This window comes from Pedobacter miscanthi (assembly GCF_032678605.1).
GTDB lineage: Bacteria > Bacteroidota > Bacteroidia > Sphingobacteriales > Sphingobacteriaceae > Pedobacter > Pedobacter miscanthi_A.
This window is the reverse complement of record NZ_JAVTSU010000028.1, coordinates 1-57,671: the sequence shown is the minus strand read 5'-3', so window position 1 is coordinate 57,671 and position 57,671 is coordinate 1. Positions and strand designations below refer to the sequence as shown.

Below are 57,671 nucleotides of genomic sequence, written 5' to 3'. Positions count from 1 at the left end.
TTTTAATAAAAAAAGATCTCCTGAAACTAAATTGAGGATTTTACTTGTCGCACTACCTATACGTTTTAACTGTGAAAGTGATCAAATGATTGGTATATTGAATTCAGGGATATGCAGGTAATAAGTGGGAAGTATGAATGTGAAGATGTCCGTCATTAATTAGGGGCACCTTACGGAAGTTGCATGTATTTTACTGCGTAGGTAATGGTACGGTACAGAAATGCTGGATGATGATATTGGAATTCTAATTCCTATCAGAACCCATAGTATGACTTAAAACATAGTTTTTTAATGAAGGCAAAACCAGGCTGATAAGAAAGCTTGTTGAAATGTTATATTTGCATAACTGTTTCGATTAATGCCTCCAAAAAAAACTCCATATCAAAAACCGAACTGGTTTGATGAGCTTCCTGCATTTGTTAAGGTTGTGTTATTTATTCTTTCCTGTGGCTTTCTTTATTGGCTTAAAACCAGACAGCAGGAACTCGAACGAAGGGAAAATATCCGCGCGCTTATTCCTGATATCATTCTAGCTTTAAAAGACATAGCTAAAAAGCAGGACATGGTTTTTTATTTTTCCAATTACGATGCGCTGAGGCTACGGGCAGAGCATTGTGGGCTACTAGAGGCGATTCCAAAAGACTACCGGAATTGCGGTCTGGACAGTAATGAACAGGCAGTGATTTCCCGTTTTGTGGACAGCCACCGAAATCTGGAGACGATACGCAAGGCTTATAATGAGCGTTTTATCCCGCATGAAATTGCTGAATTCGGCGAATTTCTTTGCAGCCTGGAAGCCTATCCCCTTTCCTTGGAGCAGATGAAGGCGGTGGTCTGTGAGGAAGACAATAATCTGGTGATTGCCGGGGCGGGTACGGGAAAGACAACGACAATCAGTGCGAAAATCGCTTATATCCTGGAAAAGAACCTGGCCAGGCCCGAGGAGCTGCTGGTGATTTCTTTTACCAATACCGCCGTCGATGAAATGTTTGACCGGACCTGTATTTTTTTGCGCGACGACGAACTCGCCAGGGGGATCACTTTTAAAACTTTTAATGGTTTCGGCAATATGGTCTGCCGGTATTGTAGCCCCTACCCGGTGAAGCTCGCTTTTGATGGCAAGGATTACCGGGCCAAGTCATTTTTGCAGCGGGAGTTTGATAGGCTGTTTTTAACCGATGCGGATTTTGCACAGAAGGCCGTTAACTTCATCTCTTTTTTTGTCAGGCCGCCGCGGGATGATTTTGAATTTGAATCGGAAAACGATCTGATCAAACACGAGCAGGCTTTCCGTAACGTGAGCCTGAACGGGACCGAATGCAAAAGTCTAGAAGAAGTGATGATCGCCAATTTCCTGTACCTGCACCAGGTAGACTTTGAATATGAGCGGACTTATCCGCTGGAAGCCGCAGACCAAAATCCTGATTTTGGCGCCTATTCCCCTGATTTCTATCTGCCGGAATACGACATCTACCATGAGCATTATGGCATTGATGAGCAGGGCAATGTCCCCGCTTATTTTAAATGCAAACCTCCTTTTAAAACCCCTACCGAGCAGTACCAGAGCGGCATGCGCTGGAAGGAATTGATCCATGAGAAATACGGTACCCGCCTGTTCAAGACCTATTCCTTTCAGAACCGCAATGGAACGCTGCTCAAAGCGCTAAAAACCCACCTGGATAGCTATAAAGTAACCTTGAGGAAACGAGACCCGGGCGAAATTTTAACCAAGATTAAAGCACTGGACGATTACGAGGATTTTATGGGCCTGATCTTTACCTTCCTGAACCTTATGAAGTCCAATAACAGCAGTATCGGGCAGCTAAGGGAAAAGGCCACAGACCAGCGCTTTGAGGTATTCCTGGGCGTGTTCGCGCCCTTGAGTGAGGCGTACCAGGCTGAACTGAAACGCACGGGCTGTATCGATTACAACGATATGGTCAACCATGCCAGCCGCTATATTTCCAGCGGTGAATTCAATAAAAAGTACCGCTATATTTTAGTGGACGAGTTTCAGGATATGTCCCTCGGACGTTATGGCCTGATCAAGGCATTGAAAGCGGCCAACCCCATCGCCAAGCTTTATGTCGTCGGAGACGACTGGCAGTCCATCTTCCGGTTTACGGGAAGCGACATCAGTATCATCACCGAATTTTCCAGGCATTTTGGGGTGACTGCCGAAAATGCGGTATTACAGACTTACCGTTTTAACCAGGAGATACTCACTTTAACCAGCGGCTTTATCCAGATGAATCCTTCCCAGCTGAAAAAAAACCTGTCTTCGCTCTTTCAAGCGTCGCGTCCTTCTTTTGTACTTAGCCCCGTAACTGCTTATGGCAATAAGGCCCAAAGGGGTCTGCAGAAGTTTGATGCTTTAAAAAATACACTGGCAAAGATCGACAAAGATTACTCCACCGCGTCTGTATTTCTGATCGGGCGTTACCATCATAATTCACCTGCGGATTTAAGGGAACTGCAGAAGGCTTTTTCAAAGCTCAAAATTTCGTATTTCACCGCTCACGCCTGTAAGGGGCTGACCTGTGACGTGGCCATTTTGCTGGATCTTGACGGCGGGGTATATGGTTTTCCTTCACAGATGGCCGATGATCCGATTTTAGGCTACTTGCTCCAACACGGCGACGGTTTTGAAAATGCAGAGGAAAGGCGGCTATTTTATGTCGCCCTGACCAGAGCCCGCCATCAGGTCTATCTTCAGTATAACCCGCAGAACATGAGCAAGTTTTTAGCTGAACTGATCCAGGATCATGGCATTGCTGAGGGACAGACCGCACAGCAGAAATGCCCGAGCTGCGAAGGGCTTATGGTATCAAGAAATTCAGATAAGGGAAAGTTCTGGGGATGCAGCAATTATCCACGGTGCAAACAGATCGTGCGCGCGGCTGCTATTGCAAAATAAACATTGATACAAAGAAGTTCATTGTCCTGCCCTTCCATCCCCTACCTAAAAAAAGTTTAGTACAACGCAAAGCGGCCAACATCCGCTGTACATATACACCTCTCCCTGCAGGTATCCCATCACCCTTTCCATTACATCGACCGGCCTCCTCAGATCCACCGCAAAAGTAGTCCGCCGCATAAACAGTCAACTTGAGATCCGACATTTCCAATTTACCAACTGTTTTTAAACCGGTTTATTCTAAGATGAGTATGATGAACAAAATCAAGATAAAATTTTTCACTCCTGAGCTGTAACAGAATATCCATGCATTCAGCTTCAATGCCAGGAATTATTTGATCTACATCCAATTCTTCAATGTCTCCGTTTATATCCAGATAAAAATGTGATTCAGATGAAAAGGAGAAGGTAAAACTTGAATTCTCTGTTACTGACCTAAACCGTTTAACTCTTGACCACACGCATTCATTCGTTAAGGTAACATCCCATTTAAGCAGGTTTCTGTGAAAAAACAAAGCTCTCCCTGATGGGGTATGTTGCACTAGGGTATTCCCTAAAAATACGCCGTCTTTATCATATCCACACACCCCCGGAAAGCCATCGATCATATAGTACTTTTTCTTCCTAGCCAACCATGCAAACTTAAAAGTGTCCTTATCCCCATAAAGGAACCTGTAATAAATATTTTTTTGGATATTGAGATAAAGGCAAAGATTGAGCTCTTCCCAGCACATTTTTTTGTTTATAAGCAACTGGCCGCTCTCCTGTTCATTCTTGGCATAATCCTGGCAATCTGTGATTTTCCAGATTGGATTATCGGGAGACGTTCGCCACATATCGGGCCAGAAGATTGTTCCGTACATTTTGTAGTTTTCGTCCTCGAACAGATAGCTAGGATCAGCGATAGCAAGATTATCCGCGTCAAGAAACATTACTTCTTCAAACTGGCTGAGAAGAATAGCAAGGGGTTTAAGTCCGAAGCTGTGTATATTATACTGTTTATACTCTTTATGATCAAGAAAATTATGGCATTTGACATTAAATTTTTCAAGTTGATCAATTACCTCCTCTGAGAATTCCGTGCCTAAGTACCATACTTCTATTGGTAAACTGCAGCCTAGGCCTCTCAATTTACAGATGCTGATCCAGACGCAGGAAAAATAACCAAGTCCACCTGCACAAAATACAATTCCCTTCCCCGAAAAAATACCCTGATATGGTCGTATTTCATCGGAATAGGCCATCAGACGTTCTCTGATCTGCGAAATCACCACATCATCGACATTAAAATCCAGCTCACGCCAACCGTTTTTGTTAAAGGACATTTGTGGTAAAGTATAGCTTAATTATTAGGTCTGTTTCTTAATCGGTAACGCATGTTGTCAAAAAGTCTTTCAATCAGCTTTCTATCTTTTGTTATTATCTCCGCTGTACCCTTAGAGTCCGCCTTTAGATCAAGTCTGCTATCGTAGTTGGTCACCATCCCAGTTGGGAAAGAAATGCTGATCAGGTATGCTGAAACGCTGTTTTGGTCATTTTTAAATGTCGTTGATGTTAAACTTATCGAACTCACTTTTCCAGAAACTGAACCATATTCAAGATAAGGGAAATCTTCTAGTTTAACAATTACCTCCTGGCCTACTTTTACTTTTCCTGCGCCTTTTGAGGGAAGTAGAACCTGACCAAATACTTCTGTCTGCTTTGGCACAACAGAGAATACTTCTTCGCCGTTCTGTATGAACTGCCGTTGTGAATAGAAATTCAAAAACTGTACTTTTCCAGCGAAAGGCGCTTTGAAGACATACTTCTGCTCCCAAGTTTTAATATTGTCAACCAGATCATTATATGAGGACATGAGTGCCAATGTCAAGTCTTTTTCTTTCTCCGGCATCTGGATATGAAGGTCGTTCATTCTGCTCTGTGTCTGTTCGGCAGACTGACGCGCTGTGATCAGTGCACCATTTGCGTTCTGTAAAGCATCTTTTGCGGCTATAAAGGCTATTTCCGTACGGTCAAATTCAGATTCGCTGATCACCTTTTTTTTAAAAAGTGTAGAATCCCTTGAATAAAATTTATATGCATAACCTAAATTGGAATCTGCATTTTTCAGCCGCAAGTCCGAACTAGCAATTGCCCTCATCTGATCCTGGTACAACCTTGAAAGACTTTCACCTTGTTTAATAAAAAGGTGGTCTTTCTTGTAGTTAACATAATTCTGCAGAGATGCAGAGAATTGGTAGTATTTTGGGTTCAGTTCACCGAGTGATATGTGGGCTGGGATGTTTCTCAGCAAATTAGAAGCTCCCTCACCAGCTAAATCAAACGCCTTCAATAGGCTGTCAATTAAAACTACCGCATTCAGATCCGCAGGATTCTCTATATAACCTAAAAGCTGATTTTCCTTTACCTCGACCTGAGATCCCTTTACCAGGATATGGATTTTGCCAGAAGTATTAGCAACTAGCTTAAGGGGAGCAAGCCCTGTAGAAATAGTGATATTCCCCTGGCTAACATCGGGATACCTGATCATAAATCCAAAAACCAGAATGAGTATAAAAATTGAAAATATTAGAGCACCTATCCAGAATCCAAATCTTGTAGGCATCCTGTCGATAATGTGTTGTACCTCTTCTGTCCTGGGTTCTCTAACAAATGGATTTTCTTCGAGCATTTTAGAATGTTTTAAGCGCATTATATTGTCTCAACAAGTGTAGGAGATTCGACCTGAGATTGTACTAACTGGTAGTAACGCCCTTTTCTTTGCATCAGCATACTATGGTCACCAATCTCGACTATCCCCCCGCCCATCATTACCACGATCTGGTCAGCCTTTCTGATCGTACTTAACCTATGTGCAACGACTATCACTGTTTTATCCCTGAATACCTCATCCAGCGCAGCGACTATCTTCTGTTCATTGATCGTGTCTAAGGAATTGGTTGCCTCATCAAAAAAAAGATAATCAGGATCCTTATAAAGTGCCCTGGCGATCAAAACCCGTTGTTTTTGTCCCCCACTTAGCCCGCGCCCCTGTTCCCCCATCATAGTCTGGTAACCAAGTGGTAACTGCTCAATTTCATGTGCAATATTTGCCGCATGTAATGCCTTTTTAAGTTTTTCATAGTCAATATTTTCATCATCCAGAATAATGTTGTTAATAATGGTGTCGTTGAATATTTTCCCGTCCTGCATGACAGCACCGCATCTGTCCCTCCATTGACGGAGACTAATATTGTTGATGTCCATGCTGCCAATCATAATCTGGCCGTAACTAGGCTTATATAGCCTCAAAAGCAGTTTCAATAGTGTTGATTTACCGCTCCCACTATCGCCTACTATTGCTGTTACCTTTCCTTCGGGTATGATAAGCCTGATATTTTTGAGTACCAGGTTGCCATTTGGTGTATACTGAAAAGCCACGTTATTTAGAAAAAGGGTTTTGTTTGCAGGAAGTTCAATATTGTTCTCACCGACTGACTCATGCTCGTCCTCAAGTTCATGGATCTCATTTAGCCTTAAAAAACTTATCTTGGCAGACTGGAAAGAAATGACAAACTGTATAAACTGCATTACCGGCGCGTTAAGCATCCCTATAATAAATTGGGTCGATATCATTACACCAAAAGTAATATCTCCGTTGATTACTCCTTTTGCACAATAGAATGTTATCAATAGATTCTTTAAGCTATCTATGAACTGGGCACCGGTATTCTGAGCATTGTTAATGTTTAGAATTTTAAGGTTTACCTTATAAAGTCTTGCCTGGATGTTTTCCCATTTCCACCTTTTTTGTCTTTCATAATTATTGATTTTGATATCTTGTATACTAGAAATAGTCTCGACCCAATAACTTTGGTTCTTTGACACCAGATCAAAATAATCCCAGTCAAGTTTTTTTCTTATATTCAGGAAAGCAAATACCCATAAAACGTATAAAACGCTACCGATCAGAAATATATAGAAAATGGCAGGATTATAGAAGAACATTATTACACCAAATACCCCAAAAGTGAGGGCGGAAAAAATCATGTTCAGAGAGTTTGTCATGATAAAATTTCTTATCCTTTCGTGATCCTGTGCGCGTTGGAGTATATCTCCGGTCATCTTGTTCTCGAAAAAGGTGATCGGCAACCTCATCAGTTTGATCAGATAGTCAGATATCAGTGCTATATTGATCCTTGAGGTGATGTGCATCAGTATCCAATCCCTAATTACATTGCTCAGCATGACACTGACAATAATTGCTATATTGGCAACGAGCACGATGTTGATAAAATCAATGTCATGAGTCTGGATACCAATATCGATTACCGATTTGCTTATAAATGGTAAAAGTGCCTGAAGGACAGTAATGAGCAACATTACAAAAAACAGGTTCAGAAAACTTCTGGAATAAGGTCGAAAATAATTGATAAAATTCTGCAGGGTCTTCTTTTTGCTCACCTTTTCCTGACTTTGCTTTTCATAAAAATCGGGTTGAGGTTCCATAACGAGAAGCACCCCTTTATTACTATTGTTCTTGACCCACTTCTTGGCAAATTCTACAGAAGAGTATTTTATCTGACCTTTAGCAGGGTCTGACACATAGATCGAGCCTCTGTTGAGCGTCTCTAAGGAACTAACTTTTTCTTTGCTATAACGGAAAAGCCCTGGCTTGGCCACGGATGTATTATGGACAACAACATAGTGGCTATTATCCCAGTGCACAATAGCGGGTAAGGGGATTCTAGTCAGTAAATCATCGACAGTACATTTGATTGATAAGGTCCTAAAGCCTAAAGCTTCACTCGCATGGCTAATATCCAAGAACGAAACACCTTCCCTTGTCAGTCCGCATTTATCACGTAAGTATTGAAGGGAATAAAATTTTCCATAGTGCTGGGATATCATCTTCAAGCATGCAGGGCCGCAGTCTTTCATGTCCAGCTGCCTATCTATAGGGAAATTATTGAGAGCCATTAAAATTAAATTTCGGCCAAAATAGTAATAAGATTTTAATGTAGTGCAATGTTTACAGATTTTAATAGAAGGCCTACAGGAATCCAGCTGGATAAATAGTCAAAATACCTTGCTGTATTTTTAAAACGTTTTAGCAAACCTATGATGTAAATAAAAATCTATACTACTGTAGTACAATACCTTCGCTTACCATTGCAAAAAAAAGCTGTTAATATTTCGCTTTTTCCTTATAAACCAATATTATTGTCCTTAAATAAACAATATCTAATCTCTTAACGTTCTTATGAAAAAAGACAAACCGACGCTGGCTTTTGAACAGCTCATGGCTCAAATGGAGGTGATCTCCAAAGAGCAACAACTTGAATTTCTTGGTGGGGAGAGCAGTGGAAACACCGACTCAGAATACGCCTCAACGGGGTCGAATGGTGCAGTTTCGCAATGGCTGTCACAGGCGCTTGGCCAAACTGTTACTTCCTCTGTAGACAGTTATGGCAACTGGACCATTAACTACGGAGGGAACAGTTATCCACTGGCGTTCCAGCTGAACGAGGTAACAATTACCGCCTCAGGCCATTTCAGTAGTTCGGGTCAGACTTATTACAATAGCTGGGACGATATATTCGGTAGCGGAACTTACTACAGTACTGGCTACGGCACGTATTCCGGTGGCGGCGGCGGATCGTACCCAAACCCGAATACCGGGTCATATACTATACCAGGAACAGGCGGAACAGCAGGAACAATTTCAACCTATCTTTCAACATTACTTAATGACATCTGGAACGGACCTGCTATGAGGGCTATTGTGCCGGACATCGTAAGCGTAAATATATCGGCGAACTTTGTGCCCGGATTCGGAAGTGGTGAAACGCTCGCTATAAATCTGATTACAAGGGGCGATGCGAGCCTTTCCGCTACAATTACCAATACTTTGAGGGCAGGTCTTCATGCAGATTATTCAATTAATGCGTCAGTCGGTTATTTTGTTGGCGACGGGTATGCCAGTCTAAGCTCTTATCTGGGTCAAAGTTACGATGCAAGCCTTGATGTGGTGGATGTAGGAATCGGAGGATGGGCATCAACAAATGACAATGGAATCCCGACCTGGATCGGAGCAAGCTTAGGCACAGGACCGGGGGCCGGAGGGTCCGTCGGAAGTGGCGAAACCTTTTTGCTTTATGTCAACGGTACACCTTTAATATGGGATTTTTAACCAATGATATCATCAAAACGTAATTGGTTGGTCGTTTTACTCGTACTGGCTGTTTTCTATGGCTTTTTTTTTATCGTATTTATCAGAGGGAAGAGAAAAGAAAAGGCCAGTGCTTTTTCAGGGATCGTCCAAAGTGTAAAATACGATGCTAAAGGGATTCCAACAGTTGAAATTGATAACAGGAAAATATACGTATCGGCAAGTTTTAATTGGAATAACCAAATACAGGCAGGTGACTATATTGAAAAAAAAGCAGGTGAAAATGTTTATAAAGTTATCAAACAGGACAATAAACAGATACTTATTTTCAAATAACCGTCTAAACGTATGCCGATAGTCAAGCCAATTAATTCTTATTTAATCTTTTGTGCTGTTCTGATGCTCTTATCAGGCTGCCAGGTCACAACAAATAAATTCGACGGTAACAGGGCACAGACAAATTGCGAAAAGACAACCGCCCAGCTGTATGCTTCACTGAAGAAAAAACAATATGGAGATACCTATAAATTGTATACGGACTCTTTTTTCTCCAAGGTAGACACTACTACCCTCAATAATTTCTATAGGAAAAATGAAGATGATTCGGGTAATATCACTAATTATGTCTTGCTTAAGTTTAAAAGCCAAGTTTCTTTGACAGACACTGCTGCCATAAACTGCGTCGCGATTTACAGGGTCACACGGAATAAGGGTTTTACAAATGAAAGAATAAATTTCAGGATCTTGGGCTCATCTTCGCCCAAGATCTTGCGTTATAATGTGGATAAGGCCCAATAAGAATACAGTTTAAAAGCTATCTTAACCTCTCAGGCAAACTATGCTAAATATTTTTATCGTTGACAATTACGCGGATCAACGAGACAATGGCCTTAATGCCTATGTAAAAGAGCTAACCGATAGCTTAAAAGGGCAAATCAATATACAATTACACTTTGTGTGGATAGGTTATCCGGGTATATCGTCAATCGCTTCTAAAAATATCAGAAATAGTATTGAAATCAGGATACCAACTTTCATCGGAAATTCCAGCCAGATCAACAATTATGAACATTCAATAGCCAAGGCGATTGCAACTAGTGCTAAAGACCTTTCCAACTGCATTGTTCATTTTAATTGGATCAACCATTGTCCAATTGCCGGTTATCTGAAAAAGCTATTGGATTGCTTTACCGTACTCACTAAGCACTGCATACCTTGGAGAGATCTAATTACCCATGATTATCCGGCATTCTTAAGGATTAATGACGCTTTTGAAAATAAAACCAGAGATTTTATTTTACCGGAAATATTCAAAAAAGAGCAGTTAAATTATGAGTACATCGACCACATTATAACTGTTACACAGCAGGCAAAAGATAACCTGATCAGCTTGTTCAAGATGGATCCAAATAAAATCTCTATGATCCATAATGGGATTGATACCGATATGTTTAAGCGGCCAACTATAGCTGAAAAACACCTCTTGCGCAGAAAATACGGCTTTGCTAAAAAAGACAGGATTATTCTGTTTGTCGGCTCCATTAACAAACGTAAGGGGGTGATGGATCTTGCATCAAGTTTCGACACCGTGGCCGATTCGGGTAGTTATGAAAATGTAAAACTGGTACTTGCGGGATCGGGGGATTTTTCCTCGGTGCTAGGCAAAGTCGGCAACAATTGGTCGAAGATAACATTTACTGGCAGCGTAGGTAAAACCAGACTTTATGAGCTATATAAGATAGCCGACGTCGGCGTTATTCCCTCCTATGTAGAGCAGTGCAGCTATACAGCAATAGAAATGATGCTGTCTTTTGTTCCTATTGTTTCCGCTGATGTTGACGGTCTAAAAGAAATCATACCGGCTGGTGCATCGGTCCGTGTCCCGCTAAAGCTACCGCAAAACGGTGAGCCTGGCATAGACCAGATGGGATTGAGAGAATCAATATCCCTCTTACTTGATGGGCAACAGTCAGCGAAGAAAATGGCTGCAAAAGCAAATTTATTTGCCAATTCTGCGTTTTCTAGGGACGCTATGACTGAAAAGACATTAAATATCTATCGAATGGCAGAAGTAGTCAAAAACAAAACAGATACAATAAAAAATACTATCAGCTCAAAGCCAACCTGCGGACCTCTTGTCAGTATTATCATGCCAGCCTTTAATGCCTCGTCCTTTATAAAAGAAGCCATCTCCGATATCCTCGATCAAAGTTACTCAAGTTTTCAGCTCCTTGTAATCGATGACGGATCAACGGACGACACCTCGGCGATAGTCACAAAATTTTCAGATCCACGGCTTACCCTGTTAAGAAATAGAAAGCAAAAGGGAATTGTCAGCGCTTTGAACCTTGGGGTGTCCCTATCGATTGGTAAATATATTTCCCGAATGGACGCCGATGACCGCATGGCCCTAGATAGGCTGAAAAAACAGGTGCATTTTTTGGAAAGTAATCCCGAATATGGTATGGTTGGATCATGGTACAATGTTATTGACAAGTTTGGCAAGACACAAAACAGGGTTCAGGGACTTCTGGACCATGACCAGATCAAATTGGGAATGTTATTCAGCAATCAGTTCGCCCATCCTTCCGTCACCATACGCTCAGAGATCATGAAAACGCACCTTTACGACAGTAAATATGAACATTGCGAGGACTACGAATTATGGACTAGAATACAAAAGATATCAAAGGTGGCTAACCTGCCTTTTTATCTCACTTCATATAGGATACATGATTCAAATACCTCCGTTCTCAACAACCAAATCATGAAACGGAATGTCACCGGACTACTTTCAAAGGAACTTAATGGAATAGGTATAGATCACAGCGTAGAGGAACTGGTTATGCATACTGCCATCAGCTTTGGCTTGGGCCCAGTTTATTTCAAGCATCAGCAAAGCAGATCGCAATTAAATAACTGGCTGGATAAGATCTTTGGCGCTCAAAAGTTAAGAGAAGAATTTAGCCATGACACACTGGCCAACTTCAAAAGGCATATACTTGAAAATTATTGCAGGATTTATTCATGACAGCGATGGTTCCTAATGTCATACATCATATTGTTGGCCCAAAAGGTAACGGTCTCACTGACAGATGCCTGAACTCCTGGCAAATCCTAAAAGATTTCGACTTTGAAATCAGGGTCTGGACAGATGAATCTATAACAGAATTTATATCGGAATACCATCCATTCGCCCTTGCGGCATTTCTAAATGCAAGAAACCATGCAGAGGCAGCTGATATCGCTAGATATCTGATTGTACATGAATTTGGCGGATATTATATGGACTGGGATGTTCAACTGATCGATCTGGCTAAGTTTCTTACAATAGTTGAAAATTTCTCAAGTGGTTATCTTATTCAAGACCCCATTAACCATACACTAGCTTCGGAAGCATTTTCAGCTTTAAAACATGAACAGTTTTTACTCGGACTCGTAGACAATATAGTATTTATTTTCAATAATAACTTTAGGGACATACTGCAGACCCCGCAATATTCCGGCCCCTACCGTATGAGGGATTACTATTACTTCTGCAAGAAAAAAACCAAACAAAGAATAATCAAGGTTAAGGACATTTTTCTGTATGATTATACCGAGATACGCGATATGCCGACCAAAACTACAAAAACAGCTATGATACACTATTGGATGCACTCCTGGATACCGGCAATAAAATAACTATTTTATTTTAATGATAAATCAAAAGAGCCAGTACTAGCTGAGAAGACACGATCCCGTTACTTTATTGGACAAATCGCTGTCAATTGACCACATTTCGCCGAAAATAATTTTGTTATAGCATATTAGTTATCAATGTACTTACAAATAATTGAAAATTGGTGCAAAGGATAAATTGATTTGTCCAATTAGGTTTTCATCTTGCTCAAAAAATATTCATGACATGAACCCGTTCCTATTGCTAAAAATTATGTTCTGGCCCATGGTGCATGGCAAGCTTCTTATGTTTGGGAGGCAGTAAAAATAAGTCTGATTAACGAAGGTACAATGTTACTGTGGTAGAGCTTCCGGTCATGGCAGCGATAAAACAGTTCCTTCAACGTTAAACTTGAATATTTACCGTGATAAAGTGATTGATGCTGTATCAAAAATGAACGGCAAAGTTATCCTCATAGGCAATAGCTTAAGTATGATCATTTCCTCTGTTACATAGCAAAATCCTCCGAAATCGAAAACTTGTTTACATCGTAGGCTATTTACCGACTTCCGGACAATCGTCCTTCTTTTGTGCTCAGTCCGCTAAATATCCGCCGGGTTTAAGTACGCGCCACATGGAATTGAGCATGGCTTCAAAATGTCCCTGGTTTTCCGCGAAGTGGACTACGGCAGCGCTAACGACCAGATCAAAGCTTTCATTTTCGAATGGCAATTGTTCCACAGGCGCTATTCTGAAATTTTCTTCGGGATTGATACGGGGAAATTCACCGGCAAGGTTTTTAAGCTGCGCTATAGCCTCAGGATTTTGATCTACCCCATAAACCCGTGCACCACTTCTTAAAAAATAAAGCAGGTTTCAGCCTGTTCCGCAACCAGCGTCTAAAATGGTGTGGCACCCATCATAAGTACCTTTCAGTAGCTGGTCGAATAAATAAATGTCAATATTTCCGAAGGTTTCCTGTATACGCTCGCTTTTCATCTCTGGAGCAAAGATAATTACAAATTGCCCGGAATGAGAATCATTGCCCAGAGAAATGACGGCGTTAGCACCTGGTCTTGTGCATAAGCGCATTGCCCCTATCCTATTTACTTTAGCGGCTTAGTTCGCTTCCCGGAAAGGAGCAAGATACCCAAGCCTATTGATATGCCAAGACCTAACGCTGTCTTTAGTTTTTTGGGTGTGCTTTCCAACAGATAAGAAAAACTTACCGCTTAAAGAGTAGAGGATTATGAGTCTTCTAGCTTAACCGCCCTTATATGAGCAAAATGTGCTTTTCTGACTTACAGAAGCAATTTACGAACTATTTTTGAAACTGCAAAATTTTGCTCCGTTACGTATTTGTTACGGTTTTACCGAGAAAATGAAATGACATCTACGCAGATTAGTATGATCGCCAGAACGCTTGGCTATAAGATCATCACGACATTGAAGCCTATGCAGAGCGAACAATAGCAGTTGGTATCGGACAAACAAGCGCTTACAGAATAATTACAAAACCACAATCGCTTAAAAGCACACACGAAGCGTTTCATTCAAAAATTCTATTTTTTCCAATAGTTGGATAACGCTGTTATTTTAAGTTATATATATAATTAATTGTTTATCAATTATATATAATAAATAATTGATATTTTTTAGTATTATGGTTTCATTTTGGCTGTAACGGAATTTAATTATAAAACATTTATAATCAACACGTTGATTATAATATCTAAAAACTCTATTTTTTTTAATATATCTTTATAAAAAAATAGCAATATTATGGATTTCAACAATCAATCTCAAAGTGAATATTCAACCATTGACCGTACTGTAAATCAGGAAAGTAATGTAATGGCTGTTAACGAAGTACCAAATGCCGTTTTACAAAGATTAATGGCAGAAGTTAAAAATGATCAAGCTAACGATATGTTCAGCTACGATCGCGCGCACAATCGCCATAACCGTTCTTAACACGCCATAAATGGCTTTTGAAACACGATTTGATCCCGGTCTTGACACTGTTCTTGTAAAAGTAGCGAGTAGGTGCAACATCAACTGCACTTACTGCTACGTCTACAATATGGGCGATGATAACTGGTCGCACTTGGAGAAATTCATGACACCGGAAACTATCGATGCCTTGTGTAGTTCATTAGCTGAGATCGTAGCCAGCCAAAGAAAGTGTTTTAGCATCGTTCTCCACGGAGGCGAACCTTTTTTATTGGGTGAAGCCCGGCTTCGTTTCTTATTAAGAAGCTTACGCGTAGTCTTACCCCAGCATTATCCTATCAGCATTCAAACCAATGGTATGTTGATCTCCATCCCTATTCTTAATATTTGTTCTGAATATAAAGTTAGTGTTGCAGTTAGCATTGATGGCCCGGAGGCTGTACATAATAAATATAGGGTAACACATAACGATAAGGGCACCTTTGATCAGGTCGTGGCAGGAATAAACATTCTAAAGTCTCATACCGATGCCTTATTCTTATACGCTGGTTTATTAGCTGTTATTGATCCGCTATCTGATCCTGTTGAGGTTTACCAATTCTTTAAAGAACTTGAGGCACCAAGTGTTGACTTTTTATATAAGGATGGTAACCATACTAAATTACCGCTAAATAAAGCATCAATCATTTCTGTTGAATATGGATCATGGATGGTACAATTACTAGAGATTTATATAAATGACCCCTATCCCATTAAAATACGGGTTTTGGATGATATGATTAAATCTTTGATGGGTGGTATTGTTACAAAGGAGGGTTTAGGTCTTACTGATTTTGCAATTGTGATCGTTGATACTGACGGCACCATCATGAAAAATGATACCTTAAAAAGCACTTACAATGGTGCTGACAAGTTCGATCAGCCATTAAACGTTAAAGAAGCCAGTCTACTTGAATTTTTAGCTTCCGCAGAATTTGATGAATACAGGAAAATGCAACGGCCAACCAATTCCAAATGCCTCAATTGTCCTGAATTACACGTTTGCGGTGGGGGGATGATCTTGAATCGTTGGAGCAGAGAAAACGGCTTTGACAATCCATCAGTGTATTGCGCTGACCAGTTACATTTGGTTAAAGCAATCCGAAAAACCCTTGCCAATTATGACTTACAGCATGTCTGAAACCACTTGCTTTGATCTTGAATTTGCTCATGTGGAGCAAACACCGTTTCCCCATTTTAGCACAACTTCGGTGCTTCCTGATACCATTATAGCTGATATTTTTGAATGGTTCCAAGATACTCAAATCTGGAGTTTAGTAGAAACCGATTTTTATGAGCAGTATGAATTCAGCCTGCTTCACATTGAAATTCCAGATCATCTAAAATGCCTCGTTTCGGATGAAACGCTACATTATATTGAAGAAAAATATATCCAGCAATTTAAAATCAATGGTTTTACCCTTGTAGATGTTGTAGCCCACAAATTAGTTAACGAACAGAAGATCGGTATTCACAATGACTTTATCAATGGAGAAGAAACCCACCGATTGGTGCTGCACATTAATCCTTATTGGAAGGATGAAAATGGCGGATTGCTTCTTTTGTTCAAATCTTCTAAACCCGAGGATATGTTTAAAATCGTTAAGCCTGTTGATAACACAGTTTTCGGCTTTGAGATATCCCGAAACTCTCACCATGCCGTTAGTAAGATTTACGATTACACCAGATACACTATCGTTTATACTTTTAAGCAAAAATAGCTTTGGAATTGATTGAGCAGGTAAGCAACTTCTTAAACAGACCGATGCCTCTATGGGAAAACGGTCTGACTTCGTTGCTTGTTCTGGACAAATCGCAACAGCTTAATTTAATCAAGGCTGACTATAATATTGAAAATTGTGTGCTAAGGCAAGTGAAAACCAAAGCTTTGATTTTTGACATTGCCGGAACCGAAATAAAAATTGAAGCTCCAACGGATACGCTGAATAATTTTTACGATAGTCATGGCCTGGAACCTTTAAGCGAATTGCTAATTCATAAATTAGGCGTTGATACGAAAATCAGCGATACTTTAAATATGCTGGCATTGATTCCCGCTATCTCTGACTTTTTGAAAAACATCGTTAAGACCATCCAAGTAATCAGGCCGGAAAATGAAGAGACTGACATTAGTTACAGCCACCCGGAGATACCTTTTTCCATTTTTGTATCCGTTTGTGAGGCATCATCTTTGCGTTCCACTTTGAGGGTTGCTGAATCAATATTACATGAAGCCATGCACCTCAAGCTGACGCTTGTTGAAAATATCCTCCCTTTGATTCAACCGTTTAGCGGTAATGTTTTTTTCTCACCGTGGCGTGACGAAAAGCGTCCTGCCCGTGGTGTATTGCACGGTCTGTTTGTGTTCAGAGCTATATTAGATTATTTTACCACGATAATAGATAGGCCTGAAGTAAAACCGGAACGCCCCTATATTGAAAGTAGAATTGCTCAAATAAAAACTGATCTTTCGCAGTTGAAAGACTTTGCTTCTTGCATTGACTTAACTAAAGATGGGGCCATCCTGACAAAAAATCTATTGCCATCGAGCTAAACTCTGAATGAGGTTCAACATAAGCTCGTAATTCGTTAATGGCATCGGCAACAAGAGGTTCATTTTCAGTATAGCCATCCTTTAGTGCTTTCTCAACAAATTCTTTAAGTAACTTCAAAATCTTTAACCGGCTTCGCCTTGCTTCTTCAAATTCTGGACTCCGAAGACTGAGCAACTGAATTGTGCATTTTCCTTGCAATGTCGAGCCAACAGGTTCATCACCAACAAATTTAATATGATCTCTTGGATCATCAACGGCGGGATCAATTAATAAAGGAACTTCAATACGTGTGTCCAGATGACTAAAGTTCCGTTGAAGTTCGTCTACTAACGGAAAAAAATTGCGTTTAAAACTTCTATTAATGGTCGTTTTGCATAAAAATAAGTTTGACCAGGTGTAAGCCAGCCAATAGTACCCAGGCTTATAACTCATTCCCGAAGGCCATTCGTCAACTTGGCCTTTTGGCCTGTAATGTTCTACATCCGAATCGTCGCCTACAAATTTGGCTTCGCTGAAACAGCATTTATTATGCTGATCAGCGCGGAGGGTCGTTTTTACACCTACAGATTTATAAGCAGCAGTAAATTTGAAGTCTCTCTTGGCCGCGGCATATTGAGCAAGCAATAAAGCTAATTGCCGTTTATTACCACGTACTAAACCGATTGGAATTGGTCCTTTAACTATCTGAATCATGAATTACTTTTTTGATTTGAATAGTTCAGACATTTTTTCCAATTTCTCAAATAGCCGGAGATCTTCCTTACTGTCAGTTATTTTCACCGGCAGATCATCTAATCTTTTATTTAGCCTTTTTAACTCTCGTTTATCTTTCTCTGTGCGTACTTCTTTATCAAGAATTTCCCGCCGTTTATTGATATCAGCTTCGGTATCTAAACTCCGCTCACTGGAAACACCAAACAGATCACTGGTCGCGATTTGTCCAATACGCCAGCCTTGCACTATTGCAGGTTCATTCTCAATACGCACATTACCGTCTGTTTCATTTATCACGCATAAATTCTCTATTTCAGAATCTTGAGCCATAAAGGGACTATGTGCGGTGCAAATAAATTGGGTGTTTTTAAAATGGTAGGTTAGATCCTGCCTGATTTGTCTTTGCCATTTGGGATGCAGATGTAAATCGATCTCATCTACTATAACAACAGCAGGCTCGTGCAATGGATTTGTGCTATCAGGGTTTGTCCACAGCATTCTAAGTGCAAGGTCAACCATCCAGGCAAGCATAGTTTGGTAACCAAGGCTTAAATTGCTTAGCGCTACTTTTCCATAAGGCGTAATAATCTCAACCAATATATGATTTGCGGAACCATCGTCATTTAAGGGAGAGTGAATGATAATGTCATCAGGACTCTTGATAAAAAGTAGCAAATCTGACAAGACCTGTTTAACTTTTTTAAGCAATTTAGTCGCCTTTCCTTTCCTCTTTTTTCTGATCGAGGCGGTATCCAATATGCTTAACAGCTGTTCTGCATCATATAAGTCGGACGAATCGGAAAATAAATTGAAAATTGGGTTTTTGAGTTCAAATTTATCAAAATTCTTTAGTGCCATATGACGACTTGCGCCGTAAGCAAACAAATTCGGTGAATTGAACTCTGTAAGATTACCAAGAATTGGGTCTATAGTTTTTACCTCACCTGCGACCTTTTCAAAGGTCATACCGATCGTTACCAAGTCATCATCGGTGGGAGATTTCCGAAGCTCAACACCATTAGAAAAGACCGCCTTAATTTCAGATTTAATGTCTATTCCTGACCTCAATAGCTTTTCGTACTCAGCATTTTCTTCAAAGTCATCCATTAACGGCTTGATTTTAACTTTTAGGTCATTATCCTCGTTTGGAATTAGCTCGATTTCTTCTATAGTGAGGCCGGTGACTTTCATAATTTGCTCCGTAGGAGCGCCAGCCTCAATCAATTGTTTAACAGCGGCCTTCAGCTTATCCTGTTCCTTTTTCGGAGCAGATTCAATTGCTTTTTTGGTCAGGCCGATAGCGTCCATAATATCCTCTATTGGTAAGCCAGCCTCAATCAGTTTTTTAGCCGCAACCATTAATTTATCCTGCTCCTTTTTCGGTGCTTGAACCGGTGTCATCCAAGCGAGACACTTTAATAACGTGGTTTTACCAATTCCGTTATCGCCTAAAATTAAAGTCCAGGGTGATATGTTTCCCTTACTGTCTTTCAAATCCAGTATCTGTTTACCACTGAAACATTTTATATTTTCAATCTCTAAGGACGAAAAATACATGGCTGGCTTTTTAGGTTTAATGGTCATTTTATCTGGCTATATGTTACGATTTATCAAAGTAACTAATAACTTTTTATGGTCTGACATTTTAAGAAGATTTAATACTAATAAAAGATAACTTAACAACCATTTTCACCAATGTCCTCAAAATTTAGTCGGATAGTGATAGATATTATTCCATCGTATTGAAAATAATTATAAAAAGGCTTAGCTATTTTAGATGATGGCCGGAGTCAAAGATTCTAAGTCTTCTAGCCTAAAAGCTCTTATATAACGGCAAAATTTGTTTTTTGACTCACAGAAGGAATTACGAACTAGTTTTGAAACCGTAAAATTTTGCTCCGTTACGGTTGTTATAATCAGCAGGCTTCAATCAGTCGCATACCCTGTATGTCGGCTTTGGTGTCTAGGCTAATAAAATGATGAATTTAAAAAAAACACAATCAAAAGGTGCGTATCGCCGATCAGCTTTTTGAGAAAATTTAAACAGAGAAGAAACACATATTAGGTTTAAACGTAATAAAAACTACATTTATTAATCATTAAATCTCAATCTTATCATAGTCTTCGTTAAAAAATTCAGAAAGCTTGTATCCAATTTTATCTAGAATCTTAATTAATGATGTAATACGTAAATCTTGAGAGCCAGATTCATATTTACCATACTGCGCCCTATCAAGTTCATAATAATGGGCAAATAAATCTGAATTTCCGAATCCCAGACCTTTCCTTATCGCTCTCAGCCTCAAACCAATTTTTTTAATTTCACTTGGTAACAGTTCCGATTTACGGTTTTCATTCAATGCTTTTTCCACCTGAGCTAAGCTGATAAAAAAGAAAAAAATATTTTACTCTTATTTAAGAGTATTTACTATATTTGATTAATAATTAAGGTATTAACGAAGAGTCTCTCTTGACAAATTCTCACATAATTGGAGCAGAGACAATAGATTAATGCCTGTAGTGATATTTTGCGTATTTTCGTACGCACTATAGCGCTACGGGCTCTATTGTAATTCCATGTTCCAGGCCGTGAGAAGCCAGTCAAGGTGGTATTTAGAGCCCAGCTATAGTGCTTTCCATACCAAAGACTCGTATCAACCATACGAGCATGAAAAGAAAAAACAATCAGGCAACCCACCCTACATCAATCCTACTGGTGAAAGGCATTGCCCTGTCTTTTCCTTTCCACACCCCAAAACCCCATCCCTTCTACTCCTTTAACAGGCTTTACGCCCTAAAACCCAAAAACCCCATTTAGCTTTGGCATAGTTCTGCCCTTCCGATTGCAACAGGTTCTTTAATAATGTACCGGACGGGCAGACCTATGCCACAACAACAATCAGATCAACCCAAGCCAATCACCAGACCAAAAAATTAAACCATAAAACATAACATACTAAATAGGCCTTATAGACCAGGCGGGACCGCCACGTTCATCGGTTAATGATTATTTCAAGCATGGCCCCCGTCCTGGTTTTTTAGCAAACAGTAGTTAATCAACAACTAAGCAAAACCACATGAAAAAAACAATAATATTTATTGTCCTGGCCGCGCTTTGCCCAATATTCCGTCTAAGCGCCCAGACAACCACCCAGATCAACGGTCGCGTCGTCACAGCAAGTGATGGCAAAGCCCTGCCCGGTGCCACCATCAGCATCAAAAATTCAAACACCACCGTCCAGTCTGCAAAAGACGGCACATTCACTCTGCTTGCCAAGACTACTAACGGAATTTTAACTATCAGCTATACCGGATACCAAAGCCAGGAAATTGGTTTCAATAGCAATGCAAAAACACTTGAAATCAAAATGCAGGAAGCAAACAATTCCTTCGATGACATCCAGGTTATTGGCTACGGTAAAACCACCAAAAAACTCAACACCGGTTCAGTCTCTTCAATAAACGCCAAACAGATCGCCGACCAACCTGTGATGAATGTCCTCTCCGCCCTTTCCGGGAGGATGCCGGGCGTTTTTGTACAGACGACCAACGGGCTTCCAGGAGGAAATATCAATGTCCAGATCCGCGGCAAGGGATCCATACTGGCCGGGACCGACCCGCTTTATATTGTGGATGGCGTTCCCTATGAGAGCAGTCCGCCGAACCGCTCAAACGACCAGCAGGTGACCGGTTATATTGGTGGTACGGCGAGCCCACTGAACAACCTAAACCCCTCGGACATTGAATCGATCACCGTGCTCAAGGACGCCGATGCCACCTCGATATATGGCAGCAGGGGAACCAATGGGGTGGTGCTGATCCAGACCAAAAGGAACAAAGGTGAGGAAACAGATCTCAACATCAACCTGAACCATGGCCTGAGTATGCTTGCACAAAAGCCATCGCTGATGAACCTTAAAGAATACCTCTCGCTGCGCCGCGAGGCTTTTGCTAATTCCGCCCGAACACCTTCTACTGACCCTTCCTCCACCGATTATGCACCCGACCTTACCCAATGGGACCAGGACAGATCCACAGATTGGGCCGATTATGTACTGGGTGGCACCGCCAGATCCACAGACTTGCAGGCCAGAATCTCCGGTGGGGGAAAAACAACCAGTTTTTCGCTCAGCGGAAACTATAGAAGAGACGGCGCTATCACCATCGGCAAAAACCGATTCGAGCGCGGCGGGCTCTCCGCAAGCCTGACCAACCGCTCGGCGGATGGACGTTTCACGATGAACTTGATCGGGCAGCTATCCTCGATTTCCTCCGATCTGGCCAATACAGCCAGCTCGACAGGAGGCAGTATTACCCTTCCCCCGAACTATCCGGTCTACCTGCCCGATGGGAGCTATAATTGGATTACCCTTTCCAATATAGATGCCTCGGCACTGGCGACAGCGAAGAACAGGACTGGTAGCCAGACCGGCAACCTTTCGCTTATCTACAAGCCAATCGAGGATCTTAACATCAAACTTTCCGGCGGCTATACCCAGTCGCGTTACGCCCAGCGGCTGATCAACCCCAGCAGATCACTGCGGCCCGGTTTGATCAACAATACCGTGTTCGGCACCAACCTTTCACGTTCGGTGATCTTTGAACCGCAGGCAGACTATGCGATCAGGAAAGGCCGCTCCAGACTGAATCTATTGATCGGAGGGACCTACCAGGACCGCACCAGCGAAAGGGAACTGCTCCAGCTGGGCAACTACAGACTGGAAAGCCTCATGGAAGATTTTGCCTCCGCGGGAACGGTTGATGTGCGGCAGCGAGCCGATCTCCGCTACCGGTATTTATCCGCATTTGCACGGGCAACCTATACGCTTTCGGACACTTATATCCTCAACGCTACGGTTCGACGCGATGGTTCTTCCCGCTTTGGCCCGGGAAACCGTTTCGGGACTTTCGGCTCAATCGGCGGAGCAGTGATCTTCAGCAACCTTCCCTTCGTCAAACAATCCCTTCCCTTTCTGAGCTTCGCCAAACTCAGGGGAAGCTACGGCAGCACGGGCAATGACCAGATCGGGGACTACCAGTACCTGTCTACCTATAGCAGTCCCGGTACTAACCTTTATCAGGGCACCGCAACCCTAGCCCCCAACCGCATCAGCAATGAGAACTTCCGCTGGGAGACCACCTATAAAAGTGATATAGGACTGGAGCTGGGATTCTGGAAAGACCGCTTGATGCTCTCGGCCGATTACTATTCCAACAGGAGCGGCAACCAACTGGTACTCTATACCCTGCCGGCCTCGACCGGATTCAACAGCTACCAGGCGAACCTACCGGCCGAGGTGCTCAACCGGGGATGGGAATTTTCTCTGAGCGCTGAAGTACTCAAAAGCAGCAGGCTGAAATGGCGCAGCAACTTCAACCTTACCCTCCCAAAAAACAGGCTCCGCTCGTTCGAGAACCTGGCTTCTTCGAGCTATGCACTGCTGTATGAGATCGGCTATGATATCAGCCGCATTTCGGGATACCGTTATCTGGGTCCGGATCCCCAGACAGGCGCCGCACGCTATGCCGGGCAGGACGGAAACCCTTCTGCCAGTCCTTACAGGTACTTTACCCTCGGCAAACTAACACCCGACCTTTATGGCGGATGGGGAAACAGCGTGGAAATGGGAAAAATGGAACTGGAGCTATTTGTGCAGTTTGTCAAAAGCGAATCCCGGGGCGGGCTGACCGGCACCCCGGGCAGGACCGCCTACAACACCTACCGCTTGGTAGAAGATCGGTGGAGCGCGGAGAACCCGGGCGCTCTTTTCCCCCGGGCATCGCTGGCGCCAGACAATCAGATGGCGCTATCTTCGCTGAACCTTTTTGATTCCTCCTACCTGCGGCTGAAAAACATCGCCCTGTCCTACCGTTTTGGCGAACGCGAATCGGGAAAACTTGGACTGCGCAGCTTGAGGATATACGCCCAGGTGCAGAACCTGCTGACCCTATGGAACCGTTCGGCGGCCCTACTTGATCCCGAGTCCTCCTCGATATCCGCAGCCAGTACTCCAACGCTCCGATCAGTCAGCGTAGGCATACAGATCAACCTTTAAACCAAGAAAACATGAAAACAGCACCTATCATTATCACGATACTTTCCATAATGGGCATCATGGGCAGCGCCTGTAACAAGCTGGTAGAGATCCCGGCATCCAAAAGCCAGATCGAGAGTACGCTGGTATTTTCCGACAGCGCCACGGCCACTGCTGCCCTGCTTGGCGCATACCACCTGGTGGGAACAGCTTCCAGCTCAGTATACCCGGCCATGAAAAACCTGTCCCTTTACAGCGACGAATATGCCTTTACAGCAGTCAGCACCGATATCAACGCCTTTCAGCAAAGCCAGGTTGCCCCGGCCAACAATGCCAACTCCGGGCTATGGAACAACCTTTATGCGGTGATTTACCGCTGCAATGCCGTGATCGAAGGGGTCTCGCACAGCGGGGGGCTGAGCATCCCAGCCAAAAGCCAGCTGGACGCAGAGGCCAGATTCCTAAGGGCATTCGCCTACTTCTATCTAGTCGGCTTTTACGGGCGGATTCCCCTACTCCTCTCCACTAATGTGAACGAAAATGCCCGCGCCCTGCAGTCCGCTCCAGAGCTGGTATATGACCGGATCAGCGAAGACCTGCAGTCCTGCAAAACTGCGCTGCCAGCAAGCTATACCGGGCAGGCCAGGGTGAGGGCCAACCGATATGCCGCCTCAGCCCTCCTTTCGCGGGTATCACTTTACCGGGGACGCTGGGCAGAAGCCGCTTTGGAAGCGGACGGAGTCATCACCTCCGGCCTTTACCTGCCGCTTCCTGCTATAGAGGGTACCTTCCTTACAGGATCAAAGGAGGCCATCCTGCAGTTCTGGAACGAGACCGGAGTAGTCGCAGATGCCACAGCCGTTCTTCCCGCCTCCACTACGGTAGTACCACAGTACACCCTCACAGCCCCCCTCCTGCAGAGCTTTGAGCCCGGCGACAGGAGAAAAGCGGCCTGGACGGCCACCAACACCTTAAACCAAGCCGGAACAACCATCGCCTACACCTATCCTGCCAAGTACCGTAACAGGACTTCAGGAGCCGCTGGCACAGAGTACGTTATGGCGATCCGACTCTCAGAAATCCTGCTCATCAGGGCCGAGGCCAGGGCCAATATGGGAGATGTTGCTGGCGCGGTATCCGACATTAACCAGGTACGCGCCCGCGCTGGACTTGGAGCCTTGGGCACCCAGATAACTGCTTCCGATGCCCTCACAGCGGCAATGAAAGAGCGCAGAGTAGAACTGTTTGGTGAATGGGGCCACCGTTTGCTGGATCTCCGGCGAACTGGAGGGCTGGATGCTACCCTATCGGGGATAAAGCCAGCCTGGATCCCCGGTGTATCGTCCCTTTTGCCAATTCCTTTAAACGAAGTAACCTATAATCCTAACCTGATACAGAACTATGGCTATTAAAAACATTATATTCCCCTTGCTTTTAATGCTGCTGTGCACCGGTGCCGCTGCACAGCAAAAAATCCGCCCCTTGCAAATCGGCGACCGGCTGGAGGACAGGTCACTGGAGGGTGTACTGAACCACAAAGGCGGCAGCGGTAAACTCTCCGCGTTATGGAAGGACGGTCTTTTGATCATTGATTTCTGGGCCACCTGGTGCGTTCCCTGCATACGTGAAATGCATGAACTCGATTCGCTGAAAAAACTTCCCGGAGCCAGCTTCAACGCCCTGATGGTCACCGGCGAAACGCCCGGACTTGCCTCCGCCTTCCTCTCAAGGCAAGGGCTTGAGCTTACATCCCTAGTCATAGTGGCCCGCGATACACTACTACGGCAGCTTTTCCCCCACCGCCTAATCCCGCACAACGTCTGGATAGACCGCACTGGCACCGTTCGCGCGATCACCGGATCAGAAGAAGTCAGTGCAGCTAACATCGCCCATTTTCTGGCCGGGGAAAACATAAGGGCTACTGAAAAAAAGGATAACCTGAACTTCAGTGCACTCGAAGAATTCCACCTGGGCGACAGTTCCTTCACCTACCGCTCGATCATCTCTCCAAACATCAACGGAATAAGTGGCGGGATGTTCATCGACCTCCAGCAGCGAATGGTCAAACGCGCCTTTCAGTACAACGCTTCCATCGGTCAGCTGTACTGGTCGGCCTATAGCGGGATAAATGGAAAACTCAGGCGCAACCTGATCGAAATCCACACCGCGGATCCCACAAGGTTCTTTAATCCCGGTAAAAATTCCGGAACCGTACTGGAGAAAAGTGGCTATGCCACGATGGAGGAATGGATCAAAAAAAACACTTTCTGTTACGCTCTAACGCTACCGCGCCGTGTTGCCGACACTACTTTTGGAAAGTACATGAGGGAAGACCTGGACAGGCATTTCGATATCCACTCAGAAATTAGTCCAAGGAATATTCGCTGCACGGTCGTGACCCGAAAAAAAGGCTCGCCGGTCAGCCCGTCTACTGCGAACCCGGGGCAGGATAAATCGATAGTTTCGGCCAGCGGAAACCGGATCATTTTCACCAACTGCAGGATCGCGGATGTGCTGGACTGGGCCTTCCGCTATTTTGATGCCGACTACCTTCCACTGCCCTTTGCGAACAGCGTACCTGAGCATCGGGATCCTCCCTTCGATCTGACCCTGGACTTCGCAAAAGGTCCTGCGGACCATTCCCGGCCGGCAACAGTCAGTTATTTTAAGCAGGAACTGGAAAAATTGGGTTTTGTATTCGCCGAGAGAATGCATAGTTATCCTGTACTGGTACTAAGCGACAAAAAATAAAAAAAGGGGCCGGAAAATCCGGCCCCTGACATTGCTCAACTATTAGTTGTAGTTATAGAAAAGGGAGGGTGTACTCTGTCCGTCAAGGGTTCCCTCAGCACACAGTTCATTGGATCCGTTACAGTCTTCCGGGTAAGGATTAGCCTCTGTTCCATCGGTCTCAGAGCCGGTGATGGGCTGACCGGTGGTCCTATCTATTTTCACCCAATGGTAAACTGCCTTTTTATTGGCAGAAAATACACTTGCGATGTCAGCAGCAAAGGCTCCTGTTACACTGGCCATTAATGCAATGCCCAGAATTGCGGTTTTAAGATTTGTTTTCATTTTGTTTAAAATTTAAAAGGTTTAAAAAATTGGTTATTTATATATACTCCGCGGTGAATATACTTTTGGAAAAATCCTGGACCATAAAAATGGCAACACGGAAATCAGCATAAAAAGAGCATTAAAGGTTAAATGCTGCCGCCATCCGAGTTTCGAAATTAAACCCCCACAGGTACATGGAAGGCTTAACCCGGATAATAGCATTACGGCAATATAGACCATAAAGGAAAGCAGTAACAAAAAAGATAACCATAGGCCTGCCTTCTTAAATCGTTCAGAAAATAACAAGCCAATTAAAGCAAGCTCAGTTACAGGAACAAGAACTCCCAATAGCGGTGCTAAGCTTTTAATCAGTGGCACTGGTGCCAATTGCATCTGCGCTACAAAACGCCCGTAATCTCCGAGTTTGGAAAAAGCTGCGTATCCCCATAGCAATACCAGCAGGCTTGCGGAAAGCAACAGAAGCAATTCTTTAAAATCGAATTTGGTTTTATCTTTAATATCCATACCCAATCGCTTTCCGTTTTTAATATTCTGCGGCGAAAAGCCTGATGCTAATCTCGCGAGTTATGAAACGTTTTAGCGCAGGATTTTGCCTAGAAAGCTTGCGACAATTGCCGCATTTTGAAATGTAAGTTAAAGGCCCCGAAGAAAACGATGAATACCATTGTCCTTGATCCCAAGAAATGAAGCGATGTCCTTAGCCTTCGCCCTAAGAAAAATCCCCTTATGCTCATGATAATACCTGCTGACCATTTCAGCATGTTTTAAATTGACTAAATCCGATATATGGGCAGCCCTCGCCGCCTGGTGACGGTAACGAAGCGTCTCGATCAACACCGGGCCTTCCTGGAAATTCTGTATCAACAATGCAAGATCCATACGCGATAATTCCAAAAGAACCGTTCCCGCGTAGGCCTCGATTTCGATCAGGCTCGGCAGCCCAGCAAAAAAACCCGGGTGGGCAAACACAAAATCACCTTCATACCAGAACCAGGAAGTTCTTCCCGTAACGGTGTCCGCTGAAGAACTGATCTCCCGCACCAGGCCACTCACTACAAACCATATTTGCTGCTGTACTTCCCCTTCCCTGAGCATGTTTTTTAAAGCGCCGACTTCCCGCTGAACAATCAGGGGTTTTAAAGCTTTTTCAAACATCCCTGATATTGGGCACAGGCGATCCAGCACCTGGAGCAGTTGCCCAAAGTATTCCATACTGACCATAACTTAAATAGACTATACACCCGGCCAAAAAAAGGGAGCCCGTAAGCTCCCCCTGCGTATCCATAGATCCAATAGGATCCGTTTAAAGAACGATGGCCGAAATGATCGGTTAAAAATTGATTATTTCAGCGGTCAAGGTATGCCCAGAAGGAGTAGAAAAGCCACTTTATTATAGGAAATTACCTAACCACTATAGGAAATACCTAAAAACAGCACCACGACTTTTGTCTCCATTTCACCAAACAACTTGTTGATTTAAAAGACATTTCCGATATTGCATACTATCTAACCTTTTCTGCTTATGGAACTTACCAGTATCGCCATCGATGATGAGCCTCATGCGCTATCCGACATCGGGGATCTTTTATCGCTCACCCCCGGGGTCAACTTACGCGCTACTTTTAACAATGTAAGTGATGCAGTAACCCATCTCCAGGAATTTGGACCGGTGGATATTGTTTTTTGTGATATCAGCATGCCGGTAACCGACGGCATCGAAGGCGCGAAAATGCTCAAAGTTTATTGTGACCACCTGATATACACCACCGCCCACCGGAATTACGCGGAAGAAGCCTTTCAGGAAGGCGCATCCGGATACCTGGTCAAACTGATCATCCATGAAAGGCTAATTGAAAAAGTGGAGCAGTTAAAGGAAATTCAGGAGAAAAGCCGCCGGGAAGAATACAGTGAGAAAAAATTTGCCTTCGTTAGGGGAAAAACCAAACACAGCTTTATTAGGGTATTCTATCAGGAGATTGTTTATTTTGAAGCCTTGCTTAACCACATTAAAATTATCACTACCAAAAATACAGAGATCACCTATCTGGGCCTTAAGCAATTGGAAAGAGATCTCATGCGACATCCCGACTTCATCCGGATCGGTAAATCACACATGATCTCCATCAATTACCTAAAAAAGGTAGAAGGCTATATGGCCTTTATGTCCAACGGCGAATGTCTCCCCATAGGAGAGAAATACCGACATGCTTTTACCGAAATTTTACGTAAAGGCATGCTGAGCGGCGGTTAGGGTTTGACCATATCGGTATTCACCGTTGTTGTCAAAGCCGTAGTGGGGTCCGTACTGGTGGTCGTCGGCTCAGTTGATGCAATCGGTTTATTTACACTTTTGAAAATAAAAACCGTTCTTTTTTGAAGTTTTGTTACCGTGTTTTTCATGGTCTATCGGAATTGATTGACCAATTTTAGCCCAGGGGAAATCCCTAAACATTTCTAATATATGACATGCCTTAACCACTATATGAGATGGGAAAATTTAGCAAAAACGAGTTACGCATCCACCTGGTTTGCTGGCTCGCATACATTTTTATCGAGGTTGTACTCGCCGGAATCGTCTCTGAAAAATTCAACAACTTTTTTTTCTATGCCCTGTTCTATCTCGTCAACATCAGCATATTTTATTTTCATTCCCTGTGGGTAATGCCACTGTTATACAACAACGCTAAAAACAGGATCATACACTTCCTCCTAGGTCTAATTCTCGCTTATGGTTTGTATCTTTTCGGAGCGACACTAGCCAACTTGCTATTAGGGGCGATGGGAATCAGGAATTTACCATTGGAAATTACAATAAGATACATCGGCGTCACAATCTCCAGGGCAAGTTTATTCATTATGTTTGCAAGTGGTTACTTTTACCTCAACAGGCATCTTGAAAGGAAGGATATTGAGATGCAACAATTGCGGGAGATCGAAGGCTTAAAGTATCAACTGGTTATCGCGGAAAAAGATTTCCTGCGCACGCAGATCAATCCCCACCTGCTTTTCAATACACTAACCTTTATCCGGAATGCATCAAAAAACAACCCTGAGAATGTGGCTGTGGCAATTGCAGCCTTAACTGAGCTCATGGAATACGCGTTAGAAGACAGCAAAAGTGAACTTGTACCCTTGGCCCAGGAAATCGCGCAAATGGAAAATCTGATCAAGCTGAACCGTCTGCGGTTTGAACACCTGCTCAACCTCAGCTATACCAAGGATATCAATAACAGTAAGGTGGTCATTTTGCCAATCATCTTTCTGACACTGGTAGAAAACCTATTCAAACATGGAATATTGAACGATCCCGATCACCCAGCCAGCATTGAAATCTGTGCCAATGAGCAGGAGATTTATTTCAGGACCAGCAACCTGGCCGCGAGGAACGGCAAGACTGCAGGGGGACAGACCGGACTAAAAAACATCAGTGCGAGGTTGGAGCATGCTTACCCAACAAATCATAGTTTTATTTACGGCTTTAATAACAACCGTTTCGAGACGCAACTAAAAATCGATTTTGTCTAATTTTTTGTTAAGCGCAATTTGTTTTCTGGACACTTTAAATATCTAAAACTGTTAATTCATCATAAAGATCCTCAAAAAAACAAAGGTGGGCTTTTTAGTTGCTAAAATTTAAAACAAATAAAAAAATACTGACTGACAAATAGTTAAACCTATTGGTTCGGCTCCCTTACGCTCCAAACATCATAAGCTTTTTTTTTTGCAACATGGATAGCGGCGGATACCGGCCAGCGCATAAGGCCTGTAGGCGTATGAGCGGATAGCCCGGGAGTTGCCCAGATAATATTTGACATGATGCAAAACAACAAAGGCCACAATCTTAGCACCGCGACAAATAATCAACTCAACCATCAAAATAATTTAGTCAAATACATTTCTGCCACCACGCAGCAGGCCCTAGCCTTCGGACCTGACCGGTACGATATCAAAAGCCCTATCCTTTTTGGATATAAAAATATACTTCGAAGAACCGGGAGATGAAAAATAATTCTGCGCAGTTGCCAAAGGGATCGGTTTATCCCCGTGTACAAAGTTTTTGGCAATCATCTTATACCAGGGGCTAAACCCCTGGGTAGTCAGAAGCCTTTTCCCGTTTGGCAGCACCAGCCCCTGCACCTGACGCAGCAGGTCCATAAAAACAGGAAGATCGCCACTATGGATTGCGATTTTCTCGCTTGCCTCATATTTCATGATATCATCCAGCCTGAACTGCAGATCTCTTAATTTGCCAGTAAGCAACACGATTTCTGCATCTTTCTGGCTGAAGATCTTTTCAATTGAAGTATTCACATTCCACACATCAACAGTATCGAGAAATTCCCGGAACACATCCAATTTAGTGAGCTTATCAAGAATGGCAGCATATCCCCACCCAAAGGGATTTTTTGTCGAATAGAAACCGATCCTCCTGTTTACCGTTTTATTTACCTTACGAAAGAACTTTTCCTTGCCATCGGGATTTTTAACAAGATAGTGGGATAAGTGAAAATCATAAAAAGCTTTGTACTCATCGCTGGCAAGACCATAAAGATTCCGAAAGAAGGCATTATCTTCCAGTTTTTTATTCTGGAAAACGGGCTGGCCAATTTCATAAGGATGCGGAGAAAAATCAAACCTCCCACGAAATTTAAAAAAACGTTCTCTCATGATAGAAAAAAATGTGATTTCTCACCATCTTATGGTAATGGTAAACAAATAATAAGCGGTTCAATATACAAAAAACAAAAAAAATAGTAGCACCCTTTCCATTAGGATACTTACCGGATCTGCAAAACATGCGGCAGGTTGGCATTCAACAGATAATTCAGGTTTAACAAAAAGCGTAACCAAGAATATACAGATAAATCCCAGCAGGGCCTTTCTGATTTATTTACAATTAAGCAACAAGCATAAGCAATAAGGACTTTTACTATCGCATTTACTGTTGCATTACTAATGCATTTACTCTTGCATCAGTAATAACATGGTTATGCATCCAGATTTATTGCTCCACTGGAAAATGAAAAGAGTTGCTGACTAGGAGCATGGATAAACTCACGCCATTGAGCCAATAGGATCCGATTTTATACTTTACCCCATTTTAAGACGAAATAATGAAAAACTCCCCAATTGGTAGTGATTATTGTGCAAATATTTGGTAAGGCCTAGAATTGCAGCGGCAGAAATTATGCTTGGGCACAATGACCTTACATACCTCTCCAGTGGGTGCAGATCCATAAATTATTTTTTTACTGCCATTATAAATATAAAAGTTGCACCAAGCTTTAAATATTAATGATCAAGTCTTTGTCATATCCATTGTATTCCTCACTCAAATAGCCATGTGGATTACAGATAATTTCAGTGTTACCAATAGTATATCTGACAGGCGTGTGAATATGGCCATGAATCCAATATAAGGGCTGATGCTCCAAAATCACATCTTCAAGGTTTGAAGCATAGGCAGCTGACAAGGCATCATCTCTATAAAGCTCGGGTATCGACTTCACACTAGGAGCATGATGGGTAATGACCACATTCTTAAAGCCGCTTGATTCTTTGAGGCTTTTTTGTAGCCAGGATTTTGATTTTTGGTGAATCCGGTAAGTATCTATTGATCTTAATTTTGAATATGCTGGATCTCGGCGTATCTGCACATAATCGTTCATTCTGGCCTGGCAGATAATGCCTGATTCCACAGGATTTCCAAATAAGGAAAAATCCGTCCATAAAGTTGCACCATGGAATCTTATCCCTTCGAATTCAACCATGCTATTTTCAAGGACACTTACATTTGAGTTTTTGGATGCTTCAAGTATTTTGTTGAGTGTCTTCGGGTATGATCCTTTATAATATTCGTGATTCCCCAACAAATATATTACCGGTTTATCAGGGATGTTTTGCTTTACCCATTCTATACCTTTTGTCCCCAAGTGTGTATCTCCAGCCAGGATAATGAGATCAGCATTGCTAAAATCTAAATCTGAGATCCCAAATTCTTGATGTAAGTCGCTAATTATCTTTATTCTCATTTCTTTAGTTGATAACAGTCAAATACTTCAAATTATAGCTTTTCAGAGAATAGTTATTCTGACGCCCCTTCAAGAAAGGATTGCCTAACACTTAACGAGTTATGATTGTTATTTCAAACATATTGACCTTAACCGATTGAAATAACAATCATTTACTGCATCCTTATATATCTAAAAAATCAATAGCTGCTGCAAATGCCGGGGCCATCATCTCACGCTCCCCCTTACTTATCTCCGCTTCTTCTGCCACTGCCGACCATTCCCCAACTACTTTGGCAATCTGAGTTGCGATTTCCCTTGCATGTTTTTTATCAAGGCGAAAATAATCAGCCACATCAATTGCCAGTTCGAGATCAAGAGAATTATCATCCTCAGATACATTTAGTGTGAGTCCTGAACCGTTAGGAACGGGATTAACATCGTAGGCGGGCGACAATATCCATCCTTGATCGCTTAATAAGAAACCATGGTTCCTCAAATGATCATCGGTATTGGATATACATATATTGAAAACAATACGTCTCCAAAGTTGCTCCAGATCCTGTTGAGGGTTAGCACCGTGACGACTGATGAATTCTGCAAGATCGAGATAGCTGATGCCGCTGGCATGATTTGCTCCATCTTGCTGGCCCAATAATGTCATAGCTGAAGCAAAATGAATGCGTTTTTCATCTGGGGCTCTATCAAATCTCTTGGTAATAAATGTATAATGTTTACCGGAGAATTTCCGATAGGAATGCTCTGGAACTTCAATTCCACATTGCTCAGCTAATTGAGAGGCAACCCATTCCCATGCTCCGAGATTGTAATCATCGTTCCCACTTGGAAACTTGGCAATCCAAAGTGTTCCATCAGCATCAATCACGCCAGATTTGGGTCTTGCTCCTCCAAGCGATCCGCCCGGAGCGACAAGCATACTCAGCCATTTGCTGTAATTGGGATCATCCAGATTACCGTCGTCCTCTAGTTTTCTACTTGCTGCCTCAAGTGCTCGTAGAGCAGTCATTGTTGGGGCAGGCATATTTTTATCGTCATCTAAAAATGGGCCATCTGGATCAAGCTTAAAGCGTAGGGCACCCATGCGGTGCTGATCGTAAACTCCGATTAAAAAGTCACTACCATGAAGTGTACGTACTGGACGGTTATCTGTCCTGGCATCAATAGCTTCACGACGGATCATGAGTTTAGTACCCCAACGATCGGGAGAAGAATCCATAAATATCCCAAAATTAAATTTGTCTTCCCGAAGAAACTGCTGCCCTGGAAAAAATTGCAAATCGGGATCGATCATGAACTTTTGTTTTGACAAAAGCCACTTTTGATCGTACTCAAATGAAAATACCTCCTTACGCCTTGCGAGAGTACAGCTAAGTATCCCCATCAATAGCGGACCTTCAAGACCTAACCAATCTGCAAAGACCCAAATTTCTCGATGATCATTTTTATTTCCCTTCATTTCCTTTTTCTTAAAGGTTTACTAGCTGCGCTCTGCAGAAGTTTTGCGTCCTGTAGTTTGTGCCCCAGTTCGTCGTCAGCGCCAAGTTTGGCGATATCTCTCTCTAATCCTAATACAAATAGTACCTGAACATAAATACCTATCGCAACACTCGGAGAACCCCGTTCAACCAACCAAAGCGTGGAACGGGCAATATTTGCCCTTTGAGCCACCTGCTCCGTACTTAGCTTACGCCTCTTTCGGGCAAGCTTTAGATTCTCGCCCATATCTTCCAATAATCGCTCAGATTTAGGAAATAAAATCACACTTCTTTTTTCCATAAAGCTTGTTATTTCAATCAAAAATAAATAAAACGATTGAAATAACAAACATTTTAATTTTATTAACAAGACGAACTAAAGCACGATGTCCCAGCTACCTGGCTGACAATCTACCTAAAGAGCTTCATAACTTTCATACCATCAGCATCCTCTTCTTCCTTATTCCGCTCCAGAAGCTTCTCCTGTAATGCAGACATCTCAGTACTAACTTTCGTATCGATCACCTTCGCATAATGTTGGGTTGTTTTCAGGCTATTGTGCCCGAGCATCTGCGATACGGTCTCAATCGGAACACCATTTGAAAGCGTGATAGTCGTCGCAAAAGTGTGACGGGCAAGGTGATAAGTGAGTACCTTGGTAATGGCACACTGATCTGCGATCTCCTTCAGATAACTGTTCATCCGCTGGTTGGTAAGCACAGGTAATGCAGTCTTTCTCCACCGGCAGATCCAGTGGTTTCTATACCGGTCAAGAATTACTTTTGCCTCATCCAGTAAGGGAATATGACAGGGTGTTTCGGTTTTCTGCCGTTTAATAAATATCCATAAATTACCATCATCCCCTCTTGAGATCTGATCCAGCCGAAGCTGCTTCACATCGGTATAAGATAGGCCGGTGTAACAGCTGAAAATAAAAATGTCTCGGACAACATTTAAGCGCTTACGCGAAAACTCCCTGTTTTTGATCCGTTCCATCTCTTCCATATTGAGAAAAGTCCTCGGTTTGGCCTTAGCGGTACTGCGGTAATTTATAAACGGGTTACCGGCAATCCAGCCATTCCCAAGACAATAAAGGATGATTTTCTTCAGATGCACCATATATTTCCTGGCAGACATCGGGCTATTTTTACGTTCAATCCTGAGGTATAGCTCATAATCGGTGATAAATTTAAAATCCACCTTTTTGATGTTGATATCCAGCAGCCCATACTTTTTCTGGATAAACTCCCGCACGCGGCTCATCGAACTTTGATACGCCTGAAAAGTACCATAACGGTAACCGTTGCCAATCAGTTTTTCCACATTGTCATTGTGGTTCTGGTAAACTTTAAGCAGGGTATGGTTTGACGAGTTCCTTCCCGAAAGGTGATCCCTTAAGACCACCGCTGTTACCTCCTCCGCTTTTTCTACCAGGGAAGCATGAAACCGGCGGACTTTTGAAGCGAGGGTATCCAGGTAATCATTTAGTTCCCGGACTTCTTCCCGTTGCCCGCTAGCCCTGCCTTTTAGAGATGACCAGAAAATAGGGAGAATCGCCCTGCCTACAGAGTATTCAGCATGTTTGCCTTTAACGGTAATCCTTAAATAAATGGGTATTAGCCCATCTTTAAGATAATTTCTTGGTTTTTTAAGATAGAAAAGAAGATGAAAATTATAACCCATGATGATACAATTAATATTGAACAAATGTACATCGAAGCCTGTGCCCCATCAAGATGTTCGCCAGGCGAACAGGTTAAAACCGAAAAGCCGCACAATTAGGGTATTTCCGAAAATTTTGAGTTACCGCAATTCGCTGACCGGCAATACTAAAAAAACAAATCGAGGCATACCCAATTAAAATTAAGTATTGAAAAAGGTGGAAAACAAAACTTTTCGTTTTATAGAAACCAAAACAATGTTTTAAAAACCAAAGGTTTATACGACAATGTTCTGGTTTAAAGACGTGGTCCCGACGAGACTTAAAAAACCTTCATAATTAAACAAAAAAACCACTTTTCTACAATTGGTGGTTCTTTTTGTGGTTCATAATGTATTTATTTTATATCTAGCCCTTAATTAATTATCCATCCAATCAACTAACAGAGTTTTTACCCAATCTGCCGCATGGTTTAACTCTATTTACATTAGCTTGCGATAAATCTATAATGATAGATTAAAAAATTCATCCCAAATCAGCTTGTATCGTCTGGACCACTAAGCAAAACCACAAATCATTGTTATCCAGTTACTTGTAAGGATTTTATGCTAGGTGACTTACACTTTTTCAGAATTATATATTCTTAAAGACCACACCAATTTCTAAAAGCTATTTTAAATAAATTATAATCAGATGAATATATTAATATTACTTATCGAAAAAAGATTCGTTTTGTGAGATGAATGTTAATATTTATTGAAATTAACTACGCGTAAAATTGTGATTAGTCTTATCTGCCTCCAATCCAAATTGTTCCCTGTGGAAATGCATTAAAGGTTCTTTCAATACCATTTTCTATTAGAGTAAATGTACGGTGAGGTTTTTTAAGTTTTTTACCAAGCCACTTTTTCGTTTCAATGTAATCCTTTAGGTTACGATAGTCTTCGGGCTCACCTAAGTGATCATCTTCTAAAGTCATTTCATGTTCAAAAGATTTCCATTGGTATTGTTTTATTCTTTCTTCTAATTCACCATAACTTTTAAATCCAAATGCCTTCGGAGGATTCGATTGGTGGAAAGTATTATCATAAAAGTGCAGCTCCTCATCAATTGCACAAACGACCTGTGATTTGGAAATATATGGTTCAAATAACCAAATTTTTAGGTAATATTCTTTAGCTAAGGAATCTAGTTCGGTCTTCCAAGATTCATAGATATCGAGTAATCCTGCGATAATTTTTCTTCTATTTTTTCTCCTAGGCTCGGGAATTGTGCTGTTGACAATAGAGATATTGCACCAAGGATGCACGAGAACTTCACAATAATCCCTGTGGTTTTTAAAGAAGTAGCTTTTATTGTAAATCAAATTGGCGTGTATCCAATCTTCAATATTCTTTGACCTTCTTTTCTGACCTCTAATTTTCTGGATTTTCATTAAGTTGAGACTTTGATTGCGTTATGGTTCGTTTTACGAGACACTTTCTCCTTTGGCGAAACTTATGGTTAAAAAGATCAGCTAAATCGACAAATAAGAACATACATACGATATTTATGTGAGTTTCATCTGATTAGAACACGGAATGCTAAATTGCATGTTCTCGCCATAATAAACCGCTGTCAGAGCCTTAATCACAGGTCAAGATGCTTTAGCCAGTTATAGATTAGATGTTAAGTTTTTAAAAAATTATAGTTATATATAAATGGAATAAGTTTATTAGTTAATGCTGTATACGCAATATTAAAAGGATCAAAATTTACAGGTAGAGCATTGCCGGTTAGGTTTCTTGATTGCAATGCCTTTCTTATTTGGTACCATCCCACATCTGCTCTATTTAATTTCAAATCTTCACGAACACTCCTAACATCGATGTTATTAAAATAACTTTTCCATAAGATTTTTCCATTACTTAGTACCTCTTTAGATTCCATGGATAATGTTTTTCCTCTTAAATATCTTACCATAAAATCCGACTCGAAACGATCATTTGAATCTACTTCATTTTCTGAAAATGGAATGAAATGATTTACTATTGACCATTCCTTATCATTCCATTTTAATCCATCAGCACTGGCAGTTAAATTACTTTTACTGAACAACATCCAAATTAAACAATCATTTTTGAACTCTTCCGACAAGGAATCACTTGGTTGCAAAAATTGATCTCTATTATTAACCCAAGTAGGTTTAACTAATCCACGAACCGCAAAAATAACTGCCGCTTTCCAAAGATTTTCGGGTGTTATAAAAATGGATCCCGCACTTCCATAACCTGAAGAAACAATAGCCTGTGTTGAAGCATTTTGTACATCTGGCCCTTTTATAATTAAACAAGCTATTGCATTGTCTGCCCACTTTGTCCCCCTTAAATCTTTGGAAGATGTAGCGGGTGTTATAGCTCCCTTTAGGGGTATCACATTTTGTTTATTTGCTTTTGGCCTTTTAATCCATTGACTCAATAACAGTGAGCTAGGTATGTTCAAGAACTTCTTTTCACCAATTGGATTCGCAGATTTATCTAGAACATCTGTTGTGATCTCCACTATAGGATTCCTCTTAAGTGCGAACTGATTTGTACTCCAAATTAAAAACCCAATAGGGAAATTCCCCGCCAAACCATCAAATGCTTTACTATGAACAACAAATCCTCCTAGATATTTTGCATTCCAAAATTTTCTAAATACTTCGAAGTTGGAAGAGTTAACGTATTTCAAGGTACTGAACATTGCTAAAGTTGCCGTTGGCATTTCGCGCGCAATCCTAACAATGAATTGTACAAATAGTTCACGTTTTGCATATCCAAATTCATTCATACTTCTGGACATTTGAGTATTTGAAACATCAGTTTTAGCTTCATTTCCCACTGTCTCACCAGATTCCGCATAAGGAGGATTAATAAGTATTAAAATCTTCTTGCCACTGGCAATAGAATCTCTAAGAGCTAAAGGAACCTTCTCTGTTAACGTATAATCTATTTTACCTTGTTCATTAATATCATCATTCAGATAATCATACTGAAAACGATGAGCCGCGATACATGTTTTGGTGGCCTTCATTACATCTATGTCAGGACTATCTAAAGTTGACATAAAAATATTACGGTGATTACTATGTTTTACCTCAAGATTCCCTACACCACAGCACATGTCCCAGATAATATAGTTTTTCTGCCAATTTCTACCTAAGGTCTCAGATAACTTATCATATGCTTTATCGACTACACTTAGTGGCGTATAGAATGCCCCTTTGAAACCACGCTCATCTACAGGTATTAAGCTATCTCGTCTTTCAAGCAAGTAATTTCGATACTCTGCTTTCGGGGGTTTATGATATATGGTCCAAAATTGGCGATATCCTTCTTTGCTGTCAAGTTCATAATTCCTGCTATTAAGTGAAAAAACGGGAGCACCATTTTTATGTAATAGTTCTGCCGGTAAGTTGATATGTGTGGATAAAGTGCCATCATGCATTATGTCAGCAAAAAATAAAAGGGCGTAATTTTCTTGTTCCATCCCTCTTATTTCCTTGCCAATCATCTCGACCCATTTATCAAAAACTTGCTTCAGATTATCTGGAGTTATAGCTGTACGGATTATATCCCCACTAAGAATGGCATTTTTGATAGTGTTTAAAAATTCTTGCTCGTGAGTCTCTATTTTAAAAGAAACAAAATGCGTCCCAATATGGGCAGAAACAGCGTCTAGAGCTTCTTGAGTATAGCCACTTGCAGATTTACCCCATTTTATCGTTTTTTTTTCTAAGAAAGGAAGGACATCCTCACTCTTCATGATAGCGGCCTTTTCGGTATCGATAACAGCTAAAAATGGTGGTACATATTGGCCTTTATTTAACGCATCTTGCACATAATGCATAAGTTGTGTAAACATCTTATAAGTGGAATGTTTGCTAGTATCTTTGGCTTCAAACCATATTTCGTTTGTTTGAATGTCAATTAAATTTTTAGAGTACGATTTTAGCCCAAGAAATTTAATATAAATATCTTTTACATCCTCCTCACTCCGGGCTAACTGCAATTTTTCGAAAAGCTTCATTTGGATTATTAGAGGTGGCAATTAACACATTTTTTTTTACATGTGACCCATAATCCATTATTGTAAACAATCGCATACGTTACTTTATAAGAGATTATGTAAAACTGACTGCATATTATTTTTTGTAAAAGCCTAAGTAATGGTATAGTCTTCTAAGAAAATCATACAATTTGGCTATTCGCTGAAGGACTTATAGTTCAGACACATTCTATTAATGCTGTAATAGGTGATTGTGTAGGTGAAAGTTCGTAAATTTCTTAGCTTACAATTTGTAACGGCGCTTTTAAACATCATTAGGCAATTGACGAAATCAAATAATGAAATGCTTGGTTTTAAACAACCCTAAAGTTGTCCAATTTGATAATAGTATTATCATAAAGCTTAAAAATATAGTTACAGATTTTCCTGATCATGGTCTCTCCTCTACCAAATTATTGAATGCGATTGTACTAAAATGGCTTGAAGAGCACAGAGATGAGCTAATGAAAAACCATATACTAAATTCAGCTAAGAGGTATTAATAACTAATATATTCAAAGTGAAAAGACATAACGGACCGCATATTAATCCTGGTGAACTATTGCGGGATGAAGTTATACAAGAACGGGGCCTGACAATCGAAGAAGGAGCAATTTTGTTGGGAATTTCTACAGATGAGCTTAACAAAATTTATTGTGGCGAAAATCTCATTACGAAACAAATTGCAATTAAGATTTCTCAGGTGTTCGGCGGAAATTCAGAATTGTGGATTAGAATACAAAATTCTTTTTTAAGTGGAGCAACAACTTAGAGAATTATAAATTCTGTAATTATTGTTTATTATCTTGCAATAATAAGTTTACTCCATTAGATTTTCTCAAAACAACTTTAATCAAAGCTAGTAAAGTCAAATAAGTTTAAAGGCTTATAGCCTAAATTGAAGATTGCTTAGTCCCGCTAAAATAATTTGCATGCTTATCGGGAATGCCAAGTGCCTTTAGGTATGCACGGGCAGTGCCATGACTCAATCTTGGAATTAGTATTTCATTTGTTGGTTTTAACGAAAAGTCCGGGAAAAAACTGAAACCCGAATTCCGCTCCAATTCTATTGCATAGACCAATCCGCCAATAATAAAGATCGCAACTTTTAATTTTTGCTTAAAATTAACCTTGGGGTTGGGAATTATATCGATGGCTGCCCCGTTTGGCCGATCGATGCGGGTAATGCTAAGCTGGAAATCCTTATCATCAGCAAGGTCATTATTAAAAAGCATTGAGCGCAATTGTGGTTCAATTTGACTGACTTCTACCTCTTTAAAAAATCCGTTTGTAGAAATATGGGCCCTCCAAAGCAAGCTGAGCACAAACAGTTTGAACTTTTTGTAGTCAATATTCTGTACGTTCATTACGGTTAGATCCTTCCGTTCCCTGGTTTCTGTTATACTTATAGAATTAGTGGTATGGGGGTTATAAAAAACTAAAGCGGCATAACGTTCTAACGAACCTAAAATAATATTATCACAACGTTCGCAAAGAATATACTTATCATAAAAGCCAGTCTGAAAAAATTGATGGCCGTCGTTTTTCAAATGTTGTAACACCGTTCTGTTGGTCTCATCAAAAACACCTTGATACAAAAACTGCGGATAAATATGTGATTTACCAATGAGCGGCTTTTCCCCCAGACACAATTTGCAGATTCCATTTTTCATAACCAGATTCCTTTAATTTTACCTCCTGATAAATGGGTCAAGTCTCAATTTTATCGAACAAAAATGGCATACCGACATAGCCACCCAAGCTAATGACTGGTATTTCCTATCTTCAAAGTTGTTTCTTTTCCGATCACTACTGGTGTTTAAAAAATGTGTCAAAAAGGTGTGGTGAAAGGTTAGACATAGTTCAGTTGAGATTGTTAACTCTCAAAGATAATTATTTTGCCCTATTGTAAATGTCTATCGAGAACCGTTCTCATTTTTAACTGCCAAATTAAAGGACTAGGGTCCCTGCAATGGATGTACCAATCGCCCAGCCGGTTTCCAATATTGCATGTATTCCATTTGTTGCTTTCGTTTTCATATTACTTGTTTCCATAATCGTGATCTCCTTTCTATGTCTTGTTAATAAATATTTCATTACTATTAAAGTTAATACTAGCAGAGCGACTGGCAACAAAACATTGCAGGTTGCCACGCCTGACCCGAGGGCTATCTTAAATCTCCTGATGTCAAAGAATCGGCTACAAATATATAGCTATCAAGCTACATTAAAAAGGAAGGCCATCATCTTCTTCAGGCTCAGCCGGCACAGCTGAAATAGGCAAAGGCAAATTGTTCACGATGAACTGATTAATGATATCCTCTCTATCCATAAACAAAATCTGGCTGCGCTTAGATTTGTCCAGTGCATTTGCCAGCCAGTTTTTTGCTGCTTTTGTGATTTCTCCCCCAGCAATGATAAAGGCATGATCAACAAGCACATTCTTTCCAATTTCAGGATCAAAAATTTCATGCGCTAGCATCATCAGAACCTGATTGTGAATTTCTGCAATGTTGGCGTTACCTCCCTTAGTCATTCCTGAAGAATCAAGTTTACCTTTTTTAACTTGTACCCCAAAATATAACCAATGTTGTGTAGGCAGCATGAACTTCATCCAAATGTCTTTTCCATATTCTAGCGACTTATCCTTATGTCCAGCAATCGAAATTCTATAATAACCTAGCTGCCTAAACAGTGGCACAAGGATTTCTTCGATAAGATCATCTTCAGAACAATTGTTCAAATAATTGACAAGTAATTCCCTTCTTTTTATCTCTAAACTTGTAAAAGGCCGATGTGGGTTAGCGGACGGTTTCAGGACTTTCTGTGAAGGAATATGTTTTAAATAACACTTATTATCATCAGCATAAAATGCTTCAAAATCCTCTCGGGACAATGCAGTGTTTAGCTCTTCTAGCGCATTGATTCTTTCTTTATCTTCATTAAAAGGATCGGCCTTTTCCATCAGCAACTGAATAACGCGACAAAAAGTATCTGAAGGCATGTCAGCTGTTGTGCTTGGTTCCTGCAATATTTTAGAAAGTGTTTCAGATACCCAAATAGGCCTTGTTGAGCCATCATGGGCATAATCTGTATCAACATCTCCAAAGAATTCCGTCAAATAATAACTGCTACGATAGCGGAAATACGATGTTTTATTGTCCTTAGGATCGCCACAGATCATTTTGGCAAGTTGGTTGAGAGTACGTGTCTTGAATTCCATGTTGCGGTTTTAGAGTATTAACCTATGCAAAAATCGGCTATTTTATTGAAAAATTAGCTTGGTTTTTTAATAATGCTGATTTATGTTATCCCTTAATTTATTGCACCTATGATTTGCAGTCTAGCTTCGGTAACGGATTTTGTAATGTTTATATTTGTTTATGAAGGAATGTTTTTATACAGCGTCTATTGACTCATGAGATAGGCAAAAAACTTAATTTCTTTTAATTCCTTTTCCCTTAAATGGCCGGTCTCAGTGTCTTTGATTACCCTCAGTACCTCAGTCAGCATATCGCTAGGAAAAAAAAACTTTATGTCTTCCCTAATCAAGCGATCAGGCATCCCATCTTTAAACTCAAACAAGTTATTGACTACGATAAACCAAATGATCTTGGGATAGATGCGTTCACCAAATTCCCTTAAATAACTTTCATGGTCTCCTTCCACGAGATCGATCAGAAAAAAATTGTCTATCCAATTGGCCGAGTCGCCCGATATCCTAAAAAATTCACTGTTACTGTGTCCCTTTATATATTGGAGCAGATTTTCATTAAGCCTGTCACTATAAAGCTCAATATACCTAAACACCTCATCTGGCAGATTAAGCAGGTCATTGTCTTTAACCAAAAAGTGCTTAAACATAAAACCGATCCGGTCAGCTTTGTCTTTTTCCAGCGAAAGTTCAGCGATTGCAGCGTTTGTGGCCTTGTGTTTATCTTTAAAAAACCTGATCAGGTTGAAATAAGCGCGAACTATCAGTGCCCCGGAGTCGATATCAATGGGATCAGGCCTGCTTTTCCAGAAGTCTGCAAAATCCCTAAAGATATTCCTGTTTTCTAGGATGAAAGAACCCGCTAAATCCTCATCGGCGAGCTTCTCAAGCAGTTCTACTATTTTACCAGTGCGCAGTGCAGTAGCTAGAACAATACCCTTATCAGTATCCTTCATAAAAAAATGGACCAAGTGTTCATTGGCAACTTCCCTCTTTGATGAATTCAATGCAAAATAGCGCTCAAAATAATCTCGATCCCGCAAGCGCTTCACATTTCCATCCCCATCATCGCTATGCTGTCTGACAAACAAAAAATCAAGCAATGCCCTAGTAGTCTCTTGCTCATAAGTGCTTACAAACCCAGTATCCAGTGAGGTACTTTGCCAGATCCCCTTGCGAAAAACTTCGATCATGTGTCCATACATGCGGTTATAAGCTGCCGTATCAAAAGTTTTGATGGCATCCAGTACCAGAAAGTCGAACAGGTTAACATCACCAATAATATTAGGTAGACTGAAAATCAGGTTGTTGAAATAACGATTCAGATCCCGAACAGACCTAAAATATTCCTTTAGCCCGTGAATAAGCCACACCGACCTAAAGGCGGCTGCGTTGAAACTCTGGCCAAGGCTGGGCATAAACCTGGTGATCTTCTCAAAAAACAATTCCTCGATCTGGGCTTCGGTCACCTGTGGGATGTTAAAGTCCACTTGGATAATCTTTTCCAGTTACTTTTCCCCATCGACCCCGTACTCACGCTCCAATGCCTGTACGACCACTTGCTTATCATAGGCAACCATGAAAATCGTATTGGACAAGTTTAGGTTTACCTTTAGTATCCTAAAGAGTGTTGTAACCTCTTTAGGGGTCAGCCTATCTAGGTCATCGATCAAAATGTACAACCTGGTGCCACTCTCTTCCAACAGTTTATTAGCTTCCAGTCTGACCTCTTCAAGCGATACTGCCTCTACATTCTTTCGGTATTCCTCAGCAACATCGAGTACATTCTTAACTGTAGAATTAAAAATGCCGACAAATTTCACATAGTCCAGATAACCCAGATATTTTTTGAATTTATCATTCGCACCAAGAACCTTATCTTTCCAATTCAGTCCTGAAACCGTCTGCACAACCTTCTCTAAAAATCCCCGCTCGAGGTCATTCCCTGCGGTATGCCCCCAACTGTTAAAGCTGAGCACCTTGTAGTTATCTCCATTGTCTTTATGAAGCACATCCAAGTGGTTTTTGATATAATCCAACAGCGTAGACTTGCCGGAACCCCACTTTCCACTGATCCCTACCACCAGGCTCTCCTTTTGATTACCAAAAAAAGTAGATATACTTTTGACGATCTGAGCTGCAAATCGTTCCCTTCCTAATATATCTTCGCTCGCAGGTCTATCTGCGCTTATTATATGATCCATATCGTATTGTAAAATTATCTGACTTTTGCGCACTGGCTCAAGCATTGCTCAGTTAGTCGTTTAAAATCAAATCTCACGCTCAATTCGGTCGGTATCCGGATCGTATTGCAGGTAGGAAAAATCCAGGTTCAAAAAGGTTTTAAGGTGACAGATATAGCTTTCAACCTGCGGTGTTGCCTTCTGATCAGACACCAATACAAGTTTCTCTGCCTGCTGTTCAAGCGGAAACAAACTGTATTCCAATAGCTGTCCAATCCCCAGCCTGACTGAAGTTAACAGGTTATTATAGGTCTTGATCTCATAAAAAACATACCCGGTACCGGTCTTCCTGACCAAATCGATCCGACATCCGCCATACGCACTACATTCCCTTTTTGTTACATCCCCCGGATATAGCGCCTGTAAATGCTTTAGCAGTTTCTCTTGTATCCTGTTATGCCTGAACTCCATTTCCCGCTCTACAGTATAACTCTTCCGCTTGCCCTTTTTCTTTAGGTCGGCCTCAGTACTTCCAGAATCTTCAAAGGAAAATCCCTTCCTGGTTTTCTCCTCCAATTGCCCGATCAGACCTGCAATGGGCCCTCCCGCTGGAATTATTCCATCTATAACCCCTCCGGATGTTTCTAGCTCTAACAGTTCAAGTGGCAGACTGCCCAATTGTGCAGCTTTAAACCTGATATTGACAAAATAGCTGGCATCAATTGCTGGAGAAAGAAAATCTAAAACAAAATCATTCCCCAGGCCCTTTACCTCACTGCTCATTTCATCAAGCCAGCCAAGCCCCCTGTAGCGCTCAAGAACATCAACGGACTCATCACTGTCGATCACTTCAACATTCTTCAAGGTGGCAACATAATAGGTTTTAATGGAACCGGCATCAAGGGTAAACAGCGGGATATCAAAGATTCTTCCTTCATATTCCCCATATCCGTCGCTGATCACCTGCAGATAGCCATATTGGTAGCCATCGATCACCTTGTCCGAGTCAAATAGCCATTCATCATAGCCAAACCCATTATCCTTCATTGATGGTAAACTAATATCTTTTCCGCCCAGGCCGGAAGGAAAGACCCAACGGTTGGTATTCCAACTGATAAATGCCGGAATTGACTTTTTATCCAACCTCCGCCTCAACAGATCATAATCCCCGTCGAAACGGTTGATATAGGCTTTCGTTTCTGCAATCAGCCTATCCCAGTTGTAATTCGAAATATCCTCGAATTTAATCTCCGGCCAGTACCATTTCCCTTCGTTCTTGTATTCGTTCAGGATTGCGATTTTATCGTCCGGCATTTTTTTGGTCGTGTGATAATAACCATCCATTTTATAGGAAAGCGTGCGTTTGTCGCCATTGACCTCCACGTTGAAGAAAATATCCTCATCCCTGCCCTTGTACATCCTTGGCCAGAAATAGGGTTTGATATTGGCCGTGTTACCGGTCAGCCAGTGTCTATCGGCCCTGAATGTATACGCCACTGAAGTAACCTGCCTCCCCCAATAGTTGACCTTTGCAATCAGCGCATTCAACCGCTGGGGATATACCTGATGGGCTGGATTATCCTTCCGGTATGGTTTTCTGGCGATCGATGCATAATAATCCAGTTCATCCCTGGTAAAGAAATTGTAACCGCCCGGGTAATATTCCATTTGGTAGCCCATTGTCCCTACCATATAATTCCGGTAACCGTCATTCGATTCAAACTTTACGTCCGTTACGCCCAATACTTTAAAAGCTTCGTAAACCAGGTGCTTGAAGGGGTACTCTTTACCATCCACCACTACGTAATATTGGCTCCAGACACTGTCCTTTGGGATTCCATCCCGGTCAATTGCCTTTGCTGCCCCGCTTATCGCCTCTTGGGTAAGTATGCTTAATTTCATAATTCTTTTTTAAAAAGATGCTTTGATATCGCAACACTATTTTTCGCTATTACTTGCCGGGGCGGGCTGGCAGATCCTGAATAAATTTCAGCAGTTCAGTTTCCTTTAAAAGATCAGCCTGGAATTTGGCCATCGGTCTTTTGTGGAAATCCTTTTTCACCATGAAATTACCGACAAAATGCCGGTAAAGATCATCCTTGGTCGGGTAAAGATAATGGCCGTGCTCACTTTTTCCCTGCCAGTAAGCCTTGATCATCGATTTGGAATGACCGGTCGATTTCATCAACATTTCTGCCGCAATATCAGCATGCCCGGGATAAATATCTGCTATCCTGAAGAGCTTCTGCGTTGCGGTTGCACGCTCGCCCAGGCCTTTTTCCACTCCTTTTTTAAGGGTGAAAGATACCGGAACATCCGTGACACCCTTTGAAAGAAAGTCCCTGACACTTACTCCCGTCGTAAATTCAAAAACATCCTCGTATCCTTCCACATAGGGATGGCAATGTTCATCGATGTCCATTTCCTGCTCCCCTTTAAGTGTTGAATTGCAGACAGTACAACTTGGAACAAGATTAAAAAAACTGAGCGCGAGAAAGGGATATCTTGCTTTGGAGTAAAAATGATCGAATTCAGGCCGGATTACCTTTCTTGTGTCTATAGGATCATCTTTGCGGAGCACTGTGGGTATAGGCGGCTGAAAGACAGTAATAGTGTACATCCTGTTACAATAAGGGCAACAGCTCACGCCCAGTTTCCTGGCCAGCTGATAGCCATCCCACCTGTCTTCTGCTCCGCTTTTGCCTATAAACTTATCATAATCCCAGACATATTTTAGTCCGGCAATAAATGGTTGAAAAGATTTTAGGTAAGCTAGTTTCTTCTTGTTACCCAAATCGATATATAGCTTAAATCGTGGGTAAACAAGTGTAATGAGTCTCTTAACACTCTTCAGATCGCCACTCAAGGTTATCTTGAAAAGTTTATCCAATACATCCAATATGTATTGGATATCAGTATGCATAGCCATGTCCGCATAACTTACATTATTAAATTTCAGCGCTTTGGCGACTTTCTCTGAAAACCCGGTAAGCAGCACATCAAAAGCAGCTTCCAGATATGGACTCCTTAAAGCCAGCGCCCGTGCCCCTTCAAAATAAGATACCACCTGCTTGAATCTATCGTAAACCTTTACATTCAAACCATTATAATGCTCTTTTGCCAGCTCTTTTAATGGTAAAAAGGATAAGTCGATCATATTTCCGTATGGTTATTGTTCAAATAAATCTCATATTTTTCCTGTAGTCTGCTCCTGATCCATCCTTCTCCGATCTGGTCGATCACAACGGGGATCTGCTGCTCTGAGATCGGATCATTCACCTTTTCCCCTTCCAACTGATCGAGCAATTTGTAGATGACCTTTTTTGCCAGCAGGCCGATATGTGCACCCTCCAGAAAAAAATTATCCGAAAGCAGTTCATGTATGTTGGCGCCGAAACTCTTATTCAAGGTGGGTATCACAAAAGTCTTGTGCTCGGCTTCAGCACCAGTAACCGGTGACCGTTCATCCCGCCGCCCCTTTCTGATGGATAAAAGGTGATTGGAAGGCATGTCGCTAGCGATAAAAGGGGAATGACTGGTGATGATCAGCTGGATCAGCTTTCCAGGTAAGATCGTAGGCAAAAATCGGTCAATAAAATCAAGAAACTGCACCTGCCATTTCGGATGAAAATACAGATCACCCTCGTCGATAAGCACAAGTAATTTGTTCTGTTCCGCTTTGCTGATCCCCCGTGAATTGGAATCGACGAGCGCATAAAAACGTGAAAACAGGGTGAGCATGCCCAGTTCCCCCGAACTCAGGTCCCGGAAGGTAAAGTTCATGTACTCATCCATCCACACCGTATTGCAGTATTGATCATGTATATCCTTCAAATGCTGATCGGCAAGCGCGTAAAACCCCGTACCGAAAAACCCCTCCCGATAAACAGGTTCCATCAGCCCATCCAATACTTTGAATGCCTTCAAGTGATATGAAAGTGCAGAGTCACCGAGCCCACCTCCAGCCTTTTCATTCACAGCCAATTCAAGACCTGAAGCATAATCAATCAGGCCGTCTAATCCCGCACGCAGATCAGCTGATTTCATTAAATCCAACAACGTGTTAAAAACCTGCTCCTTATAATCATCCAACCCGATGTAAGTGCGCTGCATGATGTCAGAGGTCTGTAAGATGTGCGTGTAGATAAAATAGTTGAAGTAATGCCTGTAAAAAATTCTGCGAGGATCTTTTTCTGCCTTTATTTCCTGACTATCGAGTAATTCCAACCATCGCCTCAGTACTTTAAAAATCTGAGCGGCAGAAACAATGCCCTTGACCGATGTTGGATTGTCATCTATCCTGATCAGCCCCCTTCTTGGCGCATCACTGAAATATACCATAATCCGGTGATCCCTTCGTGTAAATGGTAATAGATCCTTATAAGAGAGAAAGAAGGAAATCCGTCGTGAATCCTCCATGATGGAATGTGCACCAACCTCTGAAAGCCTGTGCATCATAAAATCCCGGCCGTGGGTGCCATGGGGATCATTCACGATGGTCTGCAGGTCTTTCCTGATCAGATAATTTGTGCTGATGTTACTGATGGAATAGCTTTCCTCGTGTTCATTGTCAAAGACATTCGAATAATAGACCACATCCAAAGGCAGGTGAATTTCATCCCATGAAAATTCCTTGATTTCATGCAGGGATACCCTTGAACCATCGAAACTGTTCTCAATATCCTCTTCCACTAATCTCCACTGCTCACTGGCATACACGATAAACTCCGACTCATGTCCAACCCGTTTGCGTAAAAAAATAAGAATGTCCCAGCAGTTGTTCTGCCCGTATTCCATAAAATTGGGATGCCCACTAGCATAGAAGGCCAGGTAATTCAGCAATGTACTCTTTCCTGCACCATTTTCCCCAAGGATAGCTTTTACGTCAATGATGTTTCGGTGAAACAAATCTTCGATCCTGTCTGTGATGGGCGAAATGGAAAGAAGTGGCCGGTCAATTATCTTATCTGATTCAATCTTCGCAGTGAAATCGATATTTACTACCGAGCTTAGGTTGAACGACTGTTGCCGGATGTCCCTGTACTGGTGAACGTAAGCAAAAACCAAGCCTATTGCATCATCAGTATATCTTGTTGATGGTGAGCGTATAATCATTAATTTATTTTTTGAAGTGACAATTGACCTTTATATAATCAGTTTTTAGTGATGTTTTTTAAACTTAGATTGTCTTGGCTATAATATTCACCAGTTACATACTCATTGTTGTGCTATTGTTCATTTAGCCAAGAATAGACAATAGTCTACGAAAATTCCCCTTAATGCCTCTAGATATCTCTTCTACCGGCATACCCCATATTCCGGACAAGAACTGCTCTACAATCTCAATATCCCACGGCCCTCCTTCATTCCCATTGACAGGAATAAAGGGTCCGTCAGATTCTGTAAGTAAAGCAGACCGCGGAATTTTTGATATGATTTTACGTCCGCTTTCTGAATTCGTCATCGCCACATTAACCGAAAAAAAATATCCGGCATTTACAATCTGTTCTATCAGCGATGTAGGTCCTGAATACCAATGAAATATTGCAGACTCGATATTGTTAGCTTTTAGCCTGTCAAGTACCTCCTTTTCTGCCCTACGCGAATGTATACTCAGGATTTTCTTTTTTCCAGATACCGCCATCAATATCTGCTCAAAGCTCTCCAGTTGCAAGTCTTTCGAGGCATAGCCCTGACGTGAGAAATCAAGCCCGATTTCCCCGATGTAGGAGGTACGGTCAAGGTTACGAAAGAAAAGATCCATCTCCCTATTATGATGTTCAGCATAGAGGGGATGCATTCCGAGCGATAGCCGGATCTTTTTAAAAGGCTGCACGTGAGGATACCCCAGTTCAAAGTGACTGGGCAAACTGCTCATCGCAATCACCGTGATACCTTCACCCTCACATCGTTTCAGTACCGCATTTGGATCGGCATACATATCAATATGGCAGTGTGTATCAATCATTAAATTCCAGCTCTGGTTTTCGCATCGGGACTTCCGATCTGCGAAAATAAAGCTTTTAATTCAGATCTTGTGCGCACGACCAACGCTACATAGGGCCCAAGTTTCAAAATGTCAGATACTCCGTTGATGATCAGCTCCTGTTTAATTTCTTTCGGGCTTAAGTCATGTTTGAGAAAGGCAAGGCAGGCTGCAATATCCTGACCTTTCTTTACGTAGAAGTTAAGGTCACTGATCCGGTCTCCATAGTCTGCATCCTTATCGGCACTTATCTGTATCAGGGCAGCCCTTCTGTAGATACAGGGCATGCATGTGCCACAATGTTTGGCATCAGGGTTCCACTTCCTCATATCGTGCCGGCGTTTTCCGCAAGAATTTGACTTTAAAAGCGTATTGATTTCCGGGTTATACGGAGCAAGCGAGCTAACCATTTCTCCTTTCGTGCTGAACTCAAAAGGATTACTAAGCTGGGTCTGAATCCCTAACCCCTGAAAGAGTACATTCACACCGTCGATCACCTTTGGGTGCGTCGTGCGGGTGCTACAGGCACTTCGCCTTGAAGGGCTCAAAGGATAGTTCAAAGAAACGCTCCCATTTTCCGGAACTATCAGGCTCTTGCCCAATGCATCTGAAACCATACCCCCCAAGCCAATAAACAGGATAGACCGGGACCTGAACGTAGTTTCCCGTTTTTTGTTCTGTTTTTCAAGCTCCACCTTGACAGATGGCACCGGTAAAAGCCTTCCTGCATATTTGCTGTTCAAATCATCAAGCAGCTCCTTCTGATCCCCCTTTGGCCCCTTCATCTGGGGATCATAGTGGGACACGACTACGAGTTTATGTCCAGCATTTTCCTCCAAATATTTTATCGCACCGATAAGAGAATCAAGTCCTCCCGAAAACAGATTAACCTGCCCCAGCCCATCATTAAACCTATCCTCGAGATCAGCGGCAGGCAGGGTAATCTCACCTTGTTGAAAATCGACTTCCCAATAGTCTCCGGTTAAAAATGACAGCAGTGAAGATAACTCCACTTTGAATGGTTTCCATAACGCCGGATCCCGGACAGGAAAAACCACGTTTAGTTCGCGAGACCAACCATCCACAGAGTTGGCCCTGCGCAGCACAAAGCGGTCAATACCATAAACTGCCGCAGAAATCATAAAGAAATCAACGGCCTGTTTGGAGGCCTTGCCTGCAAAAGGCAGCAGATCCGAGAAATTGCATTTTACAGTTGAACTGCCATAATCGCCACCGTCTAAATTTATTTTCAACTGGCCGGCATCATAAGCTGCCGCTCCTACAAGTATATTAATTTTCATGTGCAATTATTTTTAGAATTGATTCAAATGTCTGCTCAATAAATGTTTTCCCTTCCTCGCCACGCCAGTCAACAGCACTCAATTTTTTATCTTGTCCAAGTAACTTCACCTGCCCCAGGATATCGTCTTTAATCACCTGAAAGGTTTCAAAACTTACCTGCTCGCCTTTCAGTTGGGTAATTTTCTCCTGAAAACGCTGGGCTAGATGTTCATAAATATAATAGCCCCAGAAAACACAAAGCAGATCTGTCAACCCTTCTCCGGCCGCTGCCTGCTTGATATAATCTTCGAAGGCCTTAAGGTCATTTCCAGTCTGAGCGATGATATGCTCCGTTACCTCAGCAAAAGCCTTGTTGGCAGCGGTTTCATCCATCCCCGCATCACCCGATGAGCAGTAAATCAGTAGGAAATCTATCACAGACTCCACGCTCATTCCAGCGATCTCGATTTCCAGCTCTGTTAGTACCTGCTCAAGGCCCCGCTCCGCTACATCAGTAAAAACAGAAAGAAATTTTCCCGCCGTCCTTAAGCCCGCTTTTCCAATGGAAGTAGACCTACCCTTACTGATATCCGCGGAACCTCCTCCGGTCTTGACCAGGTTCTTCAATGCCCCTCGCAGGTTATTATCCCTTCTATCGATCAAACGCCGCTGGGCTTCCCCGTCGTCCTGTACATTATCGGCATCTTCATCTTCTCGCTGATCTTCCTCCACTGCATTTGCCACCCTGGTAATTGCATTATTTAACGCACCCCAGTTCGGTTGATGCGGAACGCCTGGAATAATTCTTTGTGTGGTTCCCATATAGCTATTTTTGGTTTAATGCATTGTATATGCTTGTACCTTTTTTAAAGGCCTTTATTACATTTTTTATTTCAGGATTCTTTCGCTCTGCTATTTGAAATTCACTTCTCAAACTAAAAGGAATTACGTTTTGGTCAATCCTGGGCAGGATAGCTTTATAGACCTGATCCGCCTGCGGTACCGAGACTGCCATCATTTCAATAAAAACCTTATGGATCTTGCTGTTTTCAGGATGTTTGATCAGCGCTTTTTCCAATAATTGCAATACAATTTCGGTTTCGGCCCCATTCAGGCGGTCTTTGACCTCATCTTTAACCAATTTCTCCACCACACTACCAGCAGGATATTCCAAAAGCGATTTGACGAGGTTTCTGAGGTGAACGGGAACTAAGGACGCCCCACTAAGCGATGATTCCAGCTTATCCCGTGAAATCCAGTAGTAGTCCCGAAGATCCACCCCCGTCAGTCTTGGGCTCACAGCGAGCCATCTAATGATACTTTCTTCGCTCCAATCTTTAAAACGGGTCTTGATCGTCTCCAGATCCTTTTCATCCGCAAGTTCTTCTAAATCCACGATCTCAGAAGGTTCCCCGTTCTTCCCTGCCTGCCACTCGTAAAGTTGCCTAAAGAGTGGAGGTGCAGCATACTCGAGAACCATCAGTTTAGCCAATACATCCTGTTTAAAATCACCAAGTTTGGCAATCTTCACCAACCGGTTCCGTAGCGTATAGGTATTGAGAAACCTCTTAATCTGCCTTGGATTGCCATTAAGACCTTCAGTTATAATGGGTGCGAGGGAAGCAATCAACGATAGGTTTGCCTGCAATTTCTCCTTTTCTTCATCGGTAACCATGGCCTCGATATCTGCAAACCCAAATACACTGTAGCGGTTCTGTTCCCTGTGCTTAGCAAAACTGGTATGCACATTTTCAAAGCTAACATCCAGGTACAGTTTGCAAAAAAGCAATGTCATGTAAGTCTCGACTTCACTATCTGAAAGCCTTGGCAGGTTGTAAGGGATCTGGATCAGCTTCTCCAGATAGTCATTTACGATCCGCTTATTCTGGGTGGCCTTGTCGCCTGCATTTTCAATCGCATTTGTTTTGTAACGGTGTTCTATCGCATGCCTTACAATCCTTGGGTCAGCTCCTATCACAAAGGCCGTATTCTTGACGTTAAGGAAAAGCTTGATCGCCTCCAGGTTCTCTATGATCCTTTCGGGACTGCATCGGTCCAGATCATCAATGATAACAACCAGTTTTTTGATACCGGATTTATCAATCATATCCTCGAATTCATCCCTGAATTCCCTCACCAGTTTACTTTCCTCTTCCGGTGATTCCTTAATAATTCCTTTAATAAAATCTTCAGCACCATCACCTGATAGCTTTGCAGCCAGTTCGGTTCCATTTATACCGGCAAGTTTTGAAACCAGGTGTGGAATCAGCGATGTACCGCCGGAGAGAAGGGCCGCTGCTCCCGGTACGATGACGTTCTTGAAGCCCAGGCTTGCCACCCTCATCCAGTCTACTGAGCGCAAAAGACCTCTGGCCTTATCCTTAATTTTGTTACCCAGGGTCTTGTGTTTTTCAAAACGTTCAATGATGGTCTGCAATAATGCAGCCTTTGCATCATCATAACCTTCGAATATCCAGCCATTAAAGTACAGCACCAGGGTTTCATCCAAAAGGTCATCTTCGTCCTTCCCGGAAAGGGACTCGGAAATAATTTTGAGTATGCTGGACTTCCCGCTACCCCAATCACCAAAAACACCTATTGTCACCGGAAGTACGCTATCATCCTTAATTACATCGATCAAAAGATCTGCATGCACCTTGAACCCTAATAAATCCTCTGAAGTTTCATTATCTGACCACATAATGGTTATGTTAAATTTAAGCTGTTGTTATTTTTCTTTTGTGACCTATCCTTCCAGTATCTTTGGAATGCAATATCCCTGTTGTTCGCCCCTAAATTGATCCACAGGTGATGGACCGCATAGTTTCAATCTTGATAGGATGAATAATACAAAGGGAGTTGTCTTGGAAAGGACCATTGTTGAGTTCGTTAATTAAATAGTTTGTGAATATATCGGTATCCAAACGGCCGTTCTTACGGTTTCCCGTATACCATGAAATCTATATTATAGATACTCTAGGTCTTAGCACATCCTAAAGTATCAAAAAAGACAACCAATATTCACAATTACACGCTGACAGCCATAAATTACTCATTAATGAGTAGCAGCAGCAGATTTACCCTCATGGGCCTTCCGATTATTCTCCTGAAATTCTCCAGGGCTCATGCCCCTTGCGCTTTTGAAATAGGTTGAAAAATAACTCAGCTTGGAAAAGCCCGGTTTATAGGCCACATCCTTCAATGCATCTAGGATTTCACCAGCAATAATTCCACCCCCATCATCATCCTGTCCATGACCACCCCGAACACGCCTTTCCCAAAGGTCATTTTGATCAGACCATTCAGGTTGCTTGAGCGCATGCCTAGCTTCTTGGAATAAAACATTATTTATTGTGATCCTAATAATTTTTACAAAAAAATATAATGCTCTTGATTGATAAATAGTTATTTATTACTAAAAAAAGAAACATTCATAAATGTTATTTCCTTATTATGAACTATTGCCAAACAACAATATTGGCATATAATTTTTCATTATTTGCTTTATTAACATTGTTTATTATCAATTTATCACATTTTGTTTAGGCACTTTTTTATGGCTTGATAATAAAATTTAGTCATAAAATAACTTCTTTATGTGCTTAATTGCACTTAGACACGCAGCTTTTTTTTAGATATTTGTCACAATTTGTTTCGAACACTACAGTTTAAATGAAATCGTCTTTTCATAATTTATAACTGCCTTGCCTATCACGCTTTAATAGCCACCAACTTAAAGGCCTAAAATGTCATATAATTATCACAATTTGATAATTATCATATTTTGATAATTATCATTTTTGGATAATAGTTATTAATGCTATATTTGTAATCAAAATCACTCAAAAACAAATTGCAGAATATGGAAACAGCGACCGAAATTCAACTAAACACTTAAAAAATGAAAGTAATCATTCAGGACGAGCATCTAGGTGTGCTTGCAGAGAATAAGCCCGTAGGCAAACCAAAGTTTCCTACTGAAGTAGTAAAATCTTTTAAAAGGAAATTAACTATTTTAAAGGCGGCCCCTAATTCAAATGCACTAAGAGCAATGGGCTCTCTACACTTTGAAAAATTAGAGGAAAAGAGATATGAAGGTAAGTATTCCATACGTTTAAATATTGCATATAGAATGATATGCCAACTAGACAAGGAAGACAACCTTGAGGTGTTAATTATTGAAGAAATTAATAACCACTATAAATAGATACTACTAAATCCCCCCGAAGTTCGCTCCCTTCGGGGGAATTATAAAACTCAATATATGAACAATCAGGTCTTTAATTCTAAAGGTGCTGAAATCGAAATCACGGCGATTCATCCGGGAGAAATTCTGCTTGACGAGATCGAAGCACGTGAAATTATTAAAAAGGAATTTGCCGAACAAATAGGTATTTTCCCAAATAATTTAAGTCTTATTTTTGCAGGTAAAAGAGATATATCTGCAGCGCTTGCCATAAAAATTGGTAAAGCCCTAGGCACTGGAGGCGAGATGTGGCATAATATGCAATCCGCTTACGATTTCCAGCAAGCCGTTATCCACGAAATGGAAACCGTGTAATTTATTTAAAAACTTTTAGGATGGGCAGCAAACACTGCCCTTTTTTATAGTCTTTAAACTGTAAAACCCAAATTGAATATCTATTATTTATCAATGATTTTGGTGAAT

The 57,671-nt window shown here is 41.7% G+C and carries 47 protein-coding genes; 18 read left to right on the top strand and 29 right to left on the bottom strand.

The genetic code is table 11. From position 1 onward, the window contains the following. Positions 1–358: 358 nt before the first annotated feature. Positions 359–2,917, top strand: a complete 2,559-nt coding sequence (locus R2R28_RS27005) for a UvrD-helicase domain-containing protein (RefSeq protein ID WP_316828774.1) — start codon at positions 359–361, stop codon at positions 2,915–2,917. A 212-nt stretch (positions 2,918–3,129) separates the two neighbouring features. Here the strand turns inward: R2R28_RS27005 and R2R28_RS27000 are convergent, their stop codons facing one another. The 3 genes from R2R28_RS27000 to R2R28_RS26990 are packed head-to-tail and all read right to left on the bottom strand — an operon-like array spanning position 3,130 to position 7,876. Next, positions 3,130–4,242: a hypothetical protein gene (locus R2R28_RS27000; protein WP_316828773.1), complete on the bottom strand. Its 1,113-nt coding sequence runs from the start codon at positions 4,240–4,242 to the stop codon at positions 3,130–3,132. Positions 4,243–4,259: 17 nt separating this feature from the next. Continuing rightward, a complete protein-coding gene (locus R2R28_RS26995; RefSeq protein WP_316828772.1) occupies positions 4,260–5,588 on the bottom strand; it encodes an HlyD family secretion protein in 1,329 nt (442 codons plus the stop codon). A gap of 20 nt (positions 5,589–5,608) precedes the next feature. Continuing rightward, a complete protein-coding gene (locus R2R28_RS26990; RefSeq protein ID WP_316828771.1) occupies positions 5,609–7,876 on the bottom strand; it encodes a peptidase domain-containing ABC transporter in 2,268 nt (755 codons plus the stop codon). Between the two features lie 283 nt (positions 7,877–8,159). Between R2R28_RS26990 and R2R28_RS26985 the strand changes: the two genes are divergently transcribed. The 4 genes from R2R28_RS26985 to R2R28_RS26970 all read left to right on the top strand — a co-directional run bounded on the left by R2R28_RS26985 (position 8,160) and on the right by R2R28_RS26970 (position 12,752). Next, positions 8,160–9,089 (top strand): hypothetical protein, encoded by a 930-nt coding sequence (locus tag R2R28_RS26985; protein WP_316828770.1) that lies wholly within the window; start codon positions 8,160–8,162, stop codon positions 9,087–9,089. A 3-nt stretch (positions 9,090–9,092) separates the two neighbouring features. Further along, entirely contained in the window at positions 9,093–9,404 is a 312-nt protein-coding gene (locus R2R28_RS26980) for a hypothetical protein (protein WP_316828769.1), read from the top strand. Between the two features lie 502 nt (positions 9,405–9,906). Continuing rightward, positions 9,907–12,099 (top strand): glycosyltransferase, encoded by a 2,193-nt coding sequence (locus tag R2R28_RS26975; protein WP_316828768.1) that lies wholly within the window; start codon positions 9,907–9,909, stop codon positions 12,097–12,099. Then, a complete protein-coding gene (locus R2R28_RS26970; RefSeq protein ID WP_316828767.1) occupies positions 12,096–12,752 on the top strand; it encodes a glycosyltransferase in 657 nt (218 codons plus the stop codon). The genes R2R28_RS26975 and R2R28_RS26970 overlap by 4 nt, the downstream gene beginning before the upstream one ends. A 571-nt stretch (positions 12,753–13,323) precedes the next feature. Here the strand turns inward: R2R28_RS26970 and R2R28_RS29255 are convergent. After that, the gene (locus tag R2R28_RS29255) at positions 13,324–13,602 is read right to left on the bottom strand and encodes a class I SAM-dependent methyltransferase (protein ID WP_410479202.1); all 279 of its coding nucleotides are present in this window, start codon (positions 13,600–13,602) and stop codon (positions 13,324–13,326) included. Positions 13,603–14,511: 909 nt separating this feature from the next. Here R2R28_RS29255 and yhhA point away from each other — a divergent pair. The 4 genes from yhhA to R2R28_RS26950 are packed head-to-tail and all read left to right on the top strand — an operon-like array spanning position 14,512 to position 17,275. Beyond that, a complete protein-coding gene (gene yhhA / locus R2R28_RS26965; protein WP_316828766.1) occupies positions 14,512–14,703 on the top strand; it encodes a YhhA family cyclophane-containing RiPP in 192 nt (63 codons plus the stop codon). A 10-nt stretch (positions 14,704–14,713) separates the two neighbouring features. Then, entirely contained in the window at positions 14,714–15,862 is a 1,149-nt protein-coding gene (yhhB, locus tag R2R28_RS26960; protein WP_316828765.1) for a cyclophane-forming radical SAM/SPASM peptide maturase YhhB, read from the top strand. Further along, positions 15,855–16,442 (top strand): cyclophane-containing peptide 2OG-Fe(II) oxygenase YhhC, encoded by a 588-nt coding sequence (gene yhhC, locus R2R28_RS26955; protein ID WP_316828764.1) that lies wholly within the window; start codon positions 15,855–15,857, stop codon positions 16,440–16,442. The genes yhhB and yhhC overlap by 8 nt, the downstream gene beginning before the upstream one ends. A 2-nt stretch (positions 16,443–16,444) precedes the next feature. Continuing rightward, positions 16,445–17,275, top strand: a complete 831-nt coding sequence (locus R2R28_RS26950) for an aKG-HExxH-type peptide beta-hydroxylase (protein WP_316828763.1) — start codon at positions 16,445–16,447, stop codon at positions 17,273–17,275. On the opposite strand, the gene R2R28_RS26945 is transcribed toward R2R28_RS26950, so the two are convergent. The 3 genes from R2R28_RS26945 to R2R28_RS26935 form a co-directional block, all read right to left on the bottom strand. After that, positions 17,229–17,969: a hypothetical protein gene (locus R2R28_RS26945; protein WP_316828762.1), complete on the bottom strand. Its 741-nt coding sequence runs from the start codon at positions 17,967–17,969 to the stop codon at positions 17,229–17,231. The genes R2R28_RS26950 and R2R28_RS26945 overlap by 47 nt on opposite strands. 3 nt (positions 17,970–17,972) lie before the next feature. Beyond that, a complete protein-coding gene (locus R2R28_RS26940) occupies positions 17,973–19,574 on the bottom strand; it encodes an AAA family ATPase (RefSeq protein WP_316828761.1) in 1,602 nt (533 codons plus the stop codon). 515 nt (positions 19,575–20,089) lie between these two features. Continuing rightward, a complete protein-coding gene (locus R2R28_RS26935; RefSeq protein WP_316828760.1) occupies positions 20,090–20,362 on the bottom strand; it encodes a helix-turn-helix transcriptional regulator in 273 nt (90 codons plus the stop codon). 296 nt (positions 20,363–20,658) lie between these two features. Here R2R28_RS26935 and R2R28_RS26930 point away from each other — a divergent pair, with 296 nt between their 5' ends. The 4 genes from R2R28_RS26930 to R2R28_RS26915 all read left to right on the top strand — a co-directional run bounded on the left by R2R28_RS26930 (position 20,659) and on the right by R2R28_RS26915 (position 26,776). Beyond that, a complete protein-coding gene (locus R2R28_RS26930) occupies positions 20,659–20,808 on the top strand; it encodes a hypothetical protein (RefSeq protein WP_316828759.1) in 150 nt (49 codons plus the stop codon). 259 nt (positions 20,809–21,067) lie between these two features. Next, positions 21,068–24,046, top strand: coding sequence for a SusC/RagA family TonB-linked outer membrane protein (locus R2R28_RS26925; RefSeq protein WP_316828758.1), 2,979 nt, complete (start codon positions 21,068–21,070; stop codon positions 24,044–24,046). 11 nt (positions 24,047–24,057) lie between these two features. Then, complete coding sequence (locus tag R2R28_RS26920; protein WP_316828757.1) at positions 24,058–25,437, top strand: RagB/SusD family nutrient uptake outer membrane protein; 1,380 nt, start codon at positions 24,058–24,060, stop codon at positions 25,435–25,437. Beyond that, positions 25,427–26,776: a TlpA disulfide reductase family protein gene (locus tag R2R28_RS26915; RefSeq protein WP_316828756.1), complete on the top strand. Its 1,350-nt coding sequence runs from the start codon at positions 25,427–25,429 to the stop codon at positions 26,774–26,776. Before R2R28_RS26920 ends, R2R28_RS26915 begins: the two co-directional genes overlap by 11 nt. A gap of 42 nt (positions 26,777–26,818) precedes the next feature. On the opposite strand, the gene R2R28_RS26910 is transcribed toward R2R28_RS26915, so the two are convergent. The 3 genes from R2R28_RS26910 to R2R28_RS26900 form a co-directional block, all read right to left on the bottom strand. Then, entirely contained in the window at positions 26,819–27,100 is a 282-nt protein-coding gene (locus R2R28_RS26910; protein ID WP_316828755.1) for a hypothetical protein, read from the bottom strand. Between the two features lie 33 nt (positions 27,101–27,133). Further along, positions 27,134–27,607, bottom strand: a complete 474-nt coding sequence (locus R2R28_RS26905; protein ID WP_316828754.1) for a MauE/DoxX family redox-associated membrane protein — start codon at positions 27,605–27,607, stop codon at positions 27,134–27,136. Between the two features lie 129 nt (positions 27,608–27,736). Next, positions 27,737–28,315 carry a hypothetical protein gene (locus R2R28_RS26900; RefSeq protein ID WP_316828753.1) on the bottom strand — a complete coding sequence of 193 codons (579 nt, stop codon included), beginning with the start codon at positions 28,313–28,315 and terminating at the stop codon, positions 27,737–27,739. Between the two features lie 310 nt (positions 28,316–28,625). Here R2R28_RS26900 and R2R28_RS26895 point away from each other — a divergent pair, with 310 nt between their 5' ends. Beyond that, complete coding sequence (locus tag R2R28_RS26895; RefSeq protein ID WP_316828752.1) at positions 28,626–29,354, top strand: LytTR family DNA-binding domain-containing protein; 729 nt, start codon at positions 28,626–28,628, stop codon at positions 29,352–29,354. Here the strand turns inward: R2R28_RS26895 and R2R28_RS26890 are convergent. Continuing rightward, positions 29,351–29,503: a hypothetical protein gene (locus R2R28_RS26890; RefSeq protein ID WP_316828751.1), complete on the bottom strand. Its 153-nt coding sequence runs from the start codon at positions 29,501–29,503 to the stop codon at positions 29,351–29,353. The genes R2R28_RS26895 and R2R28_RS26890 overlap by 4 nt on opposite strands. Positions 29,504–29,590: 87 nt before the next feature. Between R2R28_RS26890 and R2R28_RS26885 the strand changes: the two genes are divergently transcribed. Next, a complete protein-coding gene (locus tag R2R28_RS26885; RefSeq protein WP_316828750.1) occupies positions 29,591–30,628 on the top strand; it encodes a sensor histidine kinase in 1,038 nt (345 codons plus the stop codon). Between the two features lie 393 nt (positions 30,629–31,021). Here R2R28_RS26885 and R2R28_RS26880 read toward each other — a convergent pair whose 3' ends face one another. From R2R28_RS26880 to R2R28_RS26850, 7 genes are all read right to left on the bottom strand, one after another. Then, positions 31,022–31,771, bottom strand: coding sequence for a hypothetical protein (locus R2R28_RS26880; protein ID WP_316828749.1), 750 nt, complete (start codon positions 31,769–31,771; stop codon positions 31,022–31,024). A 617-nt stretch (positions 31,772–32,388) separates the two neighbouring features. Next, entirely contained in the window at positions 32,389–33,135 is a 747-nt protein-coding gene (locus R2R28_RS26875) for a metallophosphoesterase (RefSeq protein WP_316828748.1), read from the bottom strand. A gap of 163 nt (positions 33,136–33,298) precedes the next feature. Further along, positions 33,299–34,591 carry a HipA domain-containing protein gene (locus R2R28_RS26870; protein WP_316828747.1) on the bottom strand — a complete coding sequence of 431 codons (1,293 nt, stop codon included), beginning with the start codon at positions 34,589–34,591 and terminating at the stop codon, positions 33,299–33,301. Beyond that, on the bottom strand, positions 34,588–34,911 hold the full coding sequence (locus tag R2R28_RS26865) for a helix-turn-helix domain-containing protein (RefSeq protein WP_316828746.1): 324 nt from the start codon (positions 34,909–34,911) through the stop codon (positions 34,588–34,590). Before R2R28_RS26865 ends, R2R28_RS26870 begins: the two co-directional genes overlap by 4 nt. A gap of 110 nt (positions 34,912–35,021) precedes the next feature. Then, a complete protein-coding gene (locus tag R2R28_RS26860; RefSeq protein WP_316828745.1) occupies positions 35,022–36,293 on the bottom strand; it encodes a site-specific integrase in 1,272 nt (423 codons plus the stop codon). Between the two features lie 767 nt (positions 36,294–37,060). Beyond that, the gene (locus R2R28_RS26855) at positions 37,061–37,705 is read right to left on the bottom strand and encodes a hypothetical protein (protein ID WP_316828744.1); all 645 of its coding nucleotides are present in this window, start codon (positions 37,703–37,705) and stop codon (positions 37,061–37,063) included. 233 nt (positions 37,706–37,938) lie between these two features. Continuing rightward, positions 37,939–40,320 (bottom strand): hypothetical protein, encoded by a 2,382-nt coding sequence (locus tag R2R28_RS26850; RefSeq protein ID WP_316828743.1) that lies wholly within the window; start codon positions 40,318–40,320, stop codon positions 37,939–37,941. A 538-nt stretch (positions 40,321–40,858) separates the two neighbouring features. Between R2R28_RS26850 and R2R28_RS26845 the strand changes: the two genes are divergently transcribed. Further along, positions 40,859–41,110 (top strand): HigA family addiction module antitoxin, encoded by a 252-nt coding sequence (locus R2R28_RS26845; protein ID WP_316828742.1) that lies wholly within the window; start codon positions 40,859–40,861, stop codon positions 41,108–41,110. Between the two features lie 121 nt (positions 41,111–41,231). Here R2R28_RS26845 and R2R28_RS26840 read toward each other — a convergent pair whose 3' ends face one another. From R2R28_RS26840 to R2R28_RS26790, 11 genes are all read right to left on the bottom strand, one after another. Further along, positions 41,232–42,011: a hypothetical protein gene (locus R2R28_RS26840; protein WP_316828741.1), complete on the bottom strand. Its 780-nt coding sequence runs from the start codon at positions 42,009–42,011 to the stop codon at positions 41,232–41,234. 554 nt (positions 42,012–42,565) lie between these two features. Next, positions 42,566–43,561, bottom strand: coding sequence for a hypothetical protein (locus R2R28_RS26835; RefSeq protein WP_316828740.1), 996 nt, complete (start codon positions 43,559–43,561; stop codon positions 42,566–42,568). A 185-nt stretch (positions 43,562–43,746) separates the two neighbouring features. After that, a complete protein-coding gene (locus R2R28_RS26830) occupies positions 43,747–45,021 on the bottom strand; it encodes a hypothetical protein (RefSeq protein WP_316828739.1) in 1,275 nt (424 codons plus the stop codon). A gap of 39 nt (positions 45,022–45,060) precedes the next feature. Continuing rightward, on the bottom strand, positions 45,061–45,756 hold the full coding sequence (locus tag R2R28_RS26825; RefSeq protein WP_316828738.1) for a P-loop NTPase fold protein: 696 nt from the start codon (positions 45,754–45,756) through the stop codon (positions 45,061–45,063). A gap of 66 nt (positions 45,757–45,822) precedes the next feature. Beyond that, positions 45,823–47,637, bottom strand: a complete 1,815-nt coding sequence (locus R2R28_RS26820) for a hypothetical protein (RefSeq protein ID WP_316828737.1) — start codon at positions 47,635–47,637, stop codon at positions 45,823–45,825. A gap of 49 nt (positions 47,638–47,686) precedes the next feature. Continuing rightward, entirely contained in the window at positions 47,687–48,892 is a 1,206-nt protein-coding gene (locus tag R2R28_RS26815; RefSeq protein ID WP_316828736.1) for a hypothetical protein, read from the bottom strand. Then, positions 48,889–50,850 carry an AAA family ATPase gene (locus R2R28_RS26810; protein ID WP_316828735.1) on the bottom strand — a complete coding sequence of 654 codons (1,962 nt, stop codon included), beginning with the start codon at positions 50,848–50,850 and terminating at the stop codon, positions 48,889–48,891. Before R2R28_RS26810 ends, R2R28_RS26815 begins: the two co-directional genes overlap by 4 nt. A gap of 124 nt (positions 50,851–50,974) precedes the next feature. Then, positions 50,975–51,703: a Qat anti-phage system TatD family nuclease QatD gene (qatD, locus tag R2R28_RS26805; protein WP_316828734.1), complete on the bottom strand. Its 729-nt coding sequence runs from the start codon at positions 51,701–51,703 to the stop codon at positions 50,975–50,977. Continuing rightward, a complete protein-coding gene (gene qatC / locus R2R28_RS26800) occupies positions 51,703–53,022 on the bottom strand; it encodes a Qat anti-phage system QueC-like protein QatC (protein ID WP_316828733.1) in 1,320 nt (439 codons plus the stop codon). Before qatC ends, qatD begins: the two co-directional genes overlap by 1 nt. Then, entirely contained in the window at positions 53,012–53,824 is an 813-nt protein-coding gene (locus R2R28_RS26795; RefSeq protein WP_088301720.1) for a hypothetical protein, read from the bottom strand. The genes qatC and R2R28_RS26795 overlap by 11 nt, the downstream gene beginning before the upstream one ends. Before the next feature lie 4 nt (positions 53,825–53,828). Then, positions 53,829–55,703: a P-loop NTPase fold protein gene (locus R2R28_RS26790; RefSeq protein ID WP_316828732.1), complete on the bottom strand. Its 1,875-nt coding sequence runs from the start codon at positions 55,701–55,703 to the stop codon at positions 53,829–53,831. 1,200 nt (positions 55,704–56,903) lie between these two features. Between R2R28_RS26790 and R2R28_RS26785 the strand changes: the two genes are divergently transcribed. After that, a complete protein-coding gene (locus tag R2R28_RS26785) occupies positions 56,904–57,209 on the top strand; it encodes a type II toxin-antitoxin system RelE/ParE family toxin (protein ID WP_316828731.1) in 306 nt (101 codons plus the stop codon). Positions 57,210–57,266: 57 nt separating this feature from the next. Further along, complete coding sequence (locus tag R2R28_RS26780) at positions 57,267–57,563, top strand: HigA family addiction module antitoxin (protein WP_316828730.1); 297 nt, start codon at positions 57,267–57,269, stop codon at positions 57,561–57,563. The last annotated feature ends 108 nt before the right edge of the window (positions 57,564–57,671 follow it).

Bases quoted from the DNA above. Each gene is read 5' to 3' on its own strand.
- R2R28_RS26880 (WP_316828749.1), bottom strand. From the start codon at position 31,771: ATGAGAGAACGTTTTTTTAAATTTCGTGGGAGGTTTGATTTTTCTCCG.
- R2R28_RS26790 (WP_316828732.1), bottom strand. From the start codon at position 55,703: ATGTGGTCAGATAATGAAACTTCAGAGGATTTATTAGGGTTCAAGGTG.
- R2R28_RS26840 (WP_316828741.1), bottom strand. From the start codon at position 42,011: ATGAAAAATGGAATCTGCAAATTGTGTCTGGGGGAAAAGCCGCTCATT.
- R2R28_RS26940 (WP_316828761.1), bottom strand. From the start codon at position 19,574: ATGACCATTAAACCTAAAAAGCCAGCCATGTATTTTTCGTCCTTAGAG.
- R2R28_RS26975 (WP_316828768.1), top strand. From the start codon at position 9,907: ATGCTAAATATTTTTATCGTTGACAATTACGCGGATCAACGAGACAAT.
- R2R28_RS26820 (WP_316828737.1), bottom strand. From the start codon at position 47,637: ATGAAATTAAGCATACTTACCCAAGAGGCGATAAGCGGGGCAGCAAAG.
- R2R28_RS26970 (WP_316828767.1), top strand. From the start codon at position 12,096: ATGACAGCGATGGTTCCTAATGTCATACATCATATTGTTGGCCCAAAA.
- R2R28_RS26985 (WP_316828770.1), top strand. From the start codon at position 8,160: ATGAAAAAAGACAAACCGACGCTGGCTTTTGAACAGCTCATGGCTCAA.
- R2R28_RS26890 (WP_316828751.1), bottom strand. From the start codon at position 29,503: ATGAAAAACACGGTAACAAAACTTCAAAAAAGAACGGTTTTTATTTTC.
- yhhA (WP_316828766.1), top strand. From the start codon at position 14,512: ATGGATTTCAACAATCAATCTCAAAGTGAATATTCAACCATTGACCGT.
- R2R28_RS26810 (WP_316828735.1), bottom strand. From the start codon at position 50,850: ATGATTATACGCTCACCATCAACAAGATATACTGATGATGCAATAGGC.
- R2R28_RS26785 (WP_316828731.1), top strand. From the start codon at position 56,904: ATGAAAGTAATCATTCAGGACGAGCATCTAGGTGTGCTTGCAGAGAAT.
- qatD (WP_316828734.1), bottom strand. From the start codon at position 51,703: ATGATTGATACACACTGCCATATTGATATGTATGCCGATCCAAATGCG.
- R2R28_RS26875 (WP_316828748.1), bottom strand. From the start codon at position 33,135: ATGAGAATAAAGATAATTAGCGACTTACATCAAGAATTTGGGATCTCA.
- R2R28_RS26780 (WP_316828730.1), top strand. From the start codon at position 57,267: ATGAACAATCAGGTCTTTAATTCTAAAGGTGCTGAAATCGAAATCACG.
- R2R28_RS26825 (WP_316828738.1), bottom strand. From the start codon at position 45,756: ATGGATCATATAATAAGCGCAGATAGACCTGCGAGCGAAGATATATTA.
- R2R28_RS26895 (WP_316828752.1), top strand. From the start codon at position 28,626: ATGGAACTTACCAGTATCGCCATCGATGATGAGCCTCATGCGCTATCC.
- R2R28_RS26835 (WP_316828740.1), bottom strand. From the start codon at position 43,561: ATGGAATTCAAGACACGTACTCTCAACCAACTTGCCAAAATGATCTGT.
- qatC (WP_316828733.1), bottom strand. From the start codon at position 53,022: ATGAAAATTAATATACTTGTAGGAGCGGCAGCTTATGATGCCGGCCAG.
- R2R28_RS26870 (WP_316828747.1), bottom strand. From the start codon at position 34,591: ATGAAGGGAAATAAAAATGATCATCGAGAAATTTGGGTCTTTGCAGAT.
- R2R28_RS26855 (WP_316828744.1), bottom strand. From the start codon at position 37,705: ATGAAAATCCAGAAAATTAGAGGTCAGAAAAGAAGGTCAAAGAATATT.
- R2R28_RS26995 (WP_316828772.1), bottom strand. From the start codon at position 5,588: ATGCTCGAAGAAAATCCATTTGTTAGAGAACCCAGGACAGAAGAGGTA.
- R2R28_RS26905 (WP_316828754.1), bottom strand. From the start codon at position 27,607: ATGGATATTAAAGATAAAACCAAATTCGATTTTAAAGAATTGCTTCTG.
- R2R28_RS26925 (WP_316828758.1), top strand. From the start codon at position 21,068: ATGAAAAAAACAATAATATTTATTGTCCTGGCCGCGCTTTGCCCAATA.
- yhhC (WP_316828764.1), top strand. From the start codon at position 15,855: ATGTCTGAAACCACTTGCTTTGATCTTGAATTTGCTCATGTGGAGCAA.
- R2R28_RS26990 (WP_316828771.1), bottom strand. From the start codon at position 7,876: ATGGCTCTCAATAATTTCCCTATAGATAGGCAGCTGGACATGAAAGAC.
- R2R28_RS26885 (WP_316828750.1), top strand. From the start codon at position 29,591: ATGGGAAAATTTAGCAAAAACGAGTTACGCATCCACCTGGTTTGCTGG.
- yhhB (WP_316828765.1), top strand. From the start codon at position 14,714: ATGGCTTTTGAAACACGATTTGATCCCGGTCTTGACACTGTTCTTGTA.
- R2R28_RS26945 (WP_316828762.1), bottom strand. From the start codon at position 17,969: ATGATTCAGATAGTTAAAGGACCAATTCCAATCGGTTTAGTACGTGGT.
- R2R28_RS26930 (WP_316828759.1), top strand. From the start codon at position 20,659: ATGAAAAGAAAAAACAATCAGGCAACCCACCCTACATCAATCCTACTG.
- R2R28_RS26865 (WP_316828746.1), bottom strand. From the start codon at position 34,911: ATGGAAAAAAGAAGTGTGATTTTATTTCCTAAATCTGAGCGATTATTG.
- R2R28_RS26795 (WP_088301720.1), bottom strand. From the start codon at position 53,824: ATGGGAACCACACAAAGAATTATTCCAGGCGTTCCGCATCAACCGAAC.
- R2R28_RS26850 (WP_316828743.1), bottom strand. From the start codon at position 40,320: ATGAAGCTTTTCGAAAAATTGCAGTTAGCCCGGAGTGAGGAGGATGTA.
- R2R28_RS27005 (WP_316828774.1), top strand. From the start codon at position 359: ATGCCTCCAAAAAAAACTCCATATCAAAAACCGAACTGGTTTGATGAG.
- R2R28_RS26910 (WP_316828755.1), bottom strand. From the start codon at position 27,100: ATGAAAACAAATCTTAAAACCGCAATTCTGGGCATTGCATTAATGGCC.
- R2R28_RS26900 (WP_316828753.1), bottom strand. From the start codon at position 28,315: ATGGAATACTTTGGGCAACTGCTCCAGGTGCTGGATCGCCTGTGCCCA.
- R2R28_RS27000 (WP_316828773.1), bottom strand. From the start codon at position 4,242: ATGTCCTTTAACAAAAACGGTTGGCGTGAGCTGGATTTTAATGTCGAT.
- R2R28_RS26860 (WP_316828745.1), bottom strand. From the start codon at position 36,293: ATGGGTTATAATTTTCATCTTCTTTTCTATCTTAAAAAACCAAGAAAT.
- R2R28_RS26815 (WP_316828736.1), bottom strand. From the start codon at position 48,892: ATGATCGACTTATCCTTTTTACCATTAAAAGAGCTGGCAAAAGAGCAT.
- R2R28_RS26980 (WP_316828769.1), top strand. From the start codon at position 9,093: ATGATATCATCAAAACGTAATTGGTTGGTCGTTTTACTCGTACTGGCT.
- R2R28_RS26920 (WP_316828757.1), top strand. From the start codon at position 24,058: ATGAAAACAGCACCTATCATTATCACGATACTTTCCATAATGGGCATC.
- R2R28_RS26915 (WP_316828756.1), top strand. From the start codon at position 25,427: ATGGCTATTAAAAACATTATATTCCCCTTGCTTTTAATGCTGCTGTGC.